This is a genomic window from Lacrimispora sp. 210928-DFI.3.58 (assembly GCF_020554865.1).
Classification (GTDB): domain Bacteria; phylum Bacillota; class Clostridia; order Lachnospirales; family Lachnospiraceae; genus Enterocloster.
The window spans coordinates 1-57,671 of the sequence record NZ_JAJCIC010000001.1; the positions used below are offsets into that span (position 1 = coordinate 1).

Genomic DNA, 57,671 nt, shown 5'->3' on the forward strand with positions numbered 1-57,671 from the left:
CCACCGCACCACGAAAATCTGGCGGGCGCATTGGGCATACCTGAATACATGCCGCCTGTCGGAGGCGGACATTTCATAGTAAGCCTTTATGCGCCCGGCGGTCGGAGGCGCCACCGCACCACGAAAATCTGGCGGGCGCATTGGGCATACCTGAATACATGCCGCTTATTCGGCAGCAGACATTTCATAGTAACAGGAGGCTGTTTATGAAAAAATGGATACCAGGCAAAGGAATCTTTGCCATCTATCAAAAACGGAAAACGGGCAGGGGGCCGGCAGCGGCCTCTGTCCAACACTCCGGCAGCGGTCCTCTCATCAGCTTGGAAAATCTTGTAAAAATATATGACACTGGCGCGATCAAGGTGATGGGCCTTAAGAAGATCAACCTCACCATCGAGAGGGGAGAATTTGTGGCGATCATGGGCCATTCCGGCTCCGGCAAGTCCACCCTTATGAACATTCTGGGCTGCCTGGACCGCCCCACATTGGGGCATTACTATCTGGACGGCGTGGACACGGCGCAGATGACGCCGGATGAGCTCTCCGATATCCGCAACAGGAAGATCGGCTTTGTGTTCCAGTCCTTTAACCTGATCTCCCGTACCTCCGCCCTGAAAAATGTGGAGCTGCCCATGACCTACGCCAGGGTTCCAAAGGCAAAGCGCATGGCCAGGGCAGCAATGCTGCTTAACCGGGTGGGCCTGGGAGCCAGGAAGGAGCATATGCCAAATGAACTCTCCGGAGGCCAGCGCCAGCGCGTGGCCATAGCCAGGGCATTGGCAAATGAGCCTCCTCTGATATTAGCAGATGAGCCAACGGGAAATCTGGATACGGCTTCCTCCATCGAGATCATGGAGCTGTTCACGAAGCTCCATGAGGAGGGGGCAACGGTGGTTTTGGTAACGCATGAGGAGGATATTGCCGCCTTCGCGGGCCGCATTATCCGTTTCAGCGACGGACAGATCCAGAGTGACGAGCTCAATCCCGGAAAGGGACAGGAGATAGTCAGTCCGGGGCAGGCTTTCGCCAGCCCGTCATCCCCGGTTCCGGCGGCGAAAGGAGGAACGTATGCTGATTGAAAATATGCTTATGGCATTTTCCGCCATCCGCGCGAACAAGATGCGCTCCGCCCTGACAATGCTGGGGATCATTATCGGCATTGGGTCCGTGATCTCCATCGTGTCCATCGGAGATACCATGCGGGGCTTATTTGCAGACCTGTATAAGGATGTGGGCATCACCCAGGCGTACATATCCATCGGCTACTGGGTGGACGATGTGCGCCAGAGCGACTATTTTACTCTGGATGAAATGGAGCGGGCCAGGGAGGCCTTTTATGATGAGATCGCCTACATTGACAGCAGCGCCGGCACAAACGCGGAGGCTGTTTATAAGCGCACAAAGATCAAGTTTGATTATCAGGGGATCGATTACAATTACCAGGACGTACAGCCTGTGAATATGGTATACGGCCGCTATCTGAATCAGGGGGATGTGCTGGGCAGGAAGAAAAACGTGGTGATGGATACGGACAGCGCCAAAATGCTCTTTGGCACGGAAAATGCTGTTGGAAAAAGCTTCCGCACCACGATTTACGGGACAACGGACGATTACACGGTAGTGGGGATCTACCGCAAGGAGATGAACGCATTCCAGGCCCTGATGATGGGAGGTACGAAGGATACGGGCTCTGCCTTTCTTCCCTACACGCTTTTAACCTGGCCCAACGACAGCTTTTACCAGCTTCATGTTTATGCAAAGGAGGACGTGAACCTGGATCAGTTCTTTGAACAGTTTAAGGCCTATGTGGCGAAAATGCATTCCAGAACCCCGGAGGACATGTATATGTACACGGCCATGCAGGAGATGAATTCTGTGGACGGGGTCATGGGAGGCCTGTCCATGGCAGTGGGAGGCATTGCGGCGATCTCCCTTCTGGTGGGAGGCATTGGCATTATGAACATTATGCTGGTCTCCGTCACTGAGCGTACCAGGGAGATCGGCATCAGAAAGGCCCTGGGGGCCCGGACAAAGGATGTACTGATACAGTTCCTGACGGAATCAGCTATCCTTTCCGCCTGCGGCGGCATCATTGGCGTTATTTTGGGTGTGGGGCTGGTATCTGCAGGAGGGCTGCTGCTTCACATGCCGGTGATCATAAAGCCGGGAGTTATCATCATTGCAGTGGCTTTTTCCGCAGTGGTGGGCATATTCTTCGGGCTTTACCCGGCATCCAAGGCGGCAAAGGCAGATCCCATTGATGCTCTGCGGTATGAGTAACGGAGCGGAAGGCTGTCAGGAGGCAGCCTCTGGCGGGAAACAGGCGCGGCCTGTGACAGGAGACAGCCGGCAGGAACGCAGAAGGAAAGGAGCATGGGATGGAAGGTCAGAAGAAAAAAAGAAGAATACGAGGAATGCAAAAAAGGGCGCTGGCTGTCCGCCTGTGCGCTGCGCTGGCCTTGTCCGGCGCGGTCTCAGAGCCGTGGCGCACGGCTGCCTTCGCAAGCCCGGAGTTTGCCTATTCTGCGGAAAAATGGGCTTCCCTGCGGGATAATGTGCTGGAATACGGTGAGCTGGCTGACCTGATCCATGAGTACAATGCGTCTGTGATCAACAACAGGATCGAATACGATGAATACAGAGGAAAATCTCACGATGACCTGAAAAATGCCTACCAGGATGCAGCGGAAAGGCTCTATGACGCCAGCGACAAGATGATGGATGCCACAGACGAGGGACAGGAGGATTACGGCCGTACGGCCGCCCAGTCAGCTATCACAAGAGTGCAGGCGGAGCAGAGCCAGGATATGGCGGATTCCATGAACGAGGACGGGCGCGTAAAAAAGCTGGAGTATGAAAAACAGGAGGCCCTCCTGGTAAAGGAAGCACAGACAGTGATGATCTCCTACTGGCAGAAGGAAAAGGAACTGCCCGGCCTCCGGGAGGCCCTGGCAGTTGCCTGGTCGCAGTATGAGGCAGCGAAGACAAGGGCAGCTTCCGGCATGCTCTCAGAGGCAGAGCTTCTGGCTGCCCGGGAAAAGGCGGAAAATGCCCAGGCAGCCATTCTCACTAACGAAAAGGAGAGGGACGGCCTGCGCCGGGAGCTGTGCGTCATGACGGGCTGGAGTTATGACGCCATGCCGGATATCCGGGAGGTTCCCATACCGGATCCGGAGGAGACGGATGCTATTGACTGGAACCAGGATAAGGAAAGGGCTGTTGAGGCAAACTTCACCCAGGCAGCCAATGAGCGGCGTTTTCAGCACACCACTTACGGAAAGAGCCAGTGGGATGTGATGCAGAAAAAGGTGGAAAGCGGCCGCCAGTACATTGAGTCTGACGTGGAAGCAAAATACCAGCTCTTAAAACAGGCACAGGCAGATTATATCCAGGCCCTGGGGGAATATGAGCTGGCAGCGGCCAACGCCAATGCAGCAGAACGGCGTTTTCAGCTGGGAATGATTTCTAAAAACCAGTGCCAGGAGGAACAGAAAGGGCTGGCGGAAAAACAGGCTGCAAAGGAGATCGCAGGCCTGTCATACAGGCAGGCAATGGAAAATTACAGATGGGCTGTCAATGGCCTGGCCCAGGCAGAGGTTTAAGAGAACGGCGGAAGGAGTGGTGAATCATGAAAAGAATCAGATGTCTGGCCGGTATCTGTCTGCTGGCAGCGCTTTTGGGGCCTTGGCAGATGGAGGCCGCGGCAGAAGAACAGCCAGTATCCCAAGGCGCAGCAGCTTCTTCCGCCTCTGGTGTTATTACCTACGAGGATCTGGAGACACTTGTGAAAGCCTACTGCCCCCAGGTCCAGATGGAGCGGATCCAGTATGAAAGCCGCATAAACCGCTATGAGGCTGCCAGGGAGGAGATCATGGAAACCCGCCGGCTTTTACGGGAGGAGGCCTCTGATATGGAAAAGAGCGGCGATCAGGATGGGGCGGACCACTATTACGCCCAGGCGAAAACGCTGGAGGAAGCGGCGAAGGAGATCGACAAACAGCTCCGCTCTGCCAGAGGAAGCACCAGCACCATGTCCTACAGGAAAATGGAGGACACCATGCTGTGGACAGCCCAGAGCCTCGCAGGCACCTACAACAGCTTAAAGCTGGAGCAGGCAGCAGCGGCGGCTTACAGCGACTGGCAGCAGTCCCTTTACGAGAAAAAGCTGGCCCTCTCCTCATCAGGCGGCGTTTCTCCCAGAGAGGCAGAGGAGGCTCTGAAGGCTGCCCAGGCAGCAGACAACAAGGTACATAAGATTTTCAGTGAGATGGAGAGAGTAAAGAGGGAGCTTTTTATGGTGACGGGCTATGGGCCGGATGCAGGCCTGGGGATCGGTTTCCTGCCGCAGCCTGATGAAGGGCGTATGGCGTTGATGGATCCAAAGCAGGATAAGCAGACGGCATTGGGAAACAATTATAACCTGCGGGAGCAGAGGAGCGGCAGCTTCACAGGCACCAACAAAGAACTTCATTCCAGACAGCGAGCCATTCATGAGAGCGAGGAATCCATGTTCGGCCAGCTGGAAACGCTCTACCAGGATGTGACTGCAGCGCGGGGCATCTGGACGGCCTCTCACGCAGGAGGAAGCTCTGCCGGAGCCGCTTGGGACGCCGCCTGCCACAAGATGGAGCTGGGGATGCTGTCCCGCCAGGAATACCTGGAGGCCAGATACCTTTGGCTGGAGGAAATGGCGGTAAAGGGGAAGGCGGATATCCGTTTCCAGCTTTCCATGGATACATATGACTGGGCGAAAAAGGGGCTTATGGGCGATCTGTAAGCCCCCTTCCTTTTGCTGAAAAAAGAAAACAGCCGTACGATGTTCTCGAATAAGAATATCCAAAACCAACAAAGAGATTCCATTTAATTCCAGATAATTGACAAAAAATTTATATAAAATGTAGAAAATATACAAAAACAGAGAGAAATATTGACAATAGATTGTCTATTATGATAAACTCGAATTATCAATAGTGAATCATTTCACATTCTCGATAAAAACCGAAAACTTATATATGCTCATAATTGGTTGAGCGTTTCTACCAACTACCGTAATAGTTGACTATAGGTTTCCGCATGATAGTCCCGCAGAGGGGAGGGGAGCGGAAACAGGAAAGTCAGGGACAGCGGTGGTTTTTTTATTACATTCGGAAACTCCTTCGGAGGCTCCTATGTAACAAAAAGCCCTCTGGGAGGGGATCAAATATGTGTTTGGAAAAGGAGGCGCATATGGCGGAAACGTTTATTTTAAGAGGAAATATCTGCTACAGCGAGAGTCCCCGGTCGCTTGCTGTGACAGAGAAAGGATATCTGGTCTGTATAGAGGGAAGATCAGCAGGCGTGTGGAAATCGCTTCCGGAGCAATATGCCGGCCTTCCTGTGACAGATTACAAAGACAGCCTCATTGTCCCCGGACTGGTGGATCTTCACCTCCATGCTCCCCAGTATACCTTCCGGGGAATGGGGATGGATCTGGAGCTCCTTGACTGGCTGAATACCAGGACCTTTCCGGAGGAGGCAAAGTATGAGGATCTGGAGTATGCCGGGAAGGCCTACAACATCTTTGCGGAAAGCATGAAGAAAAGCGCTACCACAAGGGCCTGTATCTTTGCCACCCTCCACAGGGAGGCCACAGCGCTACTCATGGATCTCATGGAGGATACAGGGCTTGTGACCATGGTGGGCAAGGTAAACATGGACCGGAACTGCCCGGATTACCTGAGGGAGGAAAGCCCGGAGCGCTCCGCACAGGAGACAAGGGCATGGCTGGACGGCATTGCAGGGCGCTACAGGAATACAAAGCCCATCCTGACTCCGCGGTTCATTCCCACCTGCTCCGATGAGCTCATGAGGAAGCTGAAAGAGATACAGGAGGAGTACCGCCTTCCGGTGCAGTCCCACCTGTCGGAGAACAAGGGGGAGATCGCCTGGGTGAAGGAGCTCTGCCCCTGGGCCGGATATTACGGCGGGGCCTACGACGGCTTCGGCCTGTTTGGCGGGGAGGTGAAGACCATTATGGCCCACTGTGTGTGGCCGGAGGAGGCGGAAAAGGAGAGGATGAAGGAGCAGGGCGTATACATTGCCCACTGTCCCCAGTCCAACACCAATCTCTCCTCCGGGATCGCTCCTGTAAGGGAATATCTGGATAAGGGCATGAACATAGGCCTGGGCACGGATGTGGCAGGAGGAGTGGGAGAGTCCATCTTCCGGGCCATGGCAGATGCCATCCAGGTATCGAAGCTGAGATGGAGGCTGGCAGATGAGACGAAAAAGCCTCTGTCCGTAGAGGAGGCCTTTTATCTCGGAACAAAAGGGGGAGGAAGCTTCTTTGGAAATGTGGGAAGCTTTGAGGAGGGCTATGAGCTGGATGCCGTTGTCATAGATGACAGGGCCTTAAAATCTCCTCTGCCCCTAAGTGTACGGGAACGCCTGGAGCGCATCATATACCTTTCTGACGAGCGCCATATCAGGGCCAAATATGTGGCAGGAGCCAGAGTGTTTGATATGGCAGATGACATGAGTCCGGCTGATTAGATGCATTTCAGATGTATGTTCCGGAGAGATAAGCAGAAACTAATTGACACAAAACAATTACCAGGAGGTATGAAGTATGGAGAATAAGAAGAATCAGGGATTTTTAGAGAACACCTTTCATTTATCCGAGCACCATACCGATGTAAAGACAGAGGTCATAGCGGGTATTACCACCTTTATGACAATGGCATACATCCTAGCAGTAAACCCGAACATTTTAAGCGCCACGGGAATGGACCGGGGAGCTGTATTTACAGCCACAGCTCTGGCGGCCTTTGCGGCAACTCTGCTGATGGCAGCCTTTGCAAACTATCCCTTTGTGCTGGCTCCGGGCATGGGCCTCAACGCCTACTTTGCCTACACCGTTGTGCTCCAGATGGGATATACATGGCAGATGGCCCTGGCAGCCGTGTTTGTGGAAGGCATTATTTTTATCGCCCTGTCCCTCACCAATGTGCGCGAAGCCATTTTCAACGCCATCCCCATGAATTTAAAACATGCAGTATCTGCGGGCATCGGCCTGTTTATCGCTTTTATCGGCCTTCAGAATGCAAAGATCGTGGTGGACAGTGCGACCCTTGTATCTGTCTACTCCTTCAGCGGCTCCCTTGAGGCAGGCACCTTCCGTTCAGAGGGCATTACGGTGCTCCTGGCATTGTTAGGCATCCTGATCACCGCCGTGCTTTTGGTGAAAAATGTAAAAGGCAATATCTTATGGGGCATCCTCATCACCTGGCTGTTAGGCATTGTCTGTGAGATCACAGGACTGTATCAGCCGAATCCGGATCTGGGCATGTTCAGCGTGCTCCCGGATTTCAGCTCCGGCATCGGAATTCCCAGCCTGGCGCCGACATTGTTCCAGATGGATTTTAGCGGCATTATCTCCTTAAACTTTATAACGATCATGTTCGCCTTCCTGTTTGTGGATATGTTCGATACTCTGGGAACGCTGATCGGCGTGGCTTCCAAGGCCGATATGCTGGATAAGGACGGCAAGCTTCCGAAGATCAGGGGAGCCCTGCTGGCAGATGCTGTGGGAACCTCTCTGGGCGCAGTATTCGGAACCTCCACCACCACGACCTTTGTGGAGAGCGCCTCCGGCGTGGCAGAAGGCGGAAGAACGGGACTTACGGCTGTGGTGTCAGCCCTGCTGTTCGGCCTGTCCCTGTTTTTGTCACCCATATTCCTGGCGATCCCTTCCTTTGCCACAGCCCCGGCTTTGATCGTAGTAGGCTTTCTCATGATCACATCCGTTATGAAGATCGACATGGACGACTTTACGGAGGCGATCCCCTGCTACATCTGTTTGATCGCAATGCCCTTTATGTACAGCATTTCCGAAGGAATCGCAATGGGAATCATATCATATGTTGTAATCAATGTACTGTCAGGTAAGGCAAAGGACAAGAAGATCAGCGCCCTTATGTATGTGCTGGCAGTGCTGTTTGTACTGAAATATGTGTTAATCTAATGTATCAGGCCACAAGGCCGGGAGGTGTGTTGCATGGGAATTGGAACGAGCATAAAGCGTGTGGATGCCATGGATAAGGTCACCGGAGCTGCAAAATATACAGCAGACCTGGAGCCAAAGGGACTTTTGGCGGCAAAGGTGGTGCGCAGTACCATTGCCAATGGCGTAGTAAAAGGATTTGATTTGGAGGAGGCCCTGAAGGTGCCGGGAGTGGTGAAGATCGTCACATGCTTTGATGTGCCCGATATCCAGTTCCCCACTCCGGGCCATCCCTGGTCCGTGGAAAAGGCCCACCAGGACATTGCGGACAGAAAGCTTCTGAATACCAGAGTCCGGGTCTACGGAGACGACATCGCCGCCGTGATCGCGGAGGATGAGATCGCAGCAGCCAGGGCAGTGCGCCTGGTAAAGGTCCAATATGAGGAATACGAGCCTATTCTCACCGTAGAGCAGGCCATGGCGGAGGGAGCCACCCAGCTTCATGAGGAGAAGCCGGGAAATGTCATCGCCCATTCAAGCTTCAAGGTGGGCGAGGGAACCTATGAGGAGGCAGTAAAGGAGGAGGATCTGGTTATCCTGGAGCGGGATTACAAGACTCAGAGCGTGCAGCACTGCCACATTGAGACGCCAATCTCCTTTGCCTATATGGAAAAGGGGCGTATCATCGTCACCACCTCCACCCAGATCCCTCATATAGTCCGCAGGGTTATAAGCCAGGCTCTGGGACTTCCTATGGGAAAGATACGGGTGATAAAGCCTTATATCGGAGGGGGCTTCGGCAACAAGCAGGATGTGCTTTACGAGCCTTTAAACGCCTTCCTCACCACCCAGGTAGGAGGACGGGGCGTGAAAATGGAGATATCCAGGGAGGAGACTCTGGCCTGTACCAGAGTGCGCCACGCCATTGAGATGAAGGTAAAGGCCGCTGTCAGGCGGGACGGAACCCTGGTTGCAAGGAAGCTCACAGCCTATTCCAATCAGGGCGGCTACGCCTCCCATGCCCACTCTATTGTGGCCAATACCTCCAATGAGTTCAAACAGATATACCGGGATGAAAAGGTGCTGGAATCCGATGCCTACACCGTTTACACCAACCTTACCACAGGAGGTGCCATGAGAGGCTACGGGATCCCCCAGGCCGCGTTCGGAGCAGAGTGTATGGCAGACGACCTGGCTTTGGCCATCGGCATGGATCCCCTGGAGTTCCGCAAAAAGAACTGCATGAAACCCGGCTATGAGGATCCCCACACCCATATCAAATGCAATACCTACGGCCTGGCAGAATGCATAGAGAAGGGCCGCCAGTACATAAAATGGGATGAAAAGAGAAAGGCCCACGAGGGTCAGAGCGGCCCTGTGAGAAAGGGCGTCGGCATGGCGATCTTCTGCTACAAGACAGGCGTCTATCCCATTTCCCTGGAGACAGCCGCATGCCGCATGGTCTTAAACCAGGACGGCTCCATGCAGCTGCAGCTGGGAGCCACGGAGATCGGTCAGGGGGCCGACACCGTGTTTACCCAGATGGCGGCTGAGGTGACAGGGATCACAGAGGATAAGATCAACATGCTGTCTACACAGGATACGGATATTACCCCCTTTGATACAGGGGCCTATGCATCCAGACAGACCTACGTCACAGGCATGGCGGTGAAGAAAACAGGGGCGATCTTTAAGGAGAAAATACTGGACTACGCAGCTTATATGCTGAAGCTCCCCCAGGAAAATCTGGATATTACAGAAAATACCATTGTACACATAAAGACAAGAGAACCTCTGCTTTCCATGGCAGACCTGGCGGAAACCGCCTTCTACAGCCTGGAGCGCTCCGTGCACATCACGGCAGAGGCCACCAGCCAGTGTAAGACCAATACCTTTGCCACCGGCGTCTGCTTTGCAGAGGTGGAGGTGGATATGCCTCTGGGCCGGGTAAAGGTGACAGACATTATCAACGTCCATGACAGCGGCGTCCTGATCAACCCGAAGCTTGCAGAGGCGCAGGTCCACGGAGGCATGAGCATGGGGCTGGGCTATGGATTAAGCGAGCAGCTGCTCTTTGATGCAAAGGGAAGGCCGCTTAATGACAATCTTCTGGATTACAAGCTGCCTACCTCTATGGATACACCGGACTTGACAGCCAGGTTCGTGGAGCTGGAGGATCCCACCGGACCCTTCGGAAATAAGGCATTGGGAGAGCCGCCAGCCATCCCTGTTGCCCCGGCTGTGAGAAATGCGGTGCTCCATGCCACAGGAGTGGCGGTCAATGACCTGCCATTGGAGCCCCAGAAACTGGTCGCTCATTTTAAGGCGGCGGGACTTATCTAATATCCATAAAAAGGCGGTGAAACAGTATGTATGATATTGAACGTTTTTATCAGGCAAAGAATATAGAGGATGCAGTCCAGGCGCTGAGGGCGGACCCGGAAGCGGTTATCATATCGGGGGGCAGCGACGTGCTGATCAAGATCAGGGAAGGAAAGCTTGCAGGCTGTTCCCTGGTGAGCATCCACGGGATCAGGGAGCTTGAAGGAGTTTCCATGGAGGAGGACGGGACTATTGTTATCGGACCTGCCACCACATTTTCCCATATCACGAATAATGAGATCATCCAGAAGCATATCCCCATACTGGGAAATGCGGTAGACATGGCAGGAGGCCCCCAGCTGCGCAACATCGGCACAGTGGGAGGAAATGTCTGCAATGGCGTCACCAGCGCCGACAGCGCATCCAGCCTCTGCTGCCTTGACGCCATTCTGGTGCTGACCGGGCCGGAGGGCGTGCGGGAGGTTCCCATCAGCCAGTGGTATACCGGACCGGGAAGGACGGTGAGAGGGCATGAGGAGATCCTGACCGCCATCAAGATCAAAAGGGAGAGCTACGAGGGCTACAGCGGCCACTACATCAAGTACGGCAAGCGCAATGCCATGGAGATCGCTACCCTTGGCTGTGCAGTGACGGTAAAGCTGACAGAGGACAGAAGGTACATCGAGGATCTGCATCTGGCCTATGGCGTAGCTGCTCCCACCCCTATCCGCTGCCGGGAGGCAGAAGAGCGGGCAAAGGGCATGGAGATCGGGGAAGCGCTTTTTGAAGCAGTGGGCAAATGGGCCTTAGAGGAGGTCAATCCCCGCTCCAGCTGGAGGGCGTCAAAGGAGTTCCGCCTGCAGCTGGTGGAGGAGCTGGGAAAGAGAGCCTTAAAGCAGGCCGTCATAAATGGAGAAGGAGGGAATGCACATGCTTAGCATTATCCATATGACAGTAAACGGAAAAGAAGTGGAGCTGGCAGTGGATCCCAGGGAATCCCTTCTCGATACGCTGAGGAACCGCCTGGGCCTTACCAGCGTAAAGAAGGGCTGCGAGGTGGGGGAGTGCGGCGCCTGTACCGTCCTGGTGGACGGTGAAGCCATTGACAGCTGCATCTACCTGACCATGTGGGCCGAGGGCCGGAGCATCATGACCGTGGAGGGCCTGAAGGGCCCAAACGGCGAACTCAGCCTGATCCAGAAGGCCTTCATCGAGGAGGCGGCCGTCCAGTGCGGCTTCTGCACCCCGGGCCTCATCATGACTGCCGTGGAGATCGTGGGCACCGGGAAACGCTACAACCGGGAGGAGCTCCGGAAAATGATATCCGGCCACCTCTGCAGGTGCACCGGATATGAGAACATCCTCAATGCAATGGAGCGCATTGTGGAGGAGACGTATAAGGTTGTGGGGGATGAAGGAAGGTAAGGATGGAGGAAGCGGCAATGGAGCTCACACATGTCATAGCAGAGCGGATCTTTCAGGCGGTAGCGCCGGTATCCAAGCATAAGGTCAGCATTGTCCGCAGGGACGGGCTTATTCTGGCGTCCTCCCTGACTTCCCTTACAGGGACATATGATGATGGGGCGCGCCGGATGATGGAGGTATCTGGCGGGGCGGCAGAGGCAGGACAGGAGGCCGCATTATCTGACTTGTGCCTCTTATACGATAAGAAAAGGCTTATAGGCGCTGTTAAGCTGTTGGAGCCGGATGCCCCGGACGCCTCTGCCGGGAAAATGATCGCTACCATAGCCGGGCTGATCCTGGAAAATGAACAGCTTCGCAGCAAAGGCCCAGCTGCGGCGGCCCTGCCCATGGGCGGTCCTCTGTCAGTGCTGGTGGGAGTGCACCCCTCTGACAGCGGACCGCTCTTAGAGGATCTTAGGGAGCTGGGATTTGATATTACAGTCCCGCACACAACCCTTTTCATTCGGTTTTTAAAGATCAATGAGATTCAGGTGGACGCGGGCACCAGGGAGCTTATTATGGATGAGCGCCAGGTGCAGTATTCCGTGACAAAGTTCTTAGGCTTTCTGGCCTCCTACTTCTCAGAAAACCAGGATTTTGTCATGACGGATCCTGCCGCCAGGAGTGCGCTGGTGCTCTATGGAGGCCGGGAGGAAAGCGATGACACCAATGCCTTAAGACTGTTTCATATATGCGAATACCTTCGGAATGTGGCGGAAAAAACCTACTGCCTTTCCATGCAGGCAGTCATTGGTGTGCGGTGCCGCAGGCTGCCGGATTATGAGCGGCAGTATGAGCAGCTGGTGAAGCGTTTAAACTCCGGTCGGATGCTGTTCCCCGAAAAAACGATCTTCTGGGGACATTCCATCCTGCTGGGCAGCCTGGTATTTCATTTGAGCCAGGACAACAGAAAGCGGCTCTCCTCGGTTCTGGATGAGCTTTTGCGGTCCAGCCAGAGCGGCATCCTGCTGGAGACCTTGCATACTCTGTTTGAATGCAACATGAACCAGAAGAAAACCGCCGCAAAGCTGTTCATCCATCGCAACTCCCTGCAGTATAGGCTGAAAAAGATCGAGGAGTTGACCTGCATCCGGCTGGATGACATTGACAGCCTTCTCTCCCTCCGCCTGGCACTTTTGTGCCGCAGCAGTCTTATGATCGAAGAGGAGGAGTAAACATATCGGATTAAAAACAGAAGGAGCCGCCTGGCCATGGAAGCCAGGCGGCTCCTTCTGTCTGCCTGTAACAGAGAGGGGGGATGTATTGTGCATCTGCACAATAAAGAACTACACAAACCGAAGAAAAAACGTGCCTTTTAATCATGAATTTTGTACAATATTACGATATATTTTATATAGAAATGAAATAAATCATAAAGGAGGATTGAAAATGACAGAATATACCAAGAAACTTTGCGAATTTATCACAAAACTAGATTACTCCGACCTGCCGACAGAATTAGTGGATAAGGCGAAAAAGCTTACCATGCATGTGGCGGGAGTGGCGCTGGCGGGGCGCACCCTTCCGACAGCAGTGAGTGCCAGGGACACTGCCAGAGAGACTGTTGGGAAAACCTCCGATTGGATGTCAACCATGTGGGGAGAGCGGGGAAAGGTTCCTATGTACGGTGCCATCATGGCAAATGCTACGGCGGCTGACACCATGGACTGGGAGGACTGCAGCTTTACCGGCCATCCCAGCGCTCATTTAATTACAGTTTCCATGGCCATGGCCGAGGCCATGCATCTGTCCGGAAGAGAGTTTCTCACTGCAGTGATCGGGGGCTTTGAGCTGTATCAGCGCATTGCCTGTTATATCGAGCCCACCACGGATTTTGATACAGTAAAATATGGCTGGGGCCTGGGATCCTGGCAGATATTTGCCAGCTCAGTGCCTGCGGGAAAGCTCCTTAAATGCAATGAGGAGCAGTTCAATCTCCTGCTGGGCGGTACCGGATGCTCCACTCCTGTTGTAAATGCCATCCTGGCGCTGCAAGGCTCGGATTTCTATCATTTGCAGTATGCCGTCACAGGCCTTACAGGGGCCATGATCGCCAGTATGGCGAAAAATAACAGACTGGATAATATTTACGATATCATGGACGGGGAATCCGGATATTCCATGATGATGAGAGGATTTGCAAATAAGGGCTGGATAGACAGAAATCTGGGCACGGAATACCTGTTTGCAGAGTTGCTGTTTAAGCACTGGCCAGCTAACATGTGGATACAGACACCCCTTGACTGTCTGGATATTCTCAGGCGTGAGCATGGCTTTGGGGCGGAGGATATTGAGGAGATCTGGATGAGCCCTACCATTGAGGAAAGGGAGAAGTTTAGCTGGGACGGATACTTAAGCTGCCGCGACGCCCAGTTCTCCATTCCATACTGCCTTGCGGCCTTTATGCTGCGGGGGGAACCAAGCCCTGACTGGTATGACGCGGACAGGCTGAATGAGCAGGAGCTTCTTAAGCTGGCCTCCGTGGTGAAGCTGGATCCGGACAACCGGGTGGTCATTGCGGACGCCTTCCAGATGTTCAAGGATGGAAGCTTCCCGGTTTATACCATGCGGGTGGCTCTGAAAAATGGAGAGAAGCATGAGGTTACCCTCCAGTTCCCCAAGGGTCATCCAAAGAATCCCTTTGATTGGGAGGATGTGGAGCGCACCTTCCGGGGTGGCGCAAGGGCTGCAGGGCTTTCAAGGGAGAAGACCGACCAGTTTGTTGCACTTTGTAAGGAGCTGGAATGCCTGGAGGATCTGGCACCTTTGGCGGAATGCCTTTCTGCTGATGACTAATGGAGGTGGATTATGAAGAAGATAGCGGTAATTGGTGCGGGGAGTACCGGCTGGTCTGTGGCGGCTGAGCTGTCCATGCGGGGATATGAGGTGTGGCTCTGCGACATTTTTGGAAAGGAGGAGTACAGCCATTACGAGGTAGCTGTGAGCTTGGGGGGAAGCATTACCGGAAATACTGTTATCAGGGCAGTCACCACAGATGCGGAGGCGGCCTTAAAGGGAGCGGGGCAGGTTATCTGCTGCACCATCTCCAACGCAGATGAGCAGGTGGCAGAGTATATAGCGCCATTTTTGGAGCCCGGAAGCGCGGTACTTCTCAGCGCGGGTAATCTGGGGGCGTTTGTGTACCGCCGGACATTTGAAAGATGCGGGCGTAGGGATGTGACCGTGGGGGAAACCAGCGGCAATCTGTTCTCCTGCCGCAGGACAGGAGAGGCAGAGGTGTTCTTTGGCGGGGCTTATGATGTGAAAAATGTGGCTGCGTTTCCGGCGCGGGATACGGCAGGGCTTATAGAGGCTTTTCGGGGGATTTACGAGCTAAGGGCTGTGGATTGTATCCTGGAGGCTGCCTTTAACGGGCCTAATCTGTTAAGCCACATTTCCCTGATCGTGGTTAACGCGGGCGCCATAGAGAGTTGCCAGGGAACCTATTATTCTTTTAAGCAGGCTATATGTCCCTCCACCATTGCCATTGCGGACAGGCTGTGGGAGGAAAAGAAGGCGGTGATGGATGCATTAAGATTCCCCTGCGGTCCTTCTCCCTCGGCTAATTTCAGAAAATATGCGGATCCGTCTATCCATACCTTTGACAATTTTAAGGCTCTGTCCGGACCCAACAGCATGCAGGAGAGACATATTTCGGAGGATGTTCCCATTATCGGCTGCTTGTTTCTGTCGGTGGCTGAGGCACTGGGAGTAAAAGTTCCCTTGTACCGCGCCCTTGTGACAGTGGCCTCGGCTATCAATCAGACCGATTACTACAGAGAAGGCAGGACTCTTGAGCGGCTGGGGCTTGGCGGGCTTAAAGGGAAGCAGATCGCGGAGTATTTTATGACAGCAGAATGAAATACTACAATACAGAAAGGATTGTGATGAAAGGATGAAAACAAAGGCTGTTACAAAATTATCGGGATACTCTCCCGTGCAGTATGTACATATGGCGGTAACTCTCTTTTTTATGGTGGGCTTTGGCTTTCTGCCTCCATTTTCAACATTGACGCCTGTGGGCATGAAGCTGCTGGGCTTGTTTATCGGTGTGGTCTACGGATATTCTACCTGTGAGATCATATGGCCTTCATTTCTGGCTATTATCCTCTTCGGGCTGTCTGGGTATCATGACAGCGTTACAAGTGCCATTACCGCGATGATGGGCGGGGAGCTGGTATTCCAGATCCTGGTGCAGCAGTTTACGGCTGGTGCCATCGTAATATATGGCTTCGGAAAATGGTTCGTGAGAAAGACCCTGTCCATGAAATGCTTTCAGGGAAAGCCCATTTTTTATACCTGGTGCTTTATGTTTGTGTTTATGTGGGCCTGTATTGTGCTGGAGACCATCTCTACCTATCTGCTTCTGTACGCTATCTGGACCGATATTGCGGACTCCTGCGGCTATTCTAAGGACAGCAGCTTCCGTTATTACGGTTTTGGCGGGATACTGGTCTCTCTGATGCTGGGAGTATCCATGATGCCATATAAGGGCTGGCAGCTTGGCCTGGCCACAAGCTGGGCGCAGATCACAGGCGTCAGCATTAATCTGGGAGGCATGTTGTGCATGACAGCTGTCATAGGCGTGACGGTTATCACCCTCTACACCATCCTGGGAGCAAAGCTCTTTCAAGTTGATTTCAGTATTATGAAGGCCTTTGACGTGGAAAAGCTGGGGGAGGAGAGCGCAGTGCTGCGCCCCAGGGCAAAAAGGATTATCATTGTCTATATGGTGGTAATGCTCCTTTCCATCTTCGCGGGGACCTTCCGCAGTAATGCCTTTGCAGACTTCTTAAATAACCAGCTGACTATCACCGGGCTTTACTGCCTCTGCTTTATCATTCTGATCATGCTTCCAAGCGGAGAGGGCGACGGGAAGGCGGCTATCTCTTTTAACGACATCAAGCACAGTGACATCGCCATAAGCTGGCCGGTTATCATGATGTGTGCTGTTACCATTCCCCTGGCCAGCGCTATGACAAAAGATGTTACCGGCATCATGCCTTGGCTGACGGGCTTGTTCGCTCCGCTGTTTGCGGGAAAGAGTCCGGTATTTATTCTGGTGTTCATTGTAGTGGTAATGGAAATCCTCACTAACGTAGGCTCCAATATTGCCATGGGCAATGCTATGATTCCCGTAGTGGCTCCCTTCGTAATGGCCTCCGGTGCCAATCCCATGATTTTTGGCGCTGCGCTTATCTACTGCACCAACATGGGCATCATTTTCCCCGGCTCCTCTGCTCCCGCCTCCGTATACCATGGCCGCGACGAGATACCGGATTCAAAGAAGAGGACGCTGGCAGCGGCGTTTGGGCTGGGGCTGCATATGGCGGTTTCGGCGGTGGTTTATTCGGCAGCGCTGCTGATGATAAATTAGGAGGAATGGACAATGGGATGCGCAGAATACTGGTAGCTGCGCCATTATGAGAAAACGAAGCCATCTATGTCATACTGCGGCAAAACTGCTTATTTCTCATCCACTACCTGGAAAATATAAAATTTGATAATTAGGTTTTGTCATGGTTTATCGTATTCCATGGAATGTTGAAAAGTAATGTTTTTCGGGGCTTTTAGATTATCACAGTTTGTCTTGTGTTATAGTTAAGTGTGTCAAAAGGTGTGTCAATTATAATTGGGAAGATAGGAGTATGCGGCGTTGAAAAGGTAGTCGGTACTCCTATTTTTTGTTGGTTTACAGGTTAAGTTATGTCTCCCCATATAGATGCATCGGAAAGGGCGGTAAGTCCATTAGATTTTAAATTTTTATGTGTATTTTTTCCGTGTAATTGAGATTTTTTAAATCTTCCTCCCCTCGAATTAGTATATTTTCTACGGTCTTGAAGTTTTCAAGACACTTTTCTGTTTCAATAAGCATTTCTCCCATATTCTTTTTTTCTTCCTCTGTATATTGGAGGTTCAGGTTACGATATAAAGCATCTTCAATAATTCCATTTAGAACTTTGGTCATTAAAAAAGACATATATTCAATTTCTCCACGATGGGAATTTCCACAATTTTGAATGATGTTTTTGTAAAGCCGCATAAAGCCGCAGAAATTTTTATCTTCTAAAACGGTGGAGATTATTTCGCCGATATGGGTATCTTTTTTTAAATATTCACAGGCATGATCTGTTAAGCCATAAAACTCAAACATATTTTTGTGTTCTTCCTTATGATTGTCAGTTTCTCCGAGAAGAAAATCAAATGGTAGTTCACAATCAAAATAATCATATAAAGAATTTAAAAACTCTATATCGGGGGTGCGCTCGCCTTTTTCATAGTAGCTGATAGCGCCTCTCGAAACTTTTAATTCTTTGGCAAATTGTTCTTGCGTTAGTCCAGCAGCTTCTCGAAGTTGCCTTAGGCGTCTTGCGAATCGTTCTGTTGCATATCCCATGAAAAAAACCTCCATTCTTGAAATGTTCAAATTTGTTGAAATGAATACAAATATGTTTATAGGTGTTGAAAAAACACAAATGTTGCTTTATGATAAATATTGTAACAAATATAAGCATCACTTTCAATAGCTATTTAAACAAAGATAAACGAAAGGAGCCAAACAATGAGAGCAAGAGCAATGAATACGGTATCAGGAGCAAGCCGCTTGATGGACACAGAGGAGCTGCGGGCCTATACCAATCTGGGCAGGAACAATGCCATGAAGCTGGGAGAGGAGATCGGCGCAAAGGTCAAGATCGGCAAGCGTGTCCTGTGGGATCGGGTCAAGATAGATAGATATTTCAATGAGCTTACGGGGGTATAGCCTATGGAGAGCAGAACGAGCAAAGGGCTGATAAAAGAGGATCAGAACCACACACCGATGCAGGGAGCAGCGGCAACTGCGGAGCCTGCGGGTAATACTTCCTTGATCGTGGCAGATATCCTGCCAGAGGGAAAGGAAAACGCTGTCAGTTCAGAGGCATTATGCAATTTCCTGGGTTTTGGGTCAGTCCGGGAGCTTCAAAAGCAGATTGCCAGGGAGCGGGCAGCCGGAGCAGTGATACTCTCCACTTGCCAGGATGACGGTGGCTATTTTCTTCCAGGGAATGACCAGGAGGTAAAGGAGTTTATAAGGACGCTGGAGAGCAGAGGCAAGAAAACGTTGCTGGCCCTGCGGTCAGCCAGAAAGCTTTTAAGAAGGCAGGAGGTCTCTGCCAGCGCAGGAGAGAATGAATGTCAGGAAATATGAAACAGTGGGCGGCGTATTATGCAAGCATGGGGCTTGCGGTTTTCCCAATCAAGCCGCGAGGAAAGCAGCCCCTTACAGAGCATGGCTGTAAGGATGCATCGAAAGTTCCAGAACAAATTGAAAGCTGGTGGACGCGCTGGCCCTCTGCCAATATCGGAATTGCTACGGGAAGTGCATCGGGCGGCCTGGTGGTGATTGATCTGGATGTGGACAAGGATAAAGGGATAGACGGCCGGGAAACCCTTAGAGAGTGGGAAACCCAGCATAGGGCGCTTCCTGGTCATACATGGCTTGCAATTACTGGCAGGGGCGGATACCACTACTTTTATCGGGATATGTCGGTTGTAAAGAACAGGACAGGCATTTATGAGGGGATTGATGTCAGAGGTGAGGGAGGCTATATAGTAGCGCCTCCCAGTATACACCCCAACGGCCATGCTTATGAATGGGAACAAGCCCCGGATGAATATCCACTGGCGGAGGCAAATGCCACGGTTTTTAACTTCCTGGCGGGGTCGGTGCCGGAGAAGTGGGAAAGAAAGCCGCTTGAGCTGCCGGAGCAGATACCAGCAGGGCAGAGGACAGAAACCATGGTTAAATTAGTATGCAGCCAGCAGGCGAAAGGGTTGTCAGATGAAGCGATCCGGGTCGCAGTGCGGGCAGAGAATGACGCCAAATGTGTGCCGCCGCTCACGGATCAGGAGCTTGAAAGAGAAGTATTTCCAGTTCTTAAGCGGTACAAGAAGGGTACAGCGCCCTATGCAGCAAGCTATAACCATAGGACAGGCAGCTTTCAGCCGGCAGCGAGGAAAGAGCCGATCAGCCTTGTTTCAATGGATACCGTGGAGGAAAAAGAGCCTGAATGGCTGATAACAGATTACATGCCGAAGGGACAGATCACAGTTCTTGCCGGAGACGGCGGAGCAGGAAAGACCACAATATGGTGTTCTATTGCAGCAGCGGTAAGCAGCGGCAGCACATGCTTTCTCAATTCAGATAATCCATTTACAAGGAGACATGAGCCGGGAACGGTGATCTTCTTTTCTTCCGAGGATTCAGCGGAATACACCCTAAAAGGAAAGCTACGGCGGGCCGGAGCCGATCTAGGGAGAGTGCTTTCCCTTTATTTGTCGGATGAGCGTTTCTCAGAAATCAAGTTTAACGCTCCCCTGCTGGAGGAGCTGATAAGGGAGCACAGGCCTGCATTGGTCGTATTCGATCCCCTGCAGAGCTTTATTCCGCCTGATATTCAGATGGGGCAGAGGAACGCTATGAGGGATTGTCTGAGCGCCCTCATTGGTCTGGGGGAGAAGTACGGCACTACGTTCCTGATCATTGTCCATACCAATAAGCAGATAGGCCTGTGGGGGAGAAAACGGATTGCTGACAGCGCGGATATTTGGGATATTGCCAGGAGCGTATTAATTGCGGGAGAGGCAGAGGAAGGCCTGCGCTACATATCTCAAGAGAAGAGCAACTACGGGCCACAGGCGGAAACGGTACTTTTTAGCCTTGATTCTGGAAAAGTAGAGTTTAAAGGATACACCGACAAGAAGGACAGAGACTATGTGCTGGCCGCTCAGGCATCCACTCACCAGACACCAGCGAGAAATGATGCAAAGGCGTTTATTCTGGATTATCTAAAGGATGGTGAAAGGGAGACTGCTGACCTTGATTCTATGATGAAGGCCCAGGGGATTTCTGGTAGGACACTGGAGAGAGCTAAAGCGGAATTAAAGAAGGATGGAAAGATCATGTACAAGTATCGTGAATTTGGAAAAGAAAAAAAGGTGTATTGTAAGTTGAGTGATCCTATATCCTGTTGAAGCTTGGCGGTGTATGGTAAAAAATCTATATTTTATAAGGGTTTATCCATTCACCGCCACCTTGGCGGAGATTGAGAGAATGGTGATCCCATAGACCGCCAGTGGCGGTGATTGAGGAGGCCGCATAAAATCAAGGTTTTTTCCATACACCGCCACGAAGCTTAAGGGTATATGAGAATGGCGGAGTAAAGAAAGTTGGCGGTGTATGGAATAATCAGAGAAAAGAGAGGACGCAAATATGTTATTTACAGAATTATTTCGGGCAATCGGTGTGCCGGTCACGGTCAGGAGCTTAATGGTGGATTATTGTGATGGCCATGGGAATCACTTTCATAAGCCCATGCAGGCGGTCGCACCGCCAGAGTGCGTAGAAGCTGATACAGAAATTATAGCCGGGATTCGGAAGGAGCTGGAAAAGCAAGGCTATCATATCTGTGGGATCGTGGAGGCTTTGGGGGATTTTGAAATGTCTGAACTTGAGGGCATATTTAATGGCGGCAATTGCAGTAAGTGCCCTATGCGGATATTATTTGTAGACATAGATATGGCAATGAAAGAGGCTGGCCTGTAGGGCAAGCAGGCCAGCTGGCAGCAGAGGTACACTCCTTTGTGATTGATAATCTGATTATATAAAGGAGTGTGCCGGATGTCAAATGAACAACGAGCGAACCACGAGAAATTAACCAATGAGCAGCTTGTGATCAGGATTGAAGCCGGGGAGGATGTGGCCCGGAATATGGAGCAGCTTTACAGCCAGGTGCGTCGGTTTATTCATACTGTGGCCTGGAAGTACCGGGACAGCGGAGAGCTGGAGGACCTGGAGCAAGAGGGATATCTGGCCCTCTATCCGGCCATTGACGGCTACGATCCGGCCCAGGGAGTGAAGTTTCTGACCTATGCGGAGTATCATATCCGCCAGAGGATGCAGCGATACTTGCAGATGAACGGGAAGTGCCTGCGGCTGCCGGTGCATTGCCTGGAGAAGCTGCAGCAGTATAAGCGCCTTTGCAATTCCTTCAAACTGGAATATGGCCGGGAGCCCTCAGATAGAGAGGCGGCCTATCTCATGGGCTTCACCCTGGAGCAGATCAGGAGCTTAAAGAAAGCCGCCTGTATGATCCGGCTGGGCAGCCTGGATGCGCCTGTCAGTGATAAGGACGGCGGGGAAAATGCCACGGTGGGTGATCTGATGGCTTCTGACGAGGATATGGAGAAGGATGCGCTGGACCGGCTCCAGCATGAGGAGCTTGCCGCTGTGCTGTGGGCCTGTGTGGACGAGCTGCCAGGGAAAGAGCCTGCCGTGATTCGGCAGAGGTATCAAGGTGGCATGACGTTGGCAGAGATCGGCAGGCAGCAGGGAACCACGCCGGATGCGGTGAGGCAGATACATAACCAGGCTTTGAGGAAGCTGCGCAATCCCAAACGGGCGAAGCTACTACGGCCATTTCTTCCAGAGGCGGAGGAGATTTATAGCATGGCCCTGCGGGGAAGCGGATCGGAGCGATTCAACCGAACCTGGACAAGCTCAACGGAGAGGGCAGCGCTGCGGCTTACGGAATCGGCAGAGGAGATACAGCGGAAGGCCTGGAAGGAAACGAAGAGGGCTACTTGCGGAGTATCAGGAGGAGTGTGAACCAAATGGCTTTGAGTGTTTCATATAAAAACCTAAATGGGCGGCATTACCTCTTGAGTGAAGCGGTGAGGAAGCGGCAAGAACGCTGATGCAAGCTCAAACGTTGCATTTTTCAAAACCCGTCATTTCCGATACCCTAAAAAGGAGCAGGCCTGTGTTGGTTGAAGCCGTGGGCCTCCGGCTGAAAAAATCGGTTTAAATTCTGGGAGTGGATGCCGTGGCCGTGCCGATCTGCGGCAAGAAACGGCGGTGTATGAAGCTGCTCCGGAGTAGACTGCCTCTGCAGCTGACAATCTACGGGGAAAATAAATATTATCTGGTGGACAAGATCGGCTCGTCCTGCGGGACGAGTGGTAAAGCCGGTTTTTGCCCTGCTGGGCGAATTGCACTGGCGCAACTTCCGTGTGATCACCCTGGGTATCTGCACAGGGTAACGTGAAAGAGAAAGAAAATGAAGAAGTGGAAAAAGCTTAACCGTCTGGGAGTGGAGATTGGTGAGAGGCTTCAACAGAAGATAGAGGCTTGCATGCGGTAAAAGATATCTATCTCCTGAGAACCTGAGAAAACCTGAGAAAATCTGAGAAAAAGACCGGGCGCTTTTTGGAAAAACCTTACAAAACCATACTTTTTTTGTTACGCAGGAGAATTTCCAAAACAAACACAAATAGCAATGTTCCCAAAACGAAACGAATGTTAGGAAATGTTAGAGTTTTTCGTGATTTTCAAAACGACGATTATTTAAGAAATCCTGATAAAATCAAGTAAAATCAAGGCGTGGCGATTCTTAAAGCGTTCCGAACGTTTACGATTTCGTTCCGAACGTTGCGTTACCAAACCACGAGGCAGAGGCTTGAAGCATGAGAAAGCCGATCTGGGAAAAAATTATGTAAACAGGTTGGACGTCGGTATCCAAACGTTAAGAAAATGCCTGGCAACCTCTCCGGGGGATAGGCAGCGCCGGAAATGTTGCGAACAGCAGCGCTGCCTATGCAAAATCACCCAATTTCGGCTTTAAATGCCATGAGGGTAGAAAATATAAGGGCGTAGGGGTAAGAAGGGGAAAATTGGCCTTGAAAAGCAATGGAACCAGGAGGAAGGTGAGGATATGAGGTACATAGTAATCGGCTTAGGTTGCCTGATCGGTATTCTGGTCGGGCATGACATTGACCGCAGGAGGACGTAAAAAGACCGCCCCATTCAGGAGCGGCGAGTAATAGCCTTAAAGGCCGATATCTTTAAAATCAATGGAGAAGTCATCGTAAATATTAACCCTTACCGTATCATTTGGGCCATAAGCTGTAGTTTCAAATTGCTTTTCCTCCAGGTGGTACACATAGACAGTGCGTTTCATGGGATTTACGATCCAGTATTCCCGGACGCCAGCATCGGCGTAAAGGTTCAGCTTGCGGATATAATCATGGCTGGAATTGGCTGGAGAGGCAATCTCAATGATCCAGTCAGGCGCGCCGGTGCAACCACGGTCGGTAAGTTTATTGGGATCACAGATCACAGAAATATCTGGCTCAACAATATTCTTTTGGTCTGCCTTTAGCTTGACGGCAAAAGGAGCAGGATAGACCTGACAAGGCCCGCCTTTTGCCTTGATATAATTATGGATTGTGGCATAGAGGCCGCCGAGTATCTGCTGATGGGCCCGGCTAGGGGCGGCCTGATAGAAGAATTGACCATTGATCAACTCCACACGTACATCCTCCGGGGTGCTGTAATAATCTTCTTCTGTGTAAATACGTTTCTGCGGTAATGCCATAGGCTCACGCTCCTTCCTGTGGTGGCTGTTGATCTGGTACATACTCCATTATGTCCCCGGGCTGGCAGTTAAGAACTTCACAGAGAGATGCAATGGAATCCGTGGTGATGCTTTTCCCTTTTCGGATGCTTTGAAGCGTACCTTCTGAAATGATTTTCTCTTTGCGGATGCGGTAAGTAGTCACCCCTTTTTCTTCCATGAGGGCAAGGAGTTTATTAAAAACAATGTGTCCCATGAGAATCCTCCTCTGATTGATTTAATGGGGAAGTAAAAATAAAGGCACCTCTCCTATTATGCCTTTATTATAACGGGAATGTGCTCTAAAAACAATGTACATTTTTAACGAAAACATACTCTAAAATATGTGTATAATGCCAATGGATTATACTCTAAAATTGATGCATAATATAATCATCAAAGGAAAACAAAACCAGCCGGGAAGCCCGAAAGGCCCCAAAACTTCAAGCCATATACCTGTGAGGATGTGCCAGGGAGGCGAACAATAGCCAGGAAGATGCTTGAAGGACTGAGAAGAAAGGAGATCACAAGATGTCAGAACGCACATTAACGAAGAAGGTAGCGGAGCTTAAGCGCCTGGAGGCCGAGAAAAAGGCCATCGAGAAGCAGATGGAGGCCCTGCAGGAGGAGATCAAAAAGGAGCTTAAGGTCAGAGGCCAGGAGGAAGCCTCTGCCGGAGACTGGATCGTGAGATTTAAGGCAATCGTCAGCAACAAGTTCAACACAAAGGCCTTTGCTGCGGATCATCCAAAACTCTATCAAAAGTACATGGGCCAGTCACAGGCAATGAGGTTCACGATAAGCGCGCAGGGCTGATAAAAGAAAAGCATCCGGCAGAGGGAGTAGCGGTAACTACACAGGCCCTCTGCCGGGACACATACCATAAGAGAGGAGTTAAGAAGAATGAGGCTGAATGTGGGCAAGTATTTGGAGATCATCAAGGAAAGGGGGCTTGACGGGGAGGCTGTGGGGAAAGTTGTGGGGCATGAAATCACCCAATTTCGGCTTTAAATACCATGAGGGTAGAAATATACCACCCTAGACATAAAACACCAAAATGTAACATAAAAACAGGGTATCAAAAAGCCCTGGCGTCGGCAAACGCACAGGGCTGATAAAAGAATACCCAACCACACACCAATGCAGAGGGGATAGTCTGATTATACCATAGATTGGCCCCTTTGCAATCAAAAAGTAAAGGAGAAATTACCGATGCAGCAGTTATGTGTTCTCCTGGAGAAGGAAGAACCTTAGATTATGGATACAGAGATTGAAGCGCTTACATTAGAACTGCTCCGCGAGCTGTTCAAAATGAGTATAGAGGAGCTGGAGCAGTTTCGTCCTGGGATGACGGAGAAAATGGCAGAGGCCGGGCATCTTCATCCATTGGCGGAAAGATACCTAAATGCTGCTTTTGATCAGGTGATTGAGAGAAAGCGGAAAAATACAGAAATATAAAACAATTGGCTTTTCGCATAGATTTTCAAAGATATAATCCCACCGAAGCCGCTGGCCGCTGCGACAGTGCGGCAGCCATGAGGAGGCAGCCTTACCACCTGCTTTCTCTGGCAAAATAGTATTGCGAAATCGCAACAGAAAGGATAAGTATGATTCATTTATTAAAAGAAATATATGGACTCATTTATGGTGAGCTTACCCAGACAGCAGAAATGCAATGGCCTCTGCACCGGGAAATAGAAAAGATAAAGGCGCCTTTAAGAGGCCGGGAAGATTTTGAAGAGGTGGAGGAGATCTGCCTGGAGATTAGCTGCTGCAGCCAGGAGTACGGTTTTATCAGCGGCTTCAAATATGGCGTGGCTTTTATGATGGAATGCCTGGAAAGGCTGGGGGCAGACTAGGCCTCTGCCTAATCAGAAAGGATGTGAGCATGTGGCAAACGAAAGCAAGGCGCTCCCAACGGGTATAACGCTGCGTAAGGATGGGCGTTATATGTGGAGGTTCAAATATAATGGATTTACATACTCCGGGTACAGCCGCAAACTGGCGGAAGCAAAGAAAGCTATGCGAGATAAGCGCTATGAGGTGGAACACGGCCTATATTCCAAAGAGCAGAACATTATATTTGATGTGTGGTTCAAGGAATGGCTGGAAGTCTACAAGGCGGCAGATTGCAAGGAATCCACGCTAAACCTATACAGAAATGTGTATGATCGGTATATTAAGAAAGAGTTTGGCAGCAGAAAGCTAAAAATGCTCCGGGCTGATATGATCCAACGGTTTATTAATGAAGCTGCAGGAAAATATTCCAAATCGGTAGCATCAACAATCAATTTCCTGCTATACGATGCAATTCGTCAGGCAGTACGTAATGGTATTATTGCAAAGAATCCAATGGATAATACAACGCCGCCCAAATTCAAAAAGCAGGAGAAACGTGGCGCGCTAACCGAAGAAACACAGCGCCTATTTTTGGAGGCAGCGAAAGAGAGCCACTATTATCCATTGTATCGGCTGGCAAGCTTAACTGGGATGCGGATCGGGGAGGTGCTGGGCCTTCAGTGGTCTGATGTAGATTTCCAGACGGGAGAAATAAGAATCACGCATACACTGTGTTACTCACCAGGGAAAGGGAAATACCTGGATACCCCAAAATCATCGGCAAGCAGGAGGATCATTCCCATTGAGAAGGGGAGTGAAGCATATTGTCTGCTTAAGGACTGGCGTAAAACACAGCTCCATCAGCGTTTGATGGCCGGGAAATACTGGCAGCCATTAGAGGGGATGGAGAATTTGGTATTTACGTCCAATAACGGAACGCCTCATTATGACACAAATGTAAGAAAGGATCAGAGGGTCATTGTCGAGAGATTGAAGGAGAAGGGGGTGGAGATCGGTACTTGCACATTTCACACATTGAGACATTGCTTTGCCACTCGATGTATTGAAAACGGGATGGAGCCTAAAGTGCTTCAGGCGATCCTGGGACACAGCACCTTTGCAATGACGGTTGATCTGTATGTGGATGTAATGGAGAGTACCAAACGGCAGGAGATGAAGAAAATCACAGCAGCTTTATGAACGAAACAGGCCGCAGCTTTGGAGAGAGCTGACGGCCTGCTTTTATACATTTTAAGAAAAAGGTGTGTCAAAGGGTGTGTCAGAATTGGTTTTCGCAGCCTTGTGGCGGTCAAAAAGGCCTGTATTTACAGGCAAGTTCCACCCTATTTCTCATCCACCACCTGAAAAATATAAAACTTCAGATAATAGGACTCATCGGCAGCCCACAGGATCGGGTGGTCTGCGGCCTGGGTCCTGTATTCGATCTGGCGGAGGCGCTTGTGGACATTGTTTGCTGCCTCGCGGATGGTCTTTGTGAACAGCTCCGGGTCCATGAAGTGGGAGCAGGAGCAGGTGGCCAGGTATCCGCCGTCCTTTACCAGCTTCATGCCGCGCAGGTTGATCTCACGGTAGCCTTTGACGGCGTTCTTGATGGAGCTTCGTGATTTTGTAAATGCCGGGGGATCCAGGATCACCACATCAAACCTGCGTCCCTCCTGCTCCAGCCTTGGAAGAAGGTCAAATACATCGGCGCACTGGAAGGAGACGCGCTCAGAGAGGCCGTTTAAGGCTGCATTTTCCCGCGCCTGGCTGATGGCCAGCTCTGAGGCATCCACGCCCAGCACCTTTCTGGCTCCGGCCCTGCCCGCATTTAAGGCAAAGGAGCCTGTATGGGTAAAGCAGTCCAGCACCTGGTCCGGCTGCACGCGGCGGCACAAATCCTGGATGGCCCGGCGGTTGTATTTCTGGTCGAGGAAAAATCCTGTCTTCTGGCCGTCCTTTACATCCACCATGTAGAGAACGTCATTTTCCACGATCTCCACAGAGGTGTCAAAGGGCTCGCCGATAAAGCCCTTGAAGCGTTCCATGCCCTCCTGAAGCCGTACCTTTGCATCGCTCCTCTCATAGATGCCGCGGATGTGATAGCCGTCCTCCTCCAGCACCTGGATCAACTTTTCTATAATAACCGGCTTTAAACGGTCAATGCCCAGTGCCAGGGATTCCACCACCAGCACATCGGAAAACTTGTCAATGACAATGCCGGGAAGGAAGTCAGCTTCCCCAAAGATAAGGCGGCAGCTGGAGGTATCCACTGTGGCCTTCCGGTACTCCCAGGCATTGCGCACCCGCATTTCGATAAAGGCATCATTGATAACAGCATCCTTTTTCCTGGACAGCATGCGCACGGTCAGCTTAGATTTTGTATTGAGAAAGCCGTGGCCCAGGGGATAGCCGTCAAAATCCTCCACGGACGCCAGACAGCCATCCTCGTACTCTCCGGTAATGGTGTCGATCTCATTGTCATATATCCAGGCTCCGCCTGCCTTTAGGGAACGCCCTGTGCCCTTTTTGATGCGGACGCAGGCCTTTTCTTCATATAAATGTTCTCTGCTCATAGGATTCTCCTGTAGTATTGATAACTTGCAATGCCAGCAGCACCTGTATGGCCGCTGGCATGGTTCCTGAGGTATCATAACACATTTTTATTCCATCGCATAGGGATTCTTTTCCAGAACACCTATCCCTAAGGTGATGATCTGCTCTGTGAGCCTGGAGAGCTGTTCCGGTGTCTCCTTCAAGCCTGTCTCCAGCCAGTTCTGTACCAGCCCCACACAGCCTGAGACGATGAAGGAGAAGAAGGCGTCAAAGACCTCAGGATTGCCAAAGCGGTACACCTCCATCCAGTCCCGCAGGCATTTCTCCCGCACCAGCTGCTTTAGGCGGTTGACGAAATTCATATCGCCGTTTTCGCCTATGAGGATCTCGATCAGGTCCGCATTCTTATATACAAGGCTGTAGACCTCGTGGAAGACAGTAAAGGGGCGCTGCTTCAGATCCGCCGCATCATGCTTCATCACAAGAGTATTAAAATCTGCTAAAAGCTCAGCCTCTGTCTTCTCCAGCAGGTCAAATACATCTTTATAATGAAGATAAAACGTACCTCTGTTTAGATCTGCCATATCTGTCAGCTCCCGGACTGTGATGTCCTGCACCTTCTTTTCCTTTAATAAGGCAATAAGACATTCGCGGAGCTGTTTTCTGGTCTTTCGCACTCTGCGGTCAATTGATTCTGCGCCCATAGCATGATTCCTTTCTTTTCCCGTTCCTTTGTTGAAAAAAATTTACAAATATTTAATGGCTGGATATTAGACAAAATATAATGAAATGTCCATTAATAGCCAAACGAACAAAAATTAATCATTGTATTTTTTCCATATTTCAGTATAATCCATTATAGTTAATAAATAGACAAAAGTCAATTATTATAATTAAAGTTGTTTAATGATATAAAAGGCGGATATTTCATATAATAGTTGTCAGCGGGAGATGATGGAATGAAGGTCTTAAAGCATAGAATGCTGTGGAGTACCATGTGTGTCCTGGGGCTTTTGGCAGGCTGGCCGGGGCTGGAGATACGGGCAGAGGAGGCTTTGGCGCAAGCAGACGGCAGCACGGCCCGGACTGCAGTGCTGCAGGAGGCCGGAGCTGCCCAGGCTGCAGGCTTCCGGGGCTGGGTAAAAATGGAGCAGTCCTGGTACTGGCTGAATCCGGACGGCACCGTCTTCCACGGCTGGCTTGATGACAGTGGACGGCGGTATTATCTGGGGGAGGACGGTGTTATGGCTGTAGGCTGGAAGGAGATCGGGGGAAAATGGTACTATTTTCACCAGGATGGCGGTATGAACCTGGGAGAAATGGTGCTGGACAACGGCGTTTACCAGTTTGCAGAAGACGGGTCCCTCCTCTCCTCCCGATGGCTGGAAAACACAGGAGGCGGCTCCTACACAGCGGGCTGCTTCGATGAGGAGGAGCAGGCGCTGTTTGACAGCTTAAGCGAGGAAAAACGGGAGCAATATTTTGACGAATACCCGGACAGGGAAGAGGAATACGATGGGGATATGCACACCAGCTATGACCGCTTTGCAGGCTTTTGGGTGGAGACAGCCCTGAAGGAGATTGCTTCCCACCGGCTGGAGGCTGCCGTGGAGCAGGGCTATGCAGACGAGCGTATCCCTGGAGAAGGCAGCTTAAAGGACTATCTGGCAGCAGTGCCCTATCGGAAAAATGCCTCCTGCCTGGAGCTCTACATCAGAAATTGTGAGGACGCGGACGAGGCCTATGACAAGGTAATGGAGCGGATGGAGCACAGGTTTGACGGAAAGCGGGACAGGAAATATTCCCTGGAGTACTACCGCTATCTGGGTATTGCCCATATGGAAAAAAATGGAAAACAGCAGTTTATGGTAATATTCCTGCGGTAGGCAGCAGAGACTGCGTGTAAGGAGTAATCGGTTATGAAATGGAATGCTTTAAAAAGGAAATCCACATGCGCCCGCCGGCAGGACTTTCATAGTAAGGACAGCGGGAAGGAAAAGCTGTCTGTCCGCCTGGCCAGGTTCATCATACATAAACAGAGCTGGATCGGGGGCATCTTTCTTGCAGGCTGCATTTTCTCACTGATCGCCATGCTCTTTGTCAATGTCAATTATGACCTGACAGAGTATCTGCCGGATACCGTATCCTCCCACATAGGGCTTGAACTGATGAGGGAGGAGTTCGGCTATCCAGGAACAGGCCGGCTGATGTTAAAGGATGTCACTCTGTATGAAGCAAAGCAGTACAAGGATAAGCTGGAGGCTATTGACGGAGTGGACCAGATACTCTGGTGCGACTCTGTGGTAAACATTTATTCCGGCGAAGATTTTATCAACGAAAAGGATATTGAAGACTATTACAAGGACAGCTGTGCGGTGATGGACATCACCTTTGACGAAGGAGATACCTCGGTGCGCACCTCGGCGGCCATTGACGAGATGAAGGCCCTGACCGGTGATAAGGGCTACTATGTAGGGATGGCAGTACAGACAAAGTCTCTGACAGAAAACATGGAAAGTGAGATGAGCAGGATCATGTCCGTGTCCGTGGTGATGATCTTTGTGGTGCTGTGCATCACCACCAATGCCTGGACGGAGCCCATCCTGTTTTTACTGGTCATGGGAGTTGCGATCCTGTTAAACAGGGGCAGCAATATTTTCATCGGTACGGTGTCCTTCCTCACAAACAACGTGGCAATGGTGCTTCAGCTTGCCACCTCCATGGATTACTCCATTTTCCTGCTGGACGCATTTGAGCGTGAGCGGAGAAAGGGCCTGGGGGAGGAGGAGGCTATGACAAATGCCATTGATGCGGCTATCAACTCCATTTTTGCCAGCAGTCTTACCACTATCGTAGGATTTTTGGCTCTTGTGTTCATGAAATTTGCCATCGGCTTTGATATGGGCCTGGTGCTGGCAAAGGGTATTGTGTTCAGCCTTATTACAGTGTTGTTTTTAATGCCTGCCATGATCCTGAAATTTGCAAAGTGGAATGAGAGGACCAGGCACCGCCCCTTTCTTCCTGCGTTCCGCGGCCTGGCTGAGAAGATATATAAGCTGCGCTACGTTTCCCTGGCAATTATGCTCCTCCTTACACCCCCGGCTTACGTGGCCCAGAGCATGAACGACTTTGTGTACGGCAACAGTTCCGTGGGAGCCAGCGAGGGAACCCAGGTGTATGCAGACGACCAGGCGATCGTGGAGCAGTTTGGGCGCAGCAATATGATGCTGGCCCTGTATCCCAACACCTCCCCCATAGCGGAAAAGGAAATGTCAGATGTCATAGAGGAGCTTCCCTATGTGAAAAGCGTGACCTCCCTGGCGAATACGCTTCCGGAAGGCATACCGGAGGAGTTCCTTCCCTATTCCATGACCAGCCAGCTCCACACGAAGGATGCCTGCCGCATGCTGATCTACATACGTACAAAGGCAGAGAGCGATCAGGCCTTCCGGTGCATGGACGAAATCGAAGGGATCGTGAAGCGCTATTACCCGGAGGACTCCTATCTGGTAGGGGAGACGCCTTCTACCAGGGATATCAAGACTACGATCACAGCGGACAATGCCAGGGTCAACATGCTGTCGCTATTAGGTGTGTTCTTTGTGGTAATGTCCAGCTTCCGCTCCCTGATCGTTCCTCTTCTGGTGATGGTGCCCATTGAGGTGGCGATCTTCCTCAATATGACGATCCCCTATCTGACAGGGGAAACCATGGGATATATGGGATATATCATTGTCAGCAGCATACAGCTTGGAGCAACGGTGGATTACTCCATCCTTCTTGCAAACAATTACGTGTCCAGCAGAAAGCGGATGCCGAAAAAGGAGGCCTGCATTGAAGCAGTTATGCTCTCCTGTCCTTCCATATTTACATCAGGGGGAATTATTGTCCTGGCAGGATATATTATCCGCTTTATTTCCAGTACAGCGGCGATCAGGGATATCGGCCATCTGATCGGCAGGGGCGGTCTGCTGAGCTCTATCTTAGTGCTGACAGTCCTTCCGGCTCTTCTGGTACTGTTTGACAGGATCGTTACCAGCAATGAGTGGGACCGCCTGCAGAAAATGCTGAAAAAGCGCCATGAAAGGCGGAAGGAACTGATTAAGAAAGGACTGAAGGCCGTGGCAGACCGGGTCGGGACAGCCGGAGCCGGGGATGCCGGTGCAGAGGCTGCCAAACTGGAATCAGGCGGAGATTTTTATCAGAAAGAACCGGCTATCGGAGGTGAGAAGCAATGAAGATCAGACATAGACAGCTGACTGCAGCCTTGCTGGCAGCTGCAGTTATCGGAACAGGAGCAGGAGGAAGCCTTCCCGCATACGGTGCAGAGGCCTCTGTGGCAACGGATGAGACCATGTATGTCAATCTGGATTACTACGGAAGGCCCGCCAAGATCAACGTGGTGAAGGGATGCAGCCTCAACGGTAAACAGACATTTATCGATTACGGAGATTATCTATCTGTAGATAATATGACTGGCCCTGAACAGCCGGAGCTGGGAGATGGAAGCGTTACCTGGAATCTTCCGGAAGGCCGGACAGGACGGTTTTACTATAAATGCGCCATGGATACGAAGACGGTGGAGCTTCCCTGGAATTTTGATGTTTCCTATAAGCTGAACGGCGTTCCCATGGATGGGGAAAAGCTGGCCGGAGCATCGGGTCTGGTGGAGATTCATGTAAAGGCAGTTCCAAATGAGAAGGCAGCGCTCTACTACCGCAACAACATGCTCCTTGTGGTGGCAGTGCCTGTGGATCTGTCCACCTGCTACAGTGTGGAGGCAGAGGGCTCCCAGACTCAGAACATGGGAGAGACGACCGCAGTGGTATTTACAGCTCTTCCGGGCGAGGAGGGAGATTACAAGGTGCGTATGGGCACTGACAGCTTTGAGACCACAGGCGTGCTTATGACGATGATGCCGGGAACCATGGAGGATCTGGAGCACATCAAGGACTTAAAGGAGGCAAAGGATACCTGGAGAGATGCCGGGGACCAGCTTTATGACAGCCTGGAGCAGATGGCAGAATCTGTGGAAGCCATGCGAGAGGGCGTAAACCAGGCAAAATCCGGAGCAGCCTCCGCGGAGCGGGCAAGGCAGAAGTGGAGCGGTGCAAAGGACAGCATCCTGGCTGGAAATGACGAGGCATTAAATGCCCTTACCGCATTGTCACAGCAGATGGAGGCCATGGTTCCACATATCCAGACAGCAAAGGAGACCTCAGAGATCCTGCATAACAGCATGAACGATATCGTGGCGACCATGGGAGAAATGCAGGAGCCTTTGAGAAAGCTCCATACCAGGCTCCGGAACATTGAGAGCAGCGCTGATGCTATAGCGGATGAGCTCCCTGATATCCAGAAGGAGATGGAAACCCTTATGGCCCTGGACGCCAGATTCCAGGCCAATGAGCAAGCCATTCTCACAGCCCTTAAGGACCTGCCGGATACGCTTCAGGAGATCGATATGGATTACTATGATCTGGAGCTGGAGGCAGATAAGCCAAAGAAATCCGGCTCCCAGTCCTCCGGATCCTCCGGCACAGCAGCCGGGGCAGCAGGAGATCAGGCGGGCGGAAGCAGCGGAGCCGGAGGAAATCAGGAAGGCGGAAGTAGCGGAGCCGAAGGAGACCAGGAAGGCGGAAGCGGTGCAGCCGGAGGAAACCAGGAAGGCGGAAGCAGTGCAGCCGGAGGAAACCAGGCGGGCGGAAGCAGCGGAGTTGGGGGAAACCAGGAAGGCGGAAGCAGTGCAGCCGGAGGAAACCAGGAAGGCGGAAGCAGCGGAACCGGGGGAAATAGGCCAGACGGAAGCACCGGAACTACAGGAGGCCAGGAAGGCGGAGCCGGAGGAAACCAGCCAGGCGGAAGCACCGGAACTACAGGAGGCCAGGAAGGCGAAAGCAACGGAGCCACAGGATCCGCCGGATCCCAGCCCACCGAAGACACCCAGGACAAAGCCGATGGCGGAGCCGGAAGCAGCAGTTCCTCAGAGAATACAGCAGGCAGTTCCTCCGCAGATCCCGGTCAGGGCGGCACATCCGGCAGCGAAAACAACAGCGCTGAAAGCTCAGGCCAAAGCACAGCCTCCGACAGCGGCAGCTCACAGGATACCAGCCAGGATAACAGTTCCTCCGCATCATCTGACGGCAGTCAGACGGAGGGAACCCCTCTGGCCTCCATTATCAGAAAAGAAGCACCTCTGGTAGGAGATCCCACAGATATGACGCTCACCGCATCAGAGCTTTTAGCCCTTCTCCAGAAGAGAAAAGGCACCCTGGAGGAGATATCCAAAACCAGCCGCTCCCTTACCGTCCTCATGTCAAACCTCATGGACAATACGGCAGATTCTGCCAAATACAGCCGTGAGCTGATCGACAACCTGGATTACCTGATCGAGGATATCACAGCCCTGAATGATTCACTGGATGTGTATTATCCCGATCTTCAGGAGGCTCTGGATGATTCAAAGGAGCTGGTTGATCGTACCACAGAAGCTTTAAACAGCGGGATCAGCACTATGACGATCGTTCAGAATACCCTGAGGGCCACCAGCGAGGATGCAGACGCAGCAGCCAGGGACAGCTTAGGGGCCAGTCTGGAGCTTCTTGATAAGAGCCTAAGCATTCTTGACAGCACCACAGCCATGCGCCAGGCAGGAAGGACCATGAAGGACACTGTTGACAGCCAGCTGGATAAATTTGATACAGAGAATCGTTTTCTGTTCATGGATCCATCGGAGAAAAAGGTCTCCTTCACCTCCTCTGAAAACGAAGAGCCCAATACTCTGCAGATCGTGCTGAGGACTGACGAGATCAGCCTGGACAGCGAAGAAAACAAGCTGTTGGACGCAGAAGGGGAAAAGGAAAATGTGAGCCCACTGCGTCGCATGTGGAATGTATTAGTCCAGATGTGGCAGGCGATTATCTCTATTTTCAAAAACCGTTGAGAATAAACTTATACAAAATGCACAATAAAAATAGTTAATATTTACAAAAAATGCAAGAAAGCGGCAAATGCAAAGGTTTGCTGCTTTCTTTCTTTTGTTAAATGTGTTACAATATTAACAATAATGCACAATACGGAGTCATCCGGCATTTTAAACACAAAGAAAAGGAGAAGAAAGTCATGGCAAACAGAATTGTACTCAACGAGACCTCCTACCATGGAGCAGGAGCGATCAAGGAAATCGCAGCAGAGGCAAAGGCAAGAGGCTTTAAGAAAGCCTTTGTATGTTCTGATCCAGACCTTATCAAGTTCAATGTAACAAAGAAGGTAACAGATGTTTTGGATGAGGCAGGACTTGCCTATGAGATCTATTCCAATATCAAGCCCAACCCCACCATTGAAAATGTACAGACAGGTGTGGCTGCATTTAAGGCATCCAGCGCAGATTATATTGTAGCCATCGGCGGCGGCTCCTCCATGGATACCGCAAAGGCAGTAGGCATTATCATTGCTAATCCTGAGTTTGAGGATGTTCGCAGCTTAGAGGGCGTAGCTCCCACAAAGAAGCCCTGTGTTCCGATCATCGCTGTTCCGACCACAGCAGGCACAGCAGCAGAGGTAACCATCAACTACGTTATCACCGATGTGGAAAAGAAGCGCAAATTCGTATGTGTGGACACCCATGACATTCCGGTTATCGCTGTGATCGACCCGGATATGATGTCCTCCATGCCGAAGGGACTGACCGCATCTACCGGTATGGATGCTCTGACCCATGCAATTGAGGGATATATCACGAAGGGTGCATGGGAGATGACAGACATGTTCCACTTAAAAGCCATTGAGATCATTTCCAAGAGCTTAAGAGGCGCATGTGAGAACACAAAGGAAGGCCGTGAGGGCATGGCATTAGGCCAGTACGTGGCAGGAATGGGCTTCTCCAATGTAGGACTGGGCATCGTTCATTCCATGGCCCACGCATTAGGTGCGGTTTATGACACACCTCACGGAGTAGCCAATGCGATCCTTCTCCCAACTGTTATGGAGTACAATGCTCCGGCTACAGGGGACAAGTATAAATACATTGCCATTGCCATGGGCGTAGAGGGCGTAGAGGCTATGAGCCAGGAGGAGTACCGCAAGGCAGCTGTTGACGCTGTGAAGAAGCTGTCCGCAGATGTAGGCATTCCGGCTGACCTTAAGGCGATCGCAAAGGAAGAGGATGTTGACTTCCTGACACAGTCAGCTATGGATGACGCCTGCCGTCCGGGTAACCCGAAGGATCCGACCTTTGAGGATATCAAGAACCTGTACCTTTCCTTAATGTAATGATACCAGGGTCAAAAGGTCCAAAATCCGATGCAGGCTTGCCTGCAGGAGGAGCTTTGATCTTGGGACCTGCCAAAAATATGAATAAGCAGCCATTTTCCGCAGAAAATGAGCGGATCATGAATGTTTTTTGAAAGAAGGCTGACCTTCCGGCATCAGGCTTTTATGCCCGGGAAGGCCAGCCTTCTTTGCTGCACAGAAAAACATTATCAAAATTTAGATAATAAAGATGTAATATCGGAGAAAACGGTATAGAAAGTTCATATTTTACATATAATTTACATAGACTTTACATTGAGACCAGAAATCGATATTGACGATAATTGAAATATCCCGTATAATGAGTATGTGTAAAACAATTGCAGAACATATGTAAATATCAGGAAAAGAGGCGTGGATGGCCGTGGAACAGATTTGCTGTGACCGTTTATACGATGGGAAAACAAAGATAGCATAACCTGCGATCTCTGGGTAGATGGCGGGCTATGCTATATTTTTGCCTTCAGCCAGGTAAAAGGTCCTCAGTCTTTGTTATCTATATATGGATAATAAAGCATACGCCTGTTCCTGAACAAAAAGGAGAAAATATGGGAATGGAATTAATATTAGGTCTGCTGGGCGGTCTTGCCCTGTTTCTCTATGGTATGCAGATGATGAGTACCAATCTGGAAGCAGTGGCGGGAAACCGGATGAAGCAGATACTGGAACGCCTTACGGCAAACCGTTTTTTAGGCGTGCTGGTGGGAGCAGGGATCACTGCCCTGATCCAGTCATCCTCCGCTACCACTGTCATGACTGTGGGCTTTGTTAACTCAGGCCTTATGAGCCTCAGGCAGGCTGTGTGGATCATCATGGGAGCCAATGTGGGTACCACCATCACAGGCCAGCTGATCGCCCTTGACATCGGTGCCCTTGCACCCTTGATCGCATTTGCAGGCGTTGTGCTCATTGTCTTTGTGAAAAACAAAAAGGCACAGCATGTGGGAGGGATTATCGCCGGTATCGGCGTGCTTTTTATCGGTATGGGCATGATGAGTGATGCCATGGTACCCCTCAGGGAATCACAGACCTTCGTTGATATGGTGACAAAGTTCTCCAATCCGATCCTGGGCATCCTGGTGGGCGCAGTGTTCACAGCGGTCATCCAGTCCTCTTCTGCTTCTGTGGGTATCCTCCAGGCGCTGGCCATGGGAGGCGTTATCAATCTCCACAGCGCCGTGTTTGTCCTGTTCGGCCAGAACATCGGTACATGTATCACTGCCGTCCTGGCCTCTGTGGGAACAAGCAGGAATGCAAAGCGCACCACATTGATACACCTGATGTTTAATATGATCGGAACAGCGATTTTTGTGACCCTGTGTCTGTTCCTGCCGTTTACAGACTGGATGGTAAGCCTGGCTCCGAATGATCCGGTGTCCCAGATCGCTAATGTCCACACCATTTTTAACCTTACCACCACGATCCTGCTTCTGCCCTTTGGCTCCCTTCTTGAGAAGCTGGCCATCCGCATTCTGCCTGACAGCCAGGCTCCTGTGAAGGATGCGGACAGCTGGTTCGAGGGCCTTATGGCATCCAAGCATCATTTGGGCGTATCCACCATTGCCATCAATCAAATCCATGAGGAGATCGAGGCCATGCTGGAGACTGCAAGGATCAATGTGACAGAGAGCTTTCACGTATTGGAAAACGGATTGGGAGACGGCGGGATTGAGGAAATCGCAGAGAGGGAGGAGGATATTGATCTGACAAATGTCCGGCTTTCCCAGAAGATCTCGAAGATCCTGGTATTAGACCAGACTCCGAAGGATATTGAGGCATTAAATCAAATGTATACGATTCTGGGCAATATTGAGCGAATCGGTGACCATGCCATGAACCTGGCAGAGTATGCGGAAACCATAAAGGAGAAAAACCTTAAGTTCTCCGAATACGCAGGCAAGGAATTCCGGACAATGGAGGAATCCTGCGCAGAGGGCATGAGGCTGCTGAAAGCGGCCGCAGCGGGAAGCTCTGATTTTAAGCTGTCCCAGGTAGCGGATATTGAGCAGAAGATCGATGATATCACAAAAGCCTTCCGCCAGAACCAGATTGACCGCATGCGGGCAGGCAACTGCAATGTGGAATGCTCCATCCTCTATTCAGAAATGCTGACAGACTATGAGAGGATCGGAGACCACATGTTAAACATTGCAGAGGCATATGATGCCATTGAGTGGTCCGGTGAGAGGAGTCAGATAGGAGCAGCGGCAACGGCTTAGTGTCAGCGTTTTTTGGCCGGAACCTTGTTCTGTATCCTCCACTCCCTGGGTGCTATCCCGTAGGTCTTTTTAAAGGCGCGCGAAAAATGAAGCTGGCTGGGATAGCCCACGGCATTGCTGATATCCTTGATGGACAGCTCCGTGAGCTTTAAGAGCTCAGCAGCCTTCGTCATCCTGTAATGTATCAGAAATTCCTGGGGACTCTGGCCCACGGCGTCGCGGAAGATCTTTCCGAAGTAGCTGCGGTTTAAGCTGCAGAAGGCGGCGATGTCCTCCACGGAAATATCGTTCTGGAAGTTCTGCTCAATAAAGGAGGTGGCTTCCCGGACATAGAAGTCCTGGAGCCTTCCGGCCTGTGACAGCTTGCGGGAGGAAGAGGAACGTGTCAGGTAGTCCAGGAACAGGTATAGATGGCCGATCAGGTGAAAAGGAGGCATGTCGGAATGATGGGCGATATAGAGCATCTCATTTTTTAACTCCAGCGACAGATCCCTGGCATTGGAGTGGTATATGGGATTGTCGATGGTCAGGCCGGATATATCCAGGGCCTCCTTTACCCTGAGGCCGTCAAACTCCAGCCAGGTATATTCCCAGGGATGATCCTTGTCCGCATAATAGGTGGTGACCTGTTTGGGGAAGATCATAAAGCCTTCTCCGCTTTTAATATGGTAGATCCTGGTCTGTCCGCTGAAGTCTGTGGACTCCAGGGTCCCTGCGCCGGAGATCACATAGTGGAACAGAAAATGGTTCCTGACAAAGGGGCCAAAGGAGTGGAGCGGAGTGCACTGCTCCCACCCATATTGATATAATCCCAGGTCGACAAAACGCTCATTGGGAAAAACTGAAAACAAATAATTATCCATTTTGTACAGGCTCCTTTCGTCAGTTCTATCGAATTAGACAAAGCAAATCAAATGAAATTGGTAAAAATTCACAGCAAATTCTTCTCTTAACTCTTATTATATACCCAAATGCATCCTTATATCAACTCTTTCATAAAAATATAGCATTTTGGCATATTTTTCCCAATATCAGAACATTTACGCAGAATTTACCAAATGATAATATAGGATCACAAAGCAAACCGCGGAATTGCATCAGATGGAACGACGGTTCCGTTTGAAAAAAGAAAAAATGACAGGGGGTAAATTATGCACAAGATGGCGAAAACAGGCGTTGTCATGGGCGTTGCTGCACTGACTGCGGCTATGTCCTTAAGCGGCTGCCAGAGCTCAGGCAGGACAGCGGACGGTAAGGTGAAGCTGACCTTTCAGATCTGGGATACTGCCCAGAGGAATGGTATGCAGGACATTGTGAATGCATATATGGAAAAGAATCCGAATGTGGTGATCGATGTCCAGGTGACAAGCTGGGATGAATATTGGACAAAGCTGGATGCAGCGGCAGAATCCAACCAGCTTCCGGATATTTTCTGGATGCACACCAACCAGATCTTGAAATATGCAGATTATGGTATGCTTGCAGATGTGACGCACCTTTACGATGACGAGGATCCTGATTATTACAAAAAACATTACTCTGACATTTCCATGAACAATGCAAGAGGCAGCGATGGAAATATGTATGGAGTTCCGAAGGATAAGGATACCGTGTGCCTGGCCTACAACAGGGTGATGTTCGATCAGGCCGGGGTCGCTTATCCTGACGAGACCTGGACCTGGGATGATCTCTGTGAGGCTTCGGCGGTCATCTATGAGAAGACCGGGAAGTATGGCTACATGGCATATGCAGACGAGCAGCTGGGCTACTGGAACTTTGTATACCAGGCAGGCGGCTATATCTTAAATGAAGACAAGACAAAAGCAGGCTTTACGGAACCAGCTACAAGAAAGGGCATGGAGTTCTACATCAACCTCCAGAAAGAGCCATGGTGCCCGGATCAGAACTACTTTGCGGAGACCAATCCCGGCACCGCCTTTATGTCGGGACAGGGAGCTATGTACCTGGAGGGCAACTGGAACCTGATGTCTATGATGGAGAACAACAAGGATATTGAAGGTCAGTGGGATGTGGCAGTTCTTCCAAAATGCCCGGATCCAATGAGTGGAGACGGCAGGGCGACGATCTCCAACGGTCTTTCCTACGCTACCGGTGCAAGGGGCAGGAACCTGGAATATGCCCTTGACTTCTTAAAATTCTGCGGATCCGAGGAGGGCCAGCGTGTACAGGGCTTATCCGGTGCTGCGATTCCTGCATATGATGGCTTGGAGGACACCTGGATCTCCGCATTTGACAAGTTTGAGCACAAGCTCAGTGTGGAGCACTGCGTAGAGATGTTCCCCTATGGCGTACAGAGCGTAAACAATGCCTCCAGACCAAACTGGAAGACCCAGGTAAATGACATCCTGCTCAAGATCTACAGCGGTGAGCTGACCCTGGATGAGGGACTTGAGAGCATGCAGAAGCAGGTGGACGAGGCAAAGGCTCCGTAATGGCATAGGTGCCATGAAGCCATCAGGACGAAATAACTGATTCATCGATTGGAGGGTAATATGGGAAAGAAAAAATGGCTGACAGATGATGCAAAATGGGGTTATCTCTTAGTAGCGCCTACCATCATCGGACTGCTTGTATTAAATGTATATCCGTTTCTTCAGACACTGGTGCTGAGCTTTTCAACCACGCACCCCTTTGGCTTTTACGAGATCACAGGTGTTGATAATTACGTTCAGATGTTCAGCAACAAGGAATTCTGGAAGGCAACCTGGAACTCGATCTACTTCTGCATCCTGACTGTGCCCTTAGGCATTTTCCTGTCACTGCTCACCGCAGTCCTGTTAAATGCCAAGGTGGCAGGCAAGACTGCCTTCCGCGCCATCTATTTCCTGCCCATGGTTGTGGCACCGGCTGCGATTGCTATGGTATGGAAGTGGATTTTTAACGCAGAATATGGTATTATAAATCAGATCATCGGAACAAAGATCAACTGGCTCACCAATCCGGCTCTGGTACTGCCCGCCTGCGCGGTTGTGGCAATATGGAGTGCGGTTGGCTATGACGCAGTGCTTCTCCTGTCCGGTATCCAGAATATTTCCAAGAGCTACTATGAGGCAGCCAGCTTAGACGGCGCCACCAAGGTGCAGCAGTTCTTCCAGATCACACTGCCCATGGTATCTCCCACCTTATTTGTCGTACTGATCATGCGCCTGATGTCCTCCATCAAGGTTTATGACCTGATCTACATGATGGTTGACACATCGAACCCGGCCATCACAAGCGCACAGTCACTGATGTACCTGTTCTACCGTGAGTCCTTCGTAGCCGGTAACCGCGGCTATGCATCCGCGATCGTTATCTGGACCGTGGCACTCATCGGTGTTGTCACCATTTTCCAGTTCTGGGGACAGAAGAAATGGGTTAATTACGAGGTATAAGGAGGGGAACTCATGGATTCATCATTGGAGAGAAACTACAGAAGAAATAAAATGCTGGTCTATGCAGCACTGATCGCAGGCTCCGTCCTGATGATCTTCCCATTTTTGTGGATGCTGCTTACAAGCTTCAAGTCTGCCGGTGAGAGTGTACAGATCCCTCCCACCATCCTGCCAAAGCAGTGGCTGACAGACAACTATAGCAGGGCTCTTACAAGCCTGCCCTTTGTAAAGCTTTATATCAATACAACACTGCTCATCGTGTTCCGCGTGATCTGCGCAGTGGCCTTTTCCTCCGCAGCCGGATTTGCATTTGCGAAGCTGGACTTTAAGGGGAAGAACGTGCTGTTTTCCATCGTGCTGATCCAGATGATGCTCCCGTCCCAGATCTTCATCATTCCACAGTATCAGATGCTGGCAAAGATGGGTCTGACCAACACCATGTTCGCGCTGGTGTTCCCGGGTATCGTGAGCGCTTTCGGAACCTTCTTCCTGCGCCAGTCCTATATGGGCATACCGGACGAGGTGGGAGAGGCTGCTTATCTGGACGGCTGCAACAAGTGGCAGACCTTTACAAAGGTCATGATGCCTCTTACGAAGGCTTCCATGGCAGCGCTTACGATCTTTACCGCAGTATTTGCATACGCAGATCTGATGTGGCCTCTGATCGCCAACACCGATCTGAATAAGATGACACTGTCCGCAGGACTTTCCACGTTGAGAGGACAGTTCACCACTAATTATCCGGTGCTTATGGCTGGCTCTATGCTGGCTATGATCCCCATGGTGATCCTGTATCTGGCGTTCCAGAAGCAGTTCATCGAAGGTATTGCAATGACAGGAGGAAAATAAGGCAGTCATGTCCTGTCTCAAACATCCTTTGCCGGCCAGTGGCAAGAGATGGATGAGGCAGGACACAAAAGTAACATTATTAAGGAGACTTTCCTAATGGCAATTGAATATCAGGAAAAGGAACGGCTGTTTACCCTTCATACGGCAAACTCCACATACCAGATGAAGGTAGACAGCTACGGATATTTATTACATCTATACTATGGGAGCCGTGTAAAGGGCTCTATGGAATACCTTCTGACCTATGCGGACAGAGGGTTTTCCGGCAATCCATACGAGGTGCGGGACGACAGAAAATATTCTCTGGATGCTCTGCCCCAGGAGTTTCCATGCCAGGGGACAGGAGATTACCGCAGCCCGGCATTTGTTGTAAGAAATGGAAATGGTTCCTACAGCACAAAGCTTTTATATGACAGCTGCAGGATAACAGAGGGAAAATACAGTCTGCCCGGCCTTCCTGCCGTATATGACACAGAGGAAGGAGAGACGGCAGAAGGCGGCCTTAGGACTCCGGCATCTGACGGTATCCAGACGCTGGAGATCGTTCTGCGGGATGAGGTGAACGGCCTTAAGGCAACACTGCTTTACGGCGTGCTGCCCGGACTGGATATTATCACCCGTGCGGTGAAGGTGGAAAATGAAGGCACGGAGACCGTGAACCTGTTAAAGGTCCAGAGCGCCTGTTTGGATTTCCTTTATGGTGACTATGATCTCATCCAGTTTTATGGCCGCCATGCCATGGAGCGGAATTTCCAGCGCACCCCGGTTGCTCACGGAGCGCAGATGATCGGGAGCCGCCGGGGAACCTCCAGCCACCAGTACAGCCCTTTTGTGATCCTGGCAGAGCAGTCAGCTACAGAGGACCAGGGCGGCTGTTATGGCCTCTCCTTTGTCTACAGCGGCGCCTTTAAAGCTGAGGTGGAGAAAGACCAGTACAACCAGGTGCGTATAAGCATGGGCCTTCAGGATGAGCTCTTTGATTATCCCTTAAAGCCTGGGGACAGCTTTTATGGCCCTGAGGTGGCCTTAAGCTACAGCAAAGAGGGATTAGGAAAACTTTCCAGAAATTACCATAAAACCTTCCGATACCACCTGTGCAGAGGCAGATACAAGACAGCTCCCAGACCAGTGCTCATCAACAACTGGGAGGCTACTTATTTTGATTTTACAGGTGAACAGATATACAATATCGCAAAGCAGGCTTCTGAGCTGGGCGTGGAAATGCTGGTGCTGGATGATGGGTGGTTTGGAGTGAGAAACTCCGATTACTCCGGCCTGGGGGACTGGTTTGTAAATGAGAAAAAGCTGGGAGGAAGCCTTTCTGATCTGACAGAGCGCATCCGCGGCCTGGGCCTGAAGTTTGGCATCTGGGTGGAGCCGGAGATGGTGTCCGAGGACAGTGATCTTTACCGTGAGCATCCGGAGTGGGCCTTTGTGGTTCCGGGCAGGAAGCCTGTGCGCGGAAGAAGCCAGCTGGTGCTTGATTTCTCCCGCAGGGAGGTAGTGGATCATATTTACAGGCAGATCAGCAAGGTGCTGAAAGAGGCTTCTGTGGAATATGTGAAGTGGGATATGAACAGGAGCATCGCGGACGTGTACTGCGCCACAGCAGGCAGGGAGGACCAGGGAGCTGTGATGTACCGGTATATCCTGGGACTCTATGAATTCCTGGAGCGCCTCCATCAGGAGCATCCCGATCTGCTGATCGAGGGCTGCAGCGGCGGCGGCGGCCGTTTTGACGCCGGAATGCTGTACTACACGCCTCAGATATGGTGCAGCGATAATACAGATGCCATTGACAGAATCCGCATCCAGTACGGAACGTCCTTTGGATTCCCGGTTTCTGCTGTGGGCTCCCATGTCTCCGCAGTGCCAAATCACCAGAATGGCCGTATTACTCCCATTGAGACCAGAGGCCTGGTGGCAATGGCCGGAAACTTTGGCTACGAGCTGGATTTGAATAAGATCACAGAGGAAGAGAAGGTCTGTGTCAGGGAGCAGATCAGAGAGTTCCGCCGTCTGTGGAATGTGATCCACAATGGGGATTACTATCGTCTGACAAGCCCCTTTGGAGACAGTGAGGCTGCGGCATGGATGTTTGTGGCAGAGGACGGCAGCGAGGCTCTCCTGCAGGCCGTGACTCTGGAGGCCCATGGAAATCCGCTGACTACGTATATCAGGCTTAAGGGTCTGGAGCCGGAGGCATTTTATGTGGATGAGTCTACAGGGCGGCGCTACAATGGTGCAGGCCTGATGTCAGCCGGAGTTCCGCTGCCGCAGCTTGGCGGAGAATATCGTCCATGGCAGCTGCATTTGAAAAAAGAGGAGTAGATGTAGTGGGAAAGGTGGAGAAAGAACCGTGAAGAAAAGTGACCGGATTTATAATGAGAGGCTTGAGCGTCATCTGGATGAGCTGAAATGGCTTTACATGGAGCTCTACAACAGCGAGGAACAGTTTGAGGCCTTAAAGAGCGGCTTGTACCAGTTTTATCAGGAACGCCGGGCCGGCTTAAAGAAACTGGACGAGGAGAGAGAGCAGGACAAGCACTGGTACCGCAGAAACGGCATGCTGGGCATGATGCTCTATACGGAGCAGTTTGCAGGCAATTTAAAGGGAGTGAAGAAAAAGCTTCCTTACATAAAGAAATGCAATGTCAATTATGTGCATCTTATGCCTCTTTTGGATACCGTGGAGGGACGCTCTGACGGAGGCTACGCTGTGGCCGATTTCCGCAAGGTGCAGGAAAAGCTGGGAACCATGGAGGATCTGGAGCAGCTTTCCATGGCCTGCCACAGACAGGGGATCAGCCTGTGCCTGGATTTTGTCATGAACCATACTTCCGAGGATCACGAGTGGGCAAAGCGTGCCAGAGCCGGGGAAAAAGAGTACCGGGACAGGTATTTCTTCTACGATGACTACACGGTGCCGCAGCAGTACGAGAGGACAGTACCCCAGGTGTTCCCCACCACAGCTCCCGGAAACTTTACCTGGCTTCCTGAGTGCAGCCAGTATGTGATGACGACCTTTTATCCCTACCAGTGGGATCTGAATTACCGCAATCCTGTTGTTTTTAACGAGATGATGTTTAACTTCCTCTATCTGGCAAACAAGGGTATTGATGTGATCCGCATTGATGCGGTTCCCTATATCTGGAAGGAGCTGGGCACAGACTGCCGCAACCTGCCAAAGGTCCACACCATTGTGCGCATGATGCGCATGATCGGTGAGATCGTGTGTCCGGGGATCGTCCTCCTGGGTGAGGTGGTAATGGAGCCGGAGAAGGTAGCGCCCTACTTTGGCACGGTAGAAAAGCCGGAATGCCACATGCTCTACAATGTGACCACCATGGCAACCACCTGGAATACGGTGGCAACAAGGGATGTAAGGCTGTTAAAGAGGCAGATGGAGATCATCAGCAGCCTGCCATCGGACTACACCTTCTTAAATTACCTGCGCTGCCATGACGATATTGGCTGGGGCCTGGATTATCCCTTGCTGGAAACCTGGGGAATGATGCAGGTGCCCCACAAGAAGTTCTTAAATGATTTCTTCACCGGAAAGCTGGCTGACAGCTTTGGCCGGGGAGAGCTCTACAATGAGGATCTGGTGACAGGAGATGCAAGGCTCTGCGGCACCACCGCATCCCTGTGCGGCATCGAAAAGGCCGGCTTTGAGCAGAATGAGGAGGCCATGGAAATGGCCATCAAGCTGGATGTGATGCTCCATTCCTTCATGCTCTTCCTCTCAGGGATCCCCATGCTTTACAGCGGCGATGAGATCGGCCAGGTCAATGACTATACCTATAAGGAGAACCCCTTAAAGGCAGAGGATTCCCGTTACCTCCACCGCGGAGATTTCAAGTGGGAGCTGACAGACAGCATCGAAAAGCCGGACACTGTCCAGAGCCGCCTGTTCCACGCCTTAGGAAGGCTGGAGGAGATACGGGCCGCAGAGGAGATCTTCGATGCTTCCGCCTCCTTTAAAGCCCTGGATACAGGCAATGATTCCGTTCTGGGCCTGTCAAGAGAGAGCAGCGCCGGAAAGGTGATCGGCCTCTTCAATTTCAGCAGCAACACCTGCCGTGTACAGTTGGGGAACGAAGATGAGAGATACGCCAGCCTTGTAGACGGCACAGAAGTGAAGCCGCAGGATATGGATATTGAGGGGAATGGATTTTATTGGTTGAAAAAACTTGATAGATAGATGAGAAAAACAACAGGAAAGCCTGCGTCTTCGGGATAGGGAGACGCAGGCTTTTCTGCTTTATTATGTGTCTTATTTCGGCTCCTTCCTCGTAGCCGTAGGCAGGTTCCAGCAGTACTTCGTTGCCAGCAGCCGTATGAGCACAATGAGAAATGCGCTGATGATCATAGATAAGTCTCCGGAGAGCCAGTCGGACAGGAAGACGTAGCTTAAGGCTCCGGCGATGGAGGCACAGGCGTAGACGTGCTTTCGCAGGATGTAGGGAGTCTGGCCGGCCATGATGTCGCGGAGGACACCGCCGCCCACGCCGGTGAGCACTCCCAGGAAAATGGACAGAAAACGGTAATCCTGATAGCCTGCCATAATGGCGGTGTCAATGCCTGTAACCGTAAAGGCGGCCAGTCCGATGGCGTCCACAATGTTCATCATTTTCTCGTAGATGGCAATGTAATGGCTTTCCAGCACCTTCTGGTTCAGTCTCACAATGCAGAAGAGGATCATGACTGTTATAAAGGCCGTGATCACATATACCGGATTCAGAAAAAGGCTGGGAGGTACATTGCCCAGGATGATGTCCCGGAGCATACCGCCGCCCACAGCAGTGGTGACGCCCAGAACCACAACGCCCAGCAGGTCCAGGTGCTGCTTGATGGCAACCATGGCCCCTGAGGATGCAAAGGCGATGGTACCGATGATTTCAATGATAAAAAAGATCGAAATATGGATGTTCATGACATTTCATTACAGCAGATAGATCTTGTGCTGTCTGCAGGTCTCCCTCATTTCTTTGGGCCAGATGCTGGCCTGTACTTCTCCGATATGTGCGCGGTCTAAGAGCAGCATGCAGAGGCGGGACTGGCCGATGCCTCCTCCGATGGTGTAGGGAAGCTCTCCCTTTAACAGCATCTGATGATAGGGTAGATTCCTTCTCTCCTCACAGCCGGCTTTCTTTAACTGCTCCTCTAAGGCCTCTTCGTCCACGCGGATGCCCATGCTGGAGATCTCCAGGGCGCAGTTTAAGGTGTCGAACCAGAACAGGATATCCCCGTTCAGCTTCCAATCATCATAGTCCGGGGCACGGCCGTCATGGGGCTTGCCGTTTGCCAGCTTGTCGCCGATCTGCATGAGGAATACGCAGCCGTGTTCTTTGGTGATCAGGTTTTCCCGCTCCTTCGGTGTCTTGTCGGGATACATTTCCTCCAGTTCTGTGGTGGTGATGAAGAAAATGTCATTGGGCAGATGCTTCACAGCCTGGGGGTATTTGTACCACACCTCATGCTGCATGTGCTTGATGATCTTGAAGATCCGGCGCACCGTATCCTTTAAGGTGTCCATGTTCCGCTCTTCTTTTGTGATGACCTTCTCCCAGTCCCACTGGTCCACATAGCAGGAGTGGAGATTATCCAGCTCCTCGTCCCGGCGGATGGCGTTCATGTTGGTGTAGAGACCTTCTCCGGGTTGAAAGCCGTATTCCTTTAAGGCCATACGCTTCCACTTTGCCAGAGAGTGAACTACCTCCAGCGTCTCTCCCGGCAGGCCCAGCATATCAAAAGCAACAGGCCGTTCTGTGCCGTTTAAGTTGTCATTTAAGCCGCTGCTTTTTTCCACAAACAGAGGGGCGGAGATGCGCTCCAGCTGCATTTCCCTTCCCATCTCCTTCTGGAAGGTGTCGCGTATGTATTTGATGGCATCCTGTGTTTCCCGGATCGTCAGCCGGGGATCATAATGTTCAGGTATGATAAGCTCCATATATGGTTTCCTCCCAATTCTTGTTTCATCATGATGCAGCCCTGTGGCTGCAGGCTCAATCTTCTTTATGGTATCATTATTAGGGAAAAGGTGCAAGTATGTATTTATTTGAGTTTTTACATTTTGCACTGCACCTGAAGCAGGAGGGGATGGTGCTCCGGTTGCGGACTATCCAAAGAGTCCTTCCAGGCGTTTCTTCATCATTTCCCTTCGCTTTCTGGTTTCCTCTGCATTGCAGGTATACCGGCCATTTTCCTCTGACAGGATATCACCTTCTTTTGCTTCAGGGGGAAGTTCCCTTGCAGGAATGGAAACAAGGGCGCCGGATTCATCCTCGCACAGGGCAAATTCGCCCTCAAAGCGGTCAATTGTATAATTCATAAGTTTGTCCTCCATAAGATCTTGATGCCCTATCAGATTAATACTCCCAGGAGATGGATTGTCCATCGCTTTTGGCAGTAATAGTTCCCAGTTCGTCATTGCGCAGCACCTCAATGCCCCGTTTTTCCAGCTTTTCCATCGTTTCTCTGTGGGGATGGCCGTAAGAATTGCCCTTGCCGCACTGGATCACTGCATAGGAAGGGGATACTGCATCCAGGAAAGGATCGCTGGTGGAGGTGCTGCTTCCATGATGTCCAACCTTCAGCACATCTGCTGAAAGAAGCCTGCCGCTGTCTACAATGTCCTGCTCGGCTTCTTGTTCTGCGTCGCCGCACATGACAAAAGCGGTATCGCCGTAGGAAAGGCGTATTCCGATGGACCAGTTGTTTAAATCATTCCCATAATCGCCTACAGGAGCCAGAACGGTGAAGGAGGCCTCTCCCAGGGAATAGGTATCACCGAGGACGGGCTTTGTAAGCTTCATCTCCCTTGCTTCCACAGCATCAAGGACATCCTCAAAGGTCTTTGTGGTATGCTCGATGGGCGGCAGCATAATGATCTCTGCCGGAAATGCTTCGATCACGTCATCCAGGCCTCCGATGTGGTCCGAATGGGGGTGGGTGCCGATAATGTAATCCAGAGAGGTAATACCGGCTTCCTTTAAATAAGAGACTACCAGTTCTCCTTTGTCGTTCTCTCCGGCATCGATGAGCATATAATGGCCATCTGTCTCTGCCAGTATACAGTCACCCTGGCCGACGTCGATAAAATGGACCCTGAGCTCCTGGCCCTCTGTCAGAGGCTGGGATGTAGTGACAGTGCCGCTGTCTGCCGGAAAAGATGGAAGGAACTCCTTATATTCCCCTGTGATCAGTGAGAGAAGCAGGAGGGCGCCCAAAACCAGAAGGGAGGCCGGTGTGTATTTGGTTTTTGTGTTAGATTTTCTTCTTTTTGCCATAGTATCATGTCAGTCCTTTGCAGTATTTACTATGAAAGTCCCAGACGGCAGCCGTGAACGAGCCATGCTTGCATGAGCGAGCTCACGGGTATCGACTTTCATGCATGGTGATGCCTGCGTCAGCAGGCATGTCCGTTTATTTTGTCATTCTTGAGGCTTTGGGCTGTGCTCTAGCAGGCCGCTAAACAGCTGGTCCCAGGCAGGATGGGAGCGCTTTAAAGACAGGGGACGCCCCTCCTTTGTGAGAAAGCAGTGGCTGCTCTCACCCAGTGTGCGCAGTTCCCCTGTGGCAGCATCCCGCATTTCATAGCCGATGGTCATGCGGATACCGTTGTATTCCTTCAGCCATACGCAGATGCGGACCTGGTCATCAAAGTGTACCATGGATTTATACTGGCAGGAAACTCCCAAAACAGGGATCATAACGCCCTCTGCTTCCATGGACTTATAGCCGCAGCCGATCAGCTCCAGCATATGTATTCTTGCCTCCTCCATCCAGCGGATGTAATTAGAGTGATGGACGCAGCCCATCTGGTCTGTCTCATAATACTGGGCGTGGTGTATATAATCATGTGACATGGTATTCCTCCTTCTATGCGGTGTTGTTTCTCCAGTATACCGCAAGGGGAAGGATTTGACAAGATAAAAGCAAACGTTTGTTTGCATGGACTTGAGAGAAAACGGAAAATGAATCGTATAAATCCCACATCCCCTACATATACTAATGATAAACAAGCCCTGCGCCACAAGATACCAGGTGCAGGGTGGAAGCGCTTTAGTTGACTAGGTAAAGGAGTATAAGAATATGGCACGGGGAGTAAGAAAATCACCGATGGAAAAGCTTCAGGGAGAGCTAAAAGAGGTTCAGGCAACCATTGCACAGTATGAGAACTGCCTGGAAACCATGAGGGATAAGGAGAGGGCTCTGAAGGAGCAGATGGAGCTGGAGCAGTTTAAGGCTGTCAATGAGCTGTTAAAGGAACGGGAAATGACAATGGAGGACTTAAAAGAGCTTCTGATCTCAGAAGGGAAAGCGGTATTGACTGCATAAATGTACAAGACGTAAATGCGGCCGGCCTGTGTGTGAAATCGGTATACACAGGCTTTCTTTTATGTTAGAATAAAAGAAAAAAAGAGGTACATAAGATGGCAAATATGACATTGGGAAGCACCGGTATTTGTGTCAACAAAAACGGTTTCGGAGCCCTTCCGATCCAGCGGATTTCAAAGGAAGCTGCAGTCTGTCTGATACGCAGGGCTTATGAGGGCGGCATAACTTTTTTTGATACCGCCCGTTCCTATACGGACAGTGAGGTAAAGCTGGGAGAAGCATTGGAAGGTATACGTGATAAGGTCTACGTTGCCACAAAGACTCCGGCAAATAATGCAGAGGATTTTTGGAAGGATCTGGAAACATCCCTGAGGAATCTGCGCACAGACTATGTGGATATTTTCCAGTTCCACAATCCCTCCTTCTGTCCGAAGCCGGGAGACGGGACAGGACTGTATGAGGCCATGCTGGAAGCAAAGGCCCAGGGAAAGATCCGTCATATCGGCATTACCAATCACCGTCTGGCAGTGGCAGAGGAGGCCATTGAATCCGGGCTCTACGAGACCCTGCAGTTTCCGTTCTGCTATCTCGCCACAGAGAAGGATCTGGCGCTGGAGGAGAAATGCAGGAAGGCAGGCATGGGCTTTCTCGCGATGAAAGCACTGTCAGGAGGCCTGATCACCAATTCCAGAGCAGCCTATGCCTTTGAGGCCCAGTATGACAATGTTCTGCCGATCTGGGGCATTCAGAGGGAAAGAGAGCTGGAGGAGTTCCTCTCCTATGTGAATGATCCGCCTGAGATGACAGAGGAGCTTTTGGCAGTGATCGAGCATGACAGGAAGGAGCTGTTAGGAGAATTCTGCCGGGGCTGCGGCTACTGTATGCCATGTCCTGTTGATATCGAAATCAATAACTGTGCAAGAATGTCCCTGATGATCCGCCGTGCGCCCTCCGCCGCCCAGCTGACACCGGAGATGCAGGCAAAGATGATGAACATCAAAAACTGCCTCCACTGCGGCCAGTGCAAGTCCAAATGTCCTTACGGGCTGGATACGCCGGCACTGCTGGAGAAGAATTTAAAGGATTATGAGGAGATCCTTGCAGGAAAGGAATATTAAAGGATGAAAAAGGATGCGCAATGGATCAGGGATTGCATTGCGGCATCCTTTTTTTGACACGCATCCGGAATTTATGGCGCAGCCATGGGCAGCGTATATGACAGGATCGCAGGGCAGGATCTAACCGCGGTAGCGGTTTAAGCAGGCATAGATTTCCTGGGTCCTGGGCATACACAGTCCCATGGCAGCGTAGGAGGAATCGCTGATGGCGGGAAGGCCGCCCTTTTCCAGCTCCTTTTGTACCATGGAAATCACGGTGGAGAGGTCATAGCGTTCCAAAAGCTGGTGCTCCACACAGTAGCGCAGTATCTGGGCAAGGGCATTGGTCTGCTCAGAGTCTATGAGCTGTTCCACAAAACGCAGGTCCACTGGCTCCTTTCCGACCTGAAGGGAGTCCTTGCCGTAGACCTTGACCTTGATGCGGTCGTCACGGCACCCCTCGCGTCCGCCGCCAAAATGTCCGTCCTGGCTGTCACTGCGCCCGCCGCCAAAGCGCCCGTTCTGCCCGTCACCGCGTCCGCCGCCAAAGCGCCCGTTCTGTCCGTCACCGCGTCCGCCGCCAAAGCGTCCATCCTGGCTGTCGCCGCGTCCGCCCTCAAACCGCATCCCTCGGCCTCTGTCCTGGGCCCGTGAAGCGCCATTTCCCAAAGCCGCCGCACCCCTCGCCGCATTCAGCCGCCTTCCGGGTGCAGGGATCTGAAAGCCCTCCGCCTTCCTGATCGGCTCGGCTCCGTATCCGGCACAGTACGCCTTTGTCTTTTCTGTAATATCAATGGGCACATAGCAGTCCATCTGAATGATCGTGTCCGCAATATAGAAGTAAGCCCCGGAGCTTCCTGCTACCATGATCGTGGAAATGCCGGCCTTTTCATATAAATCTCTTGCCCGCTCAATAAAGGGCGTAATGGGCTCCTTGCTGCGGCTGATGATCTTCTGCATCAGGTCATCCCGCACCATGAAGTTGGTGGCAGAGGTATCCTCATCAATGAGAAAGGCTCTGGCACCGGACTCCATCCCCTCGATGACAGCCGCTGCCTGGGAGGTACTTCCGCTGGCATCCTCTGTGGAAAAGCAGCGGGTGTCCTTTTTGTTGGGCAGGTCGTTGATGAACATGGAAATGTCCACATTGCGCACGCTGCGTCCGTCCTCTGCTCGCAGCTTTAAGGCAGTCTCATCGGTGATCACATACTCGCGCCCATCCCCTGCAATGTGGTCATAGACGCCTGTTTCCAGGGCCTTTAAGAGTGTAGATTTGCCATGATATCCGCCTCCTACGATCAGGGTAATGCCCCGCTTAAGCCCCATGCCTGTGACTGTGCCCCGGTGGGGGAGAGTGAGGGTTACCCGCAGGGATGCAGGAGAGGTAAAGGGCACGCTGCCCTTCATAGGCTTGCTTGATACGCCGCTTTCCCTGGGCAGGATGGATCCGTCAGCTACAAAGGAGACGAGCCCCAGCCGCCTGCATTCCTCACGGATCACATGCTGGTCCTCTGCCAGGTCGATCACAGCACTTACCTCTTTTGCCGGCCTGTTTTTGTAATAGAATACCTGACGCACGCACCGCGGCAGGAAATCAAAGAGGATCTTGACCAATTCCCCGGAGTTGATGGTACGCCCATTGGCAGGAAAGCCCACCTCAAAGCGGGCGGTGATGCCGGTCTGGCTGCACTGGCAGGCAGTTCTTGTGAGGATCTCAGGGCCAGGATGGCTTATGGCGATCAGGCCGCTTTTGCCTGAGCCCTTTGCCTTAAAGTTAAACCTTCCGATCTCCTGATCAAACTGGCGCACCAGGTAATCCTCCAATGCCCGTTTCTTATATTCTGTGTCAAAAAAAGAGGCGGGATAGCCGGCCCGCTGGTGGGGGATAAAGACAGAAAGCTTTGAGGGAGCGGCAAAGGGATCTCCCTGTACATGGTCAATGGAAAGCACATAATCAGAACAGTTATAAGAGCCCTGGGCCGACTTGTAGGCAGGATAGCTCCTGCGGTCAATGGACTCTAACAAACGCCGTAATTCTTCTGAAGATTTCATAATCACATATCACCTTTCGGGCTTGATTTTATCCATCTTATTTTAATGCAGAGGTCAGGAAAATGCAATGAAAACAATGGACTTGCCGTCAAGAAACCTGAATTTCCGGATCTTGCACCGCGGCTGGCAGGGGGAGGGCTGGTGCGACTTTGCAGGATATTAGAAGCACTTAGGCAGCTGGTTTTTCCGTTCAGAGCAGCATCAATGATTGTCTGAGCGCAGCGAGTTGCATTGATGCTGCTCTGGCTTTTAGGAAAAATCAGGTGTCTTAGCGCTTCTTATGTCCGAAACCGGAGCATCCAGCCCTCCCCCTGCCAGCCGCGGTGCAAGATCCGGATTCGGAAACATAAGCAGGAAACCATTCACAAACCTCAGTTCCTGTGCTATGATGAGTTCCATAAATTATGATGCAGGATCAGGAGATGGCAAAATGAATGAAAAGGAAGCATTGAGAGAGAAGCTGAAAGAGGCTGAAAAGGTACTGGTGGGGATCGGCAGAGAATGGGGCCTGCGGTGCGGCGGCGGGGATGTCAGAAACTGCCGCTTAGGGGATGCGGGGCAGGAAGCTCTGCAGAAAGCCTATGAAAGGCTGTTTGGCCTGCTCTCAGAGAAGGATTATTACATTGTCACCACCCTGACAGACGGGGCGGTCTATGATACAGGTCTTGATGCGGGACGGATCGTGGCTCCCTGCGGAAATGTCCACTGGCGTCAGTGCTCGAAGGCCTGTACCAAAGATATCTGGGAGGAAGGAGAGGTAAAGGACGATGTCTGTCCCCACTGCGGTGCTCCGCTGACAGGCAACACCATCCAGGCGGAGACCTATATTGAGGAGGGCTATCTTCCCAGGTGGGAGAGCTACAAAAAGTGGCAGGCTGCAACGCTCAATAAAAGGCTTCTGGTGCTGGAGCTGGGGGAAGGCTTCGAGACTCCCACTGTGATGCGGTGGCCTTTTGAGAAGATCACATTTTTTAACAAAAAGGCCAGCCTTTACCGCATTAACAGCCAATTTTACCAGGTTCCCAAAGAAGTAGAGGGAAAGGCCTGGGGGATCAAGGCGGATTCCGTGGAATTTATGCGCTCTCTTTGATGGATGAGAGCAGTGAAAAATATATTGCCTTTATTGCTTTACCATGCTAAAATATATGAATCATAGAAACAGCATACAGAGAGGTTGCACATATGATTGCGATTATTGATTATGACGCAGGAAACCTGCGAAGCGTTGAAAAAGCCCTTGTCTCCCTGGGAGAACAGCCGGTGATCACCAGGGACAGGAAGGCGATCCTGGAGGCGGACAAGGTGATACTGCCGGGCGTGGGAGCCTTTGGGGATGCCATGGGACGGCTGCACCAGTATGGGCTGGTGGAGGCGATCCGCGAGACTGCTGCCCAGGGCACGCCCTTTCTCGGCATCTGCCTGGGGCTCCAGCTGATATTTGAGAGCAGCGAGGAAAGTCCGGGAGTGGAGGGACTCGGCCTTCTTCCCGGAAAGGTGCTCCGTATTCCCGACTGTCCGGGCCTTAAAATCCCCCATATGGGCTGGAATTCCCTTGACATAAGGCCGGGCGCCTCCCTGTTTCAGGGGATTGAGAACGGAGCGTATGTCTATTTCGTCCATTCCTATTATCTGAAGGCAGGGGAGGAGTCTGTTGTGGCAGCTTCCACGGAATACAGCACCCACATCCATGCGTCTGTGGAAAAGGGAAATGTATTTGCCTGCCAGTTCCATCCAGAGAAAAGCGGGGCAGTGGGCCTTCAGATCCTGAAAAATTTTATCAGCCTGTAGGATGTTTCCGGTCCGGGCTAAGGATCCGCGGGAAAGAGGCCATGACCATCAACAAAAAAGAGATAGGAGAAAAGCATGTTTACCAAACGAATCATTCCATGTCTGGATGTAAACAACGGGCGTGTTGTAAAAGGTGTCAATTTTGTAAACCTGCGGGATGCAGGAGATCCTGTGGAGATCGGTGCCGCCTATGACAAGGCAGGGGCAGACGAGCTGGTGTTCCTCGACATCACAGCCTCCTCCGATAACCGCAGGACTGTGGTAGATATGGTGCGCAAGGTGGCGGAGACCGTATTTATCCCCTTTACCGTGGGAGGCGGCATCCGCACGGTGGAGGATTTCCGCCTTCTTTTGAGGGAAGGTGCGGACAAGATATCCATCAATTCTTCAGCCATTGACAATCCAAAGCTTATAAGCGATGCGGCAGAAAAGTTCGGGCGCCAGTGCGTGGTAGTGGCCATTGACGCAAAGCGCAGGCCTGACGGCTCCGGCTGGAACATTTACAAGCACGGTGGACGGCTGGACACAGGCATTGACGCAGTGGAGTGGGCTATGGAGGCGGACAGGAGAGGGGCAGGTGAGATCCTCCTCACCAGTATGGACTGTGACGGCACAAAGGCCGGATATGACAATGAGCTGACGGCCGCCATTGCAGAACGTGTATCCATCCCCGTGATCGCCTCAGGAGGAGCCGGCACAAAGGAGCATTTTTACGATGCGCTGACGGCAGGAAAAGCGGATGCGGCCTTGGCAGCCTCCCTGTTCCACTACAAAGAGCTGGAGATCAGAGACCTGAAGGAATATCTTGCAGGGAGAGGGATTCCCGTAAGACTGTAAAAGAGCCGGAGCCGCTCCAGCCATCCTCCCGCCAGCAGCAGTACAACATACGGAAGCTCAAAAATAGCCATTGTGTCCTCCCGCTGCCTATGCTAAAATAGAAAACGTTCAAGGACGATGACACAACACAGATGAGAAGGAGATCGAGGAAATGGCTGCAATATCCAATGACTGGCTTCCGCCAT

General features: G+C 51.3%; 49 protein-coding genes, 1 pseudogene and 1 riboswitch (1 of these 51 running past the window's edge). Of the genes and pseudogenes, 38 read left to right on the plus strand and 12 right to left on the minus strand.

Going from position 1 to position 57,671, the window contains the following annotated elements:
• Nucleotides 1-206 precede the first annotated feature (206 nt).
• The 13 genes from LIZ87_RS00005 (at nt 207) to LIZ87_RS00065 (ending at nt 17,144) form a co-directional block, all read left to right on the plus strand.
• A complete protein-coding gene (locus LIZ87_RS00005; RefSeq protein WP_319638560.1) occupies nt 207-1,079 on the plus strand; it encodes an ABC transporter ATP-binding protein in 873 nt (290 codons plus the stop codon).
• Nucleotides 1,069-2,280, plus strand: coding sequence for an ABC transporter permease (locus tag LIZ87_RS00010; RefSeq protein WP_178314610.1), 1,212 nt, complete (start codon nt 1,069-1,071; stop codon nt 2,278-2,280). The genes LIZ87_RS00005 and LIZ87_RS00010 overlap by 11 nt, the downstream gene beginning before the upstream one ends.
• A gap of 134 nt (nt 2,281-2,414) precedes the next feature.
• Complete coding sequence (locus LIZ87_RS00015; protein ID WP_227144641.1) at nt 2,415-3,602, plus strand: TolC family protein; 1,188 nt, start codon at nt 2,415-2,417, stop codon at nt 3,600-3,602.
• Between the two features lie 26 nt (nt 3,603-3,628).
• A complete protein-coding gene (locus LIZ87_RS00020; protein ID WP_227144643.1) occupies nt 3,629-4,777 on the plus strand; it encodes a hypothetical protein in 1,149 nt (382 codons plus the stop codon).
• Between the two features lie 209 nt (nt 4,778-4,986).
• A riboswitch (purine riboswitch) is annotated at nt 4,987-5,082 on the plus strand.
• 144 nt (nt 5,083-5,226) lie between these two features.
• Nucleotides 5,227-6,531 carry an amidohydrolase family protein gene (locus LIZ87_RS00025; protein WP_178314525.1) on the plus strand — a complete coding sequence of 435 codons (1,305 nt, stop codon included), beginning with the start codon at nt 5,227-5,229 and terminating at the stop codon, nt 6,529-6,531.
• Nucleotides 6,532-6,607: 76 nt separating this feature from the next.
• Complete coding sequence (locus tag LIZ87_RS00030) at nt 6,608-8,002, plus strand: NCS2 family permease (protein WP_227144645.1); 1,395 nt, start codon at nt 6,608-6,610, stop codon at nt 8,000-8,002.
• A 33-nt stretch (nt 8,003-8,035) separates the two neighbouring features.
• Nucleotides 8,036-10,324, plus strand: a complete 2,289-nt coding sequence (gene xdhA, locus LIZ87_RS00035) for a xanthine dehydrogenase subunit XdhA (RefSeq protein WP_227144647.1) — start codon at nt 8,036-8,038, stop codon at nt 10,322-10,324.
• 26 nt (nt 10,325-10,350) lie between these two features.
• Nucleotides 10,351-11,241: a xanthine dehydrogenase subunit XdhB gene (gene xdhB / locus LIZ87_RS00040; RefSeq protein WP_227144649.1), complete on the plus strand. Its 891-nt coding sequence runs from the start codon at nt 10,351-10,353 to the stop codon at nt 11,239-11,241.
• A complete protein-coding gene (gene xdhC, locus LIZ87_RS00045) occupies nt 11,234-11,728 on the plus strand; it encodes a xanthine dehydrogenase subunit XdhC (RefSeq protein WP_227144651.1) in 495 nt (164 codons plus the stop codon). The genes xdhB and xdhC overlap by 8 nt, the downstream gene beginning before the upstream one ends.
• Before the next feature lie 17 nt (nt 11,729-11,745).
• Complete coding sequence (locus LIZ87_RS00050) at nt 11,746-12,942, plus strand: PucR family transcriptional regulator (RefSeq protein WP_227144653.1); 1,197 nt, start codon at nt 11,746-11,748, stop codon at nt 12,940-12,942.
• Between the two features lie 214 nt (nt 12,943-13,156).
• Nucleotides 13,157-14,563: an MmgE/PrpD family protein gene (locus LIZ87_RS00055; RefSeq protein WP_178316265.1), complete on the plus strand. Its 1,407-nt coding sequence runs from the start codon at nt 13,157-13,159 to the stop codon at nt 14,561-14,563.
• Between the two features lie 12 nt (nt 14,564-14,575).
• A complete protein-coding gene (locus LIZ87_RS00060; protein WP_178316266.1) occupies nt 14,576-15,628 on the plus strand; it encodes an NAD/NADP octopine/nopaline dehydrogenase family protein in 1,053 nt (350 codons plus the stop codon).
• 76 nt (nt 15,629-15,704) lie between these two features.
• A complete protein-coding gene (locus tag LIZ87_RS00065) occupies nt 15,705-17,144 on the plus strand; it encodes an SLC13 family permease (protein WP_227144655.1) in 1,440 nt (479 codons plus the stop codon).
• Nucleotides 17,145-17,522: 378 nt separating this feature from the next.
• Here LIZ87_RS00065 and LIZ87_RS00070 read toward each other — a convergent pair whose 3' ends face one another.
• A complete protein-coding gene (locus LIZ87_RS00070) occupies nt 17,523-18,164 on the minus strand; it encodes a helix-turn-helix domain-containing protein (protein ID WP_227144657.1) in 642 nt (213 codons plus the stop codon).
• A gap of 165 nt (nt 18,165-18,329) precedes the next feature.
• On the opposite strand from LIZ87_RS00070, the gene LIZ87_RS00075 reads away from it, so the two are divergent.
• The 5 genes from LIZ87_RS00075 to LIZ87_RS00095 all read left to right on the plus strand — a co-directional run bounded on the left by LIZ87_RS00075 (nt 18,330) and on the right by LIZ87_RS00095 (nt 22,415).
• The gene (locus LIZ87_RS00075; protein WP_227144658.1) at nt 18,330-18,530 is read left to right on the plus strand and encodes a hypothetical protein; all 201 of its coding nucleotides are present in this window, start codon (nt 18,330-18,332) and stop codon (nt 18,528-18,530) included.
• A 3-nt stretch (nt 18,531-18,533) separates the two neighbouring features.
• A complete protein-coding gene (locus tag LIZ87_RS00080) occupies nt 18,534-18,956 on the plus strand; it encodes a hypothetical protein (RefSeq protein ID WP_227144660.1) in 423 nt (140 codons plus the stop codon).
• On the plus strand, nt 18,941-20,782 hold the full coding sequence (locus LIZ87_RS00085; RefSeq protein ID WP_227144662.1) for a bifunctional DNA primase/polymerase: 1,842 nt from the start codon (nt 18,941-18,943) through the stop codon (nt 20,780-20,782). The genes LIZ87_RS00080 and LIZ87_RS00085 overlap by 16 nt, the downstream gene beginning before the upstream one ends.
• Nucleotides 20,783-21,020: 238 nt before the next feature.
• Nucleotides 21,021-21,353, plus strand: a complete 333-nt coding sequence (locus LIZ87_RS00090) for a hypothetical protein (protein ID WP_227144664.1) — start codon at nt 21,021-21,023, stop codon at nt 21,351-21,353.
• Between the two features lie 75 nt (nt 21,354-21,428).
• Complete coding sequence (locus LIZ87_RS00095; RefSeq protein ID WP_227144667.1) at nt 21,429-22,415, plus strand: sigma-70 family RNA polymerase sigma factor; 987 nt, start codon at nt 21,429-21,431, stop codon at nt 22,413-22,415.
• A gap of 1,219 nt (nt 22,416-23,634) precedes the next feature.
• On the opposite strand, the gene LIZ87_RS00100 is transcribed toward LIZ87_RS00095, so the two are convergent.
• Together LIZ87_RS00100 and LIZ87_RS00105 are read right to left on the minus strand one after the other, a co-directional pair.
• Nucleotides 23,635-24,183 carry a Uma2 family endonuclease gene (locus LIZ87_RS00100; RefSeq protein ID WP_227144669.1) on the minus strand — a complete coding sequence of 183 codons (549 nt, stop codon included), beginning with the start codon at nt 24,181-24,183 and terminating at the stop codon, nt 23,635-23,637.
• Nucleotides 24,184-24,187: 4 nt separating this feature from the next.
• Entirely contained in the window at nt 24,188-24,418 is a 231-nt protein-coding gene (locus LIZ87_RS00105) for a helix-turn-helix domain-containing protein (protein WP_227144671.1), read from the minus strand.
• A gap of 314 nt (nt 24,419-24,732) precedes the next feature.
• On the opposite strand from LIZ87_RS00105, the gene LIZ87_RS00110 reads away from it, so the two are divergent.
• From LIZ87_RS00110 to LIZ87_RS00125, 4 genes are all read left to right on the plus strand, one after another.
• On the plus strand, nt 24,733-25,017 hold the full coding sequence (locus tag LIZ87_RS00110; protein WP_227144673.1) for a hypothetical protein: 285 nt from the start codon (nt 24,733-24,735) through the stop codon (nt 25,015-25,017).
• 441 nt (nt 25,018-25,458) lie between these two features.
• Entirely contained in the window at nt 25,459-25,659 is a 201-nt protein-coding gene (locus tag LIZ87_RS00115) for a hypothetical protein (protein WP_227144675.1), read from the plus strand.
• 149 nt (nt 25,660-25,808) lie between these two features.
• A complete protein-coding gene (locus tag LIZ87_RS00120) occupies nt 25,809-26,060 on the plus strand; it encodes a DUF6809 family protein (RefSeq protein ID WP_227144677.1) in 252 nt (83 codons plus the stop codon).
• Nucleotides 26,061-26,091: 31 nt separating this feature from the next.
• A complete protein-coding gene (locus tag LIZ87_RS00125) occupies nt 26,092-27,240 on the plus strand; it encodes a tyrosine-type recombinase/integrase (protein WP_227144679.1) in 1,149 nt (382 codons plus the stop codon).
• A gap of 143 nt (nt 27,241-27,383) precedes the next feature.
• Here LIZ87_RS00125 and LIZ87_RS00130 read toward each other — a convergent pair whose 3' ends face one another.
• Both LIZ87_RS00130 and LIZ87_RS00135 read right to left on the minus strand, forming a co-directional pair.
• Nucleotides 27,384-28,616 (minus strand): class I SAM-dependent rRNA methyltransferase, encoded by a 1,233-nt coding sequence (locus tag LIZ87_RS00130; RefSeq protein ID WP_227144681.1) that lies wholly within the window; start codon nt 28,614-28,616, stop codon nt 27,384-27,386.
• Between the two features lie 87 nt (nt 28,617-28,703).
• On the minus strand, nt 28,704-29,300 hold the full coding sequence (locus tag LIZ87_RS00135; protein WP_178316319.1) for a TetR/AcrR family transcriptional regulator: 597 nt from the start codon (nt 29,298-29,300) through the stop codon (nt 28,704-28,706).
• 255 nt (nt 29,301-29,555) lie between these two features.
• On the opposite strand from LIZ87_RS00135, the gene LIZ87_RS00140 reads away from it, so the two are divergent.
• The 5 genes from LIZ87_RS00140 (at nt 29,556) to LIZ87_RS00160 (ending at nt 39,125) form a co-directional block, all read left to right on the plus strand.
• Entirely contained in the window at nt 29,556-30,482 is a 927-nt protein-coding gene (locus LIZ87_RS00140) for an N-acetylmuramoyl-L-alanine amidase family protein (RefSeq protein WP_227144683.1), read from the plus strand.
• 33 nt (nt 30,483-30,515) lie between these two features.
• Nucleotides 30,516-32,834 (plus strand): efflux RND transporter permease subunit, encoded by a 2,319-nt coding sequence (locus LIZ87_RS00145; RefSeq protein ID WP_227144685.1) that lies wholly within the window; start codon nt 30,516-30,518, stop codon nt 32,832-32,834.
• On the plus strand, nt 32,831-35,539 hold the full coding sequence (locus LIZ87_RS00150; protein ID WP_227144687.1) for a methyl-accepting chemotaxis protein: 2,709 nt from the start codon (nt 32,831-32,833) through the stop codon (nt 35,537-35,539). Before LIZ87_RS00145 ends, LIZ87_RS00150 begins: the two co-directional genes overlap by 4 nt.
• A 179-nt stretch (nt 35,540-35,718) precedes the next feature.
• The gene (gene fucO / locus LIZ87_RS00155; RefSeq protein ID WP_178314447.1) at nt 35,719-36,867 is read left to right on the plus strand and encodes a lactaldehyde reductase; all 1,149 of its coding nucleotides are present in this window, start codon (nt 35,719-35,721) and stop codon (nt 36,865-36,867) included.
• Between the two features lie 587 nt (nt 36,868-37,454).
• On the plus strand, nt 37,455-39,125 hold the full coding sequence (locus LIZ87_RS00160) for a Na/Pi cotransporter family protein (protein ID WP_227144689.1): 1,671 nt from the start codon (nt 37,455-37,457) through the stop codon (nt 39,123-39,125).
• Between the two features lie 2 nt (nt 39,126-39,127).
• Here the strand turns inward: LIZ87_RS00160 and LIZ87_RS00165 are convergent, their stop codons facing one another.
• Complete coding sequence (locus tag LIZ87_RS00165; RefSeq protein ID WP_178315808.1) at nt 39,128-39,988, minus strand: AraC family transcriptional regulator; 861 nt, start codon at nt 39,986-39,988, stop codon at nt 39,128-39,130.
• 288 nt (nt 39,989-40,276) lie between these two features.
• On the opposite strand from LIZ87_RS00165, the gene LIZ87_RS00170 reads away from it, so the two are divergent.
• The 5 genes from LIZ87_RS00170 (at nt 40,277) to LIZ87_RS00190 (ending at nt 47,573) form a co-directional block, all read left to right on the plus strand.
• Complete coding sequence (locus LIZ87_RS00170; protein ID WP_178315805.1) at nt 40,277-41,578, plus strand: ABC transporter substrate-binding protein; 1,302 nt, start codon at nt 40,277-40,279, stop codon at nt 41,576-41,578.
• Between the two features lie 60 nt (nt 41,579-41,638).
• Nucleotides 41,639-42,520 (plus strand): carbohydrate ABC transporter permease, encoded by an 882-nt coding sequence (locus tag LIZ87_RS00175; protein ID WP_227144691.1) that lies wholly within the window; start codon nt 41,639-41,641, stop codon nt 42,518-42,520.
• A gap of 12 nt (nt 42,521-42,532) precedes the next feature.
• Nucleotides 42,533-43,369 carry a carbohydrate ABC transporter permease gene (locus LIZ87_RS00180; protein ID WP_227144693.1) on the plus strand — a complete coding sequence of 279 codons (837 nt, stop codon included), beginning with the start codon at nt 42,533-42,535 and terminating at the stop codon, nt 43,367-43,369.
• Between the two features lie 96 nt (nt 43,370-43,465).
• Nucleotides 43,466-45,700 carry an alpha-galactosidase gene (locus tag LIZ87_RS00185; RefSeq protein ID WP_227144695.1) on the plus strand — a complete coding sequence of 745 codons (2,235 nt, stop codon included), beginning with the start codon at nt 43,466-43,468 and terminating at the stop codon, nt 45,698-45,700.
• 28 nt (nt 45,701-45,728) lie between these two features.
• On the plus strand, nt 45,729-47,573 hold the full coding sequence (locus LIZ87_RS00190) for an alpha-amylase family protein (protein ID WP_227144697.1): 1,845 nt from the start codon (nt 45,729-45,731) through the stop codon (nt 47,571-47,573).
• A gap of 72 nt (nt 47,574-47,645) precedes the next feature.
• Here LIZ87_RS00190 and LIZ87_RS00195 read toward each other — a convergent pair whose 3' ends face one another.
• The 5 genes and pseudogenes from LIZ87_RS00195 to LIZ87_RS00215 all read right to left on the minus strand — a co-directional run bounded on the left by LIZ87_RS00195 (nt 47,646) and on the right by LIZ87_RS00215 (nt 51,240).
• Entirely contained in the window at nt 47,646-48,305 is a 660-nt protein-coding gene (locus LIZ87_RS00195; RefSeq protein WP_178317089.1) for a trimeric intracellular cation channel family protein, read from the minus strand.
• Between the two features lie 9 nt (nt 48,306-48,314).
• Nucleotides 48,315-49,322 carry an aspartate--ammonia ligase gene (gene asnA, locus LIZ87_RS00200; RefSeq protein WP_227144699.1) on the minus strand — a complete coding sequence of 336 codons (1,008 nt, stop codon included), beginning with the start codon at nt 49,320-49,322 and terminating at the stop codon, nt 48,315-48,317.
• A 168-nt stretch (nt 49,323-49,490) separates the two neighbouring features.
• Complete coding sequence (locus LIZ87_RS00205; protein ID WP_178317087.1) at nt 49,491-49,703, minus strand: DUF3006 domain-containing protein; 213 nt, start codon at nt 49,701-49,703, stop codon at nt 49,491-49,493.
• A 46-nt stretch (nt 49,704-49,749) separates the two neighbouring features.
• Nucleotides 49,750-50,661: pseudogene (locus LIZ87_RS00210) on the minus strand (ComEC/Rec2 family competence protein); the annotation flags it as partial.
• Nucleotides 50,662-50,805: 144 nt separating this feature from the next.
• A complete protein-coding gene (locus tag LIZ87_RS00215; protein ID WP_178317085.1) occupies nt 50,806-51,240 on the minus strand; it encodes an acyl-CoA thioesterase in 435 nt (144 codons plus the stop codon).
• Nucleotides 51,241-51,466: 226 nt separating this feature from the next.
• Here LIZ87_RS00215 and LIZ87_RS00220 point away from each other — a divergent pair, with 226 nt between their 5' ends.
• Nucleotides 51,467-51,712 (plus strand): hypothetical protein, encoded by a 246-nt coding sequence (locus LIZ87_RS00220; RefSeq protein ID WP_178317084.1) that lies wholly within the window; start codon nt 51,467-51,469, stop codon nt 51,710-51,712.
• A gap of 95 nt (nt 51,713-51,807) precedes the next feature.
• Nucleotides 51,808-52,830: an aldo/keto reductase gene (locus tag LIZ87_RS00225; protein ID WP_178317083.1), complete on the plus strand. Its 1,023-nt coding sequence runs from the start codon at nt 51,808-51,810 to the stop codon at nt 52,828-52,830.
• Nucleotides 52,831-52,950: 120 nt separating this feature from the next.
• On the opposite strand, the gene LIZ87_RS00230 is transcribed toward LIZ87_RS00225, so the two are convergent.
• The gene (locus tag LIZ87_RS00230) at nt 52,951-54,861 is read right to left on the minus strand and encodes an ABC-ATPase domain-containing protein (RefSeq protein WP_227144701.1); all 1,911 of its coding nucleotides are present in this window, start codon (nt 54,859-54,861) and stop codon (nt 52,951-52,953) included.
• A gap of 430 nt (nt 54,862-55,291) precedes the next feature.
• Here LIZ87_RS00230 and LIZ87_RS00235 point away from each other — a divergent pair, with 430 nt between their 5' ends.
• The 4 genes from LIZ87_RS00235 to LIZ87_RS00250 all read left to right on the plus strand — a co-directional run.
• A complete protein-coding gene (locus tag LIZ87_RS00235) occupies nt 55,292-55,951 on the plus strand; it encodes a hypothetical protein (protein WP_227144702.1) in 660 nt (219 codons plus the stop codon).
• Nucleotides 55,952-56,043: 92 nt separating this feature from the next.
• Complete coding sequence (gene hisH / locus LIZ87_RS00240) at nt 56,044-56,649, plus strand: imidazole glycerol phosphate synthase subunit HisH (protein WP_227144704.1); 606 nt, start codon at nt 56,044-56,046, stop codon at nt 56,647-56,649.
• A 75-nt stretch (nt 56,650-56,724) separates the two neighbouring features.
• Nucleotides 56,725-57,486: an imidazole glycerol phosphate synthase subunit HisF gene (gene hisF, locus LIZ87_RS00245; RefSeq protein ID WP_178316575.1), complete on the plus strand. Its 762-nt coding sequence runs from the start codon at nt 56,725-56,727 to the stop codon at nt 57,484-57,486.
• A 151-nt stretch (nt 57,487-57,637) separates the two neighbouring features.
• Nucleotides 57,638-57,671: the 5' portion of a uracil-DNA glycosylase gene (locus LIZ87_RS00250; protein ID WP_178316576.1), read on the plus strand. It continues 641 nt past the right edge of the window; the window shows 34 of its 675 coding nt (coding positions 1-34); it begins with the start codon at nt 57,638-57,640; its stop codon lies beyond the right edge, outside the window.

Coding starts and splice junctions, on each gene's coding strand:
- LIZ87_RS00005 (WP_319638560.1), top strand. CDS start 207: ATGAAAAAATGGATACCAGGCAAAGGAATCTTTGCCATCTATCAAAAA.
- LIZ87_RS00010 (WP_178314610.1), top strand. CDS start 1,069: ATGCTGATTGAAAATATGCTTATGGCATTTTCCGCCATCCGCGCGAAC.
- LIZ87_RS00015 (WP_227144641.1), top strand. CDS start 2,415: ATGCAAAAAAGGGCGCTGGCTGTCCGCCTGTGCGCTGCGCTGGCCTTG.
- LIZ87_RS00020 (WP_227144643.1), top strand. CDS start 3,629: ATGAAAAGAATCAGATGTCTGGCCGGTATCTGTCTGCTGGCAGCGCTT.
- LIZ87_RS00025 (WP_178314525.1), top strand. CDS start 5,227: ATGGCGGAAACGTTTATTTTAAGAGGAAATATCTGCTACAGCGAGAGT.
- LIZ87_RS00030 (WP_227144645.1), top strand. CDS start 6,608: ATGGAGAATAAGAAGAATCAGGGATTTTTAGAGAACACCTTTCATTTA.
- xdhA (WP_227144647.1), top strand. CDS start 8,036: ATGGGAATTGGAACGAGCATAAAGCGTGTGGATGCCATGGATAAGGTC.
- xdhB (WP_227144649.1), top strand. CDS start 10,351: ATGTATGATATTGAACGTTTTTATCAGGCAAAGAATATAGAGGATGCA.
- xdhC (WP_227144651.1), top strand. CDS start 11,234: ATGCTTAGCATTATCCATATGACAGTAAACGGAAAAGAAGTGGAGCTG.
- LIZ87_RS00050 (WP_227144653.1), top strand. CDS start 11,746: ATGGAGCTCACACATGTCATAGCAGAGCGGATCTTTCAGGCGGTAGCG.
- LIZ87_RS00055 (WP_178316265.1), top strand. CDS start 13,157: ATGACAGAATATACCAAGAAACTTTGCGAATTTATCACAAAACTAGAT.
- LIZ87_RS00060 (WP_178316266.1), top strand. CDS start 14,576: ATGAAGAAGATAGCGGTAATTGGTGCGGGGAGTACCGGCTGGTCTGTG.
- LIZ87_RS00070 (WP_227144657.1), bottom strand. CDS start 18,164: ATGGGATATGCAACAGAACGATTCGCAAGACGCCTAAGGCAACTTCGA.
- LIZ87_RS00075 (WP_227144658.1), top strand. CDS start 18,330: ATGAGAGCAAGAGCAATGAATACGGTATCAGGAGCAAGCCGCTTGATG.
- LIZ87_RS00080 (WP_227144660.1), top strand. CDS start 18,534: ATGGAGAGCAGAACGAGCAAAGGGCTGATAAAAGAGGATCAGAACCAC.
- LIZ87_RS00085 (WP_227144662.1), top strand. CDS start 18,941: ATGTCAGGAAATATGAAACAGTGGGCGGCGTATTATGCAAGCATGGGG.
- LIZ87_RS00090 (WP_227144664.1), top strand. CDS start 21,021: ATGTTATTTACAGAATTATTTCGGGCAATCGGTGTGCCGGTCACGGTC.
- LIZ87_RS00095 (WP_227144667.1), top strand. CDS start 21,429: ATGTCAAATGAACAACGAGCGAACCACGAGAAATTAACCAATGAGCAG.
- LIZ87_RS00100 (WP_227144669.1), bottom strand. CDS start 24,183: ATGGCATTACCGCAGAAACGTATTTACACAGAAGAAGATTATTACAGC.
- LIZ87_RS00105 (WP_227144671.1), bottom strand. CDS start 24,418: ATGGGACACATTGTTTTTAATAAACTCCTTGCCCTCATGGAAGAAAAA.
- LIZ87_RS00110 (WP_227144673.1), top strand. CDS start 24,733: ATGTCAGAACGCACATTAACGAAGAAGGTAGCGGAGCTTAAGCGCCTG.
- LIZ87_RS00115 (WP_227144675.1), top strand. CDS start 25,459: ATGGATACAGAGATTGAAGCGCTTACATTAGAACTGCTCCGCGAGCTG.
- LIZ87_RS00120 (WP_227144677.1), top strand. CDS start 25,809: ATGATTCATTTATTAAAAGAAATATATGGACTCATTTATGGTGAGCTT.
- LIZ87_RS00130 (WP_227144681.1), bottom strand. CDS start 28,616: ATGAGCAGAGAACATTTATATGAAGAAAAGGCCTGCGTCCGCATCAAA.
- LIZ87_RS00135 (WP_178316319.1), bottom strand. CDS start 29,300: ATGGGCGCAGAATCAATTGACCGCAGAGTGCGAAAGACCAGAAAACAG.
- LIZ87_RS00140 (WP_227144683.1), top strand. CDS start 29,556: ATGAAGGTCTTAAAGCATAGAATGCTGTGGAGTACCATGTGTGTCCTG.
- LIZ87_RS00145 (WP_227144685.1), top strand. CDS start 30,516: ATGAAATGGAATGCTTTAAAAAGGAAATCCACATGCGCCCGCCGGCAG.
- LIZ87_RS00150 (WP_227144687.1), top strand. CDS start 32,831: ATGAAGATCAGACATAGACAGCTGACTGCAGCCTTGCTGGCAGCTGCA.
- fucO (WP_178314447.1), top strand. CDS start 35,719: ATGGCAAACAGAATTGTACTCAACGAGACCTCCTACCATGGAGCAGGA.
- LIZ87_RS00160 (WP_227144689.1), top strand. CDS start 37,455: ATGGGAATGGAATTAATATTAGGTCTGCTGGGCGGTCTTGCCCTGTTT.
- LIZ87_RS00165 (WP_178315808.1), bottom strand. CDS start 39,988: ATGGATAATTATTTGTTTTCAGTTTTTCCCAATGAGCGTTTTGTCGAC.
- LIZ87_RS00170 (WP_178315805.1), top strand. CDS start 40,277: ATGCACAAGATGGCGAAAACAGGCGTTGTCATGGGCGTTGCTGCACTG.
- LIZ87_RS00175 (WP_227144691.1), top strand. CDS start 41,639: ATGGGAAAGAAAAAATGGCTGACAGATGATGCAAAATGGGGTTATCTC.
- LIZ87_RS00180 (WP_227144693.1), top strand. CDS start 42,533: ATGGATTCATCATTGGAGAGAAACTACAGAAGAAATAAAATGCTGGTC.
- LIZ87_RS00185 (WP_227144695.1), top strand. CDS start 43,466: ATGGCAATTGAATATCAGGAAAAGGAACGGCTGTTTACCCTTCATACG.
- LIZ87_RS00195 (WP_178317089.1), bottom strand. CDS start 48,305: ATGAACATCCATATTTCGATCTTTTTTATCATTGAAATCATCGGTACC.
- asnA (WP_227144699.1), bottom strand. CDS start 49,322: ATGGAGCTTATCATACCTGAACATTATGATCCCCGGCTGACGATCCGG.
- LIZ87_RS00205 (WP_178317087.1), bottom strand. CDS start 49,703: ATGAATTATACAATTGACCGCTTTGAGGGCGAATTTGCCCTGTGCGAG.
- LIZ87_RS00215 (WP_178317085.1), bottom strand. CDS start 51,240: ATGTCACATGATTATATACACCACGCCCAGTATTATGAGACAGACCAG.
- LIZ87_RS00220 (WP_178317084.1), top strand. CDS start 51,467: ATGGCACGGGGAGTAAGAAAATCACCGATGGAAAAGCTTCAGGGAGAG.
- LIZ87_RS00225 (WP_178317083.1), top strand. CDS start 51,808: ATGGCAAATATGACATTGGGAAGCACCGGTATTTGTGTCAACAAAAAC.
- LIZ87_RS00230 (WP_227144701.1), bottom strand. CDS start 54,861: ATGAAATCTTCAGAAGAATTACGGCGTTTGTTAGAGTCCATTGACCGC.
- LIZ87_RS00235 (WP_227144702.1), top strand. CDS start 55,292: ATGAATGAAAAGGAAGCATTGAGAGAGAAGCTGAAAGAGGCTGAAAAG.
- hisH (WP_227144704.1), top strand. CDS start 56,044: ATGATTGCGATTATTGATTATGACGCAGGAAACCTGCGAAGCGTTGAA.
- hisF (WP_178316575.1), top strand. CDS start 56,725: ATGTTTACCAAACGAATCATTCCATGTCTGGATGTAAACAACGGGCGT.